Genomic DNA, 56,501 nt, shown 5'->3' with positions numbered 1-56,501 from the left:
ACCAGTACGCGGCGTCCACGCCGGTCAGCCGTACGGTCGGGATCGCCGCCTGGTTGGCGCGCTCCAGCGACGCGGCCACCTCGCCGGTCGCCGCGTCGGCGTCCTCCAGCCAGAACTCGAAGCCGCTGTGCACCTCAGGCGTGAAGGGCGCGTCGAGGTCGAGCACGTCCTGGAGGCGCGGCCCGTCCTGCGGCGGGCGGCGGCCGTCCACCGGATTGCCGGGCGCCGCGGTGAGCGCGCGCAGCAGCGTGTCGGCGAGGTCGCGGCTGACGTCACCGGACGCCGCCTCGTTCTGGAGGCCGAGCAGGACGGCCCCGGTGTCGCGGCGCAGTCCTGGCCAGGCCATCGGCAGCACGGTGCCGAGCGTCACCGAAGGAACGCCGTCGGGCAGCGCGTCCTTGAGGGTGAGCGGGGCGGTCGCCGCCGGGACCAGCTCGCGCAGCGCGACCCAGTCGCACTCGCCGGGCAGCCCCTCGAACGGGCGACGCACCAGCTCGGTCACCGCGTGCGACGCCTCGCGGCCGTGACACGCCTTGTACCGGCGGCCCGAGCCGCAGGGGCAGGGCTCGCGCGCGCCGACCACCGGGACCTCTCCGCTCGTCGGGACCTTCGTCTTCGTCGCGGTCGCGCGCTTCTTGGCCATGGCTCGGTCTCTCCCGTAACGGCGGTGTTCCGGCCGCGAGCCTAGCGCCCGGCGAGGCCGCCGCCGGACCACGGCGAGGCGTGTGGAGGGGCGGGGGAGGTCACCGGGGCGCCGCCCTGCGCGCCGCGCCGCGTGCCGTGCCCCGTGCCGTGCCCCGCGCGGGTGGGTGCGGCCCTCCGCGTGGGCCCGCGACCTCAGCCGCGTTCGTCGACCGCCTCGACCGAGTCGAACGCGGTGTTCAGCGACCCGAGCGACCCGAGCGCGTCGAACGCTTCGATCGATTCGGCCAGGTCCATCGACATGCCCATCGACATGCCCACCGGCAGGCCGCCGCCCGCACCGACGATCGGACTGATTCCCGTACCGCCGATTCCGCCGAGTCCGGCCCTCTGGCCGCGCGTGCCGTCCGTAGGGCCTGTGCCGACTGTGCCGCCCGCGATCACCGGGTCGTCGCGGCGCGCGTGCCGGGCGCGTACCGCAAGGACCGCCCAGACCGTCACCTCGCCGGGCGCGTCGTCGCGCACGCCCCAGCGCAGCGACAGGCTCCCGACGATGCCGAGGCCCCGGCCGCCGTGCGCGCTCAGGGAGGGGGTGGAGGGGCGTGGCCTGGTGGGGCCGCCGCCGTCGGTCACCTCGACCGCGAGGAGTCCGTCCGTGCCTATCGCCCACGCGGCGCGTATCCCGCACTCGCCGCAGTCGGTGCGGCCACTGTCGCTGCGGCCACCGTCCGTACGGTCGTTGGCCGTACGGCCGCGGTCCGTCTGTGGGTCGTCCGTCCGTGGGCTGTCGTGACGGCCGCCGGCCGTCCAGTCGTCGTTCCCCGTACGGGGAGTGTCCCGGGCGGACCTTGTGCCATTGGCGTCACCGGCGTCCCCGCCGCCACCGGCCTCGCGCGTCTCCAGCGGACGCGCGTGCCGGAAGGAATTGCTCAGCAACTCCGACAGGATGAGGACGGCGTCGTCGATCACCGGCTCCGGCACGTCCTGCGCGCACAATTCGTTCCGCAGTTTCCGGCGCGCCACCGCGACGCCGGTCGGACCATGGGGCAGGGCCATGGTCGAGGACGTAGGCACCTCCTGCGCCACCATCAACGACACCCCCGAGACCTCCTTCACGCCCTTGCGCCACGGGATGGATGCCCTCTGCGACTCGGCCGGAAACAAGCCAACCGCGATCTATTGACGTACTCCGTACACATTCACGACGCACAATTGCAGCCCGAACACGATACGAACGCGCCGGGGTACGCCCTGTGACGGCAGTTGCCTGTTGATGTCGGCTGCTCTGTGTTGACTCCTGCTGTGGCCTGCGGACATCTGTGAACTTCAGCGACCCAGCTGGGACAGAACCGCACTCGGGCGGTTGGTGATGATGGAGTCCACTCCGAGCTGTACGCACAACTCGACATCGGCGGGTTCGTCCACCGTCCAGACGTGCACGCGGTGCCCCGCCTGGCGCGAACGCGCCACGTATCCCGGGTCGGCGCGCACGATCCGCATGCTCGGCCCCGCGATTCCGACGCCCGCCGGCAGCCACCCGCTCCAGCGCCGGGGGAGCGCGTGGCGCACCAGGAAGACGGTCGGAACCGCGGGCGCGGCCAGCCGTACCCGGCGCAGTGCCCGCGGCGAGAAGCTCATCACCCGCACCTGGGCGGGCTCCCCGCGCGCCGGGCGGTCCATACCGAAGTGCCGCAACAGGTCGAGCAGCCGCCGCTCGACCTGGCCCGACCAGCGCGTCGGGTGCTTCGTCTCGATCGCCACCTCCACGCGGCGGTCGGTGTCCGCGACCAGTTCCAGCAGGCGGCGGAGCGTGAGGACGCCGCTGCGTTCGCGTACGGCGTTTTCGTCCTCTTCTTTTACGCGTCCCGCGCGGGCCCCTCTTATACGCGCGCTTATATGCGCGTCTTTCGTACGGGCGTCTCCTGGGTGACGGTCCCGGCTTCCTGGGCCGCCAGGTTCTCCGTGGCCGTCCTTCCAGGAGCCGAAGTCCAGCGTGGCGAGGTCGGCCAGTGCGAGGGAGGAGACGGCGCCCCGGCCGTTCGACGTACGGTCCACCCGCCGGTCGTGGACACACACCAGTTCGCCGTCCGAGGTCAGCCGGACGTCGCAGTCCAGGGCGTCGGCCCCGTCCGCGATGGCTTTCCGGTACGCGGCGAGCGTATGTTCTGGTACGTCCGCGGAGGCGCCTCTGTGGGCGACGACCTGGACAGGTCGCCCGTCCGCAAACCCCTCCGGGACCGCGCGCGCGTAAGTCACCGTGCCATGGTGCCACCGTCTTCCCGGCGGCCCGGTAACACGGCCGTACGACGGGTACGCGAAGATGCACAGCTACCGCTTACGGCGGTCCGACACGCCGTGGGAAATGCTGTGTTCGGCCCACCACCTTGTTCCGCACCCGGTTCGGAATCCTGTTCAGAACCTGTCACGACCCTGAGGAGAATCGCTGTGAGCACCGAGAACGAAGCCGGCTCCGGCTCGGCTGCGGAGTCGGCAGCGCCCGCGCCCGACGGTGCCTCGGCGGCCCAGGCCCCCGTACCTCCTGCCGCTCCGCCGCTCGCCCCGCCGACCGCTCCTCCGACGGCCCCTCCGGCCACTCCGGCCACTCCGCCCGCGCCCGCCGCTCCCCCGGCGTCCGCGGACGGCGAGTCGCGTACGGAGATCCTGCCGGAGGTACGGGACGCGGCTCCGATGCCGCCCGCGGATCCGTACCGGGCCCCGGCCGACCCGTACTCGTCGTCCTCCTCCTTCTCTTCCTCCTCTTCGCCCGCACCTTCTCCTTCGCCTTCGCCCTCGCCTTACGGGCCGCCGAGCGGGCCGCCTTCGCCTTACGGGACGCCGCCTGCCTCGGTGTTCGCGGCGGAGCAGCCGCCCGCGGCGTCGGGCGCGTTCGGTGCGTCGGGTGCGTCGGGTACGGAGCAGGGTGCGGGGTCGGGGCATGGCGGGTCCGGCCACGGTGGCGGGCCGCACGATCCGTTCGCCGCGCCGTCGTCCCCCTACGGCGCGGCGAACGCGCCCGGTACCGGCCAGCCCGGCGGTCCCGGCGGTCTGCCGCCGGCCTGGGGCACGCACGTTCCCCCGCCGCCGAACGACGGCCACAAGCGCCGCGGCGGCATCGGCGGCATGGTCGCCGCCGTCCTGGTCGCCGCGCTGGTGGCGGGCGGCGTCGGCGGAGGCGTCGGCTACGCGATCGCCGACCACAACGACAAGGGGAGTTCCACCTCCTCCACCACCGTCTCCGACTCCGGCAGCCAGAAGGCGTTCAACCGGGCCCCGACCTCGGTGGCGGGCATCGCCAACAAGGCGCTGCCGAGCGTCGTCACCATCAAGGCCAGCGGCAGCCAGGAGAGCGGCACCGGCACCGGTTTCGTCTACGACACCGAGGGCCACATCCTCACCAACAACCACGTGGTCGCCCCGGCGGCCAACGGCGGCAAGCTCACCGTCACCTTCTCCAACGGCAAGACGTACGACGCGGCCGTCATCGGCCGCGCCCAGGGGTACGACGTGGCCGTCGTCAAGCTGAAGAACGCCAGCGGCGTCAAGCTCACCCCGCTGCCGCTCGGCAACTCCGACCAGGCGCAGGTCGGCGACGCCACCATCGCCATCGGCGCCCCCTTCGGCCTCTCCGGCACGGTCACCACCGGCATCGTCAGCGCCGTCCACCGCCCCGTCGCCTCCAGCGACGGCCAGGGCAGCAGCGCCTCCTACATGAGCGCGATCCAGACCGACGCCTCGATCAACCCCGGCAACTCCGGCGGCCCCCTCCTCAACGCCAACGGCGCCGTCATCGGCATCAACTCCGCCATCCAGCCCGCGGGCAACAGCGACCCCGGCACCCAGGGCGGCAGCGTCGGCCTCGGCTTCGCCATCCCCATCAACCAGGCCAAGCGCGTCGCCGACCAGCTCATCAAGACCGGCCAGCCCGTCTACCCGGTGATCGGCGTCAGCCTCGACACCCAGTACCAGGGCGACGGTGCCAAGATCTCCACCGACTCCAGCACCGCCATCACCTCCGGCGGCCCCGGCGCCAACGCCGGCCTCAAGCCCGGTGACGTCATCACCCGCTTCGACGACACCCTCATCGACAGCGGCCAGACCCTCATCGGCGAGATCTGGCAGCACTCCCCCGGCGACAAGGCCACCATCACCTACACCCGCAACGGCACCTCCCACACCACCACCGTCACCCTCGGCCAGCGCACCGGCGACAGCAACTAGCCCCCACCCACTAAGCTGTCCCCGCGCCCCGCGCCAGGAGGCTTGCCCGAGCGGCCTAAGGGAACGGTCTTGAAAACCGTCGTGGCAGCGATGTCACCGTGGGTTCAAATCCCACAGCCTCCGCCGAGGTGGATGTAAAAGCAGGTCAGAGCGGGTGCCCCAGGATCTGGGGCACCCGCTCTGCTGTTGGTTGTCTCACTCTGCGTCGCCGGTATCCCGGCGTTGGTCGGTGCGTGCGGGCCACGCACGGGCCAGATTCGTCGGTTACGCTCCGTCGTTGACGTCGGCGTCACCGCTGGCCAGAGCCCTGGTGATGCGGGCGTTGTCCGCGTCCTGCCGCCCCTTGATGACTTTCGCGTAGAAGCGGTAGAGCACGGTGACGCTGTGGCCGGCGCGACTCGCGACCTCCACCGGATCGACCCCCGCCTTGAGCCACAGGGACACACAAGCGTGGCGCAGGGAGTAGGGGACTTCCGCCAGCGGAGTTCCCTGGTCAGCCGGAGCGAGGGTTTCGTGTCGCGCGAGCTGCCACACGTCGGCGTACTCCGTAGAGCGCAGACGCCCTCCTCCGGCAGCCCGGAACATGCGGCCGTCCGGTGCCGTGCCGTACCGCGCGAGGTGCGTGCGGAGCATGGATACGAGGTCCGGCGGGATGGGCACCGACCGCGTCGCCTTCCTCGCCCGCTTCTTCAGCCCGCGTTTCTCGTACGACAATCCGTCGTCCGTCCATCCGGCGGCCACCTCGGGACGGCTCTCGGAGAGCACGAGTTCTCCCCAGGCGCCCGCGTCGCCTTCGTCGGGAAGCCGACAGGCGGATTCACCTAGCGCGGCGACTTCTGACGGACGCATGGCGGCGTAGTACATGCAGCCGAAGAACGCCTCCAAGTGCTCGCCACGCACGCCTCGTTCGCCCACAGACTGGATAAGGGAACGTGCGAGCTTGGGGTTGGGGACGTAGCGGAAATCGATCTCATCGTCCGTCTGCGGGGGACTCCAGTCGATCCGGGTGAGGGGATTGACGGCGAGGAGGTCGCGTTCCACCGCGTAGCGCAACGCGTTGTTGAAGACGCTGTATTTGCGGCGAGTGGTGTTCTCCGCGGCCACCTTGCCGTCGAGCCGGTGGGACAGAGCGAACAGGGCGTCCCGGAGGACTTCCGAACCCTTGAGTTCGCTTACCTTCATGGAGTGTTTGGCCATCCACGCCAGCGCCGTCGCCATGTCCTCCGGAGGCGTTTCCACGTCCTTTCGGGCCTGGGGACGGCCGTCGTCGTTCAGGACCACCCTCCCTTTGTCGTCCCGCGCGGCCTGGAACACGTACGCCTGAAGGGCTCGCCGAAGCGTCGCCGCAGGCGGGCGCTTCTCCTTGCTGGCGACAACCAGTGTCGGAGTCACCGCCGTGAGCGCGTCGGCGATGCCTGCCCGATGCTTGGCAGAAATGTCAGGCCACTTCATCAGGGCGTACGTGCACGCGTGCTCGTACCAGGTCGGCGACTTCAGTTCGTGCAACTCGGAGGCTGGCAACCCGGTGCCGACGTCGAACTGTTCACGTTGCCGCAGGGCTTCGAGGAGCTGAGACTGTCGGCCCTCAGCTTGCGTCTTGAGCCGGAAACTCTGCGAGTGCGGGCGATCCCCTACGCGCCAGCGCAGTTCAAACGGCTTCCGCCGATTCTTGCGCTGGCGGATCGCCCAGAACTCCACCTCATACGTGAGGCTCATTGGGTTCTCCAAACCGGAACCGCCCCGGCTATGAACGCCGGAGCGGCTCCAAACGGGGGTGGTCAGTCGACGCCCTGCTCGCAGGAACTCAGCCACGTGTCGAGATCGCTGCGGCGTACGCGGATCTGGCCGTTCGGGAGCTTGATGCACCTGGGTGCCTTGCCGCGCGCCCGCATCCGGTAGAAGGCAGACCGGGACATGCCGATCTCGTCCAGGACTTCGGGGAGTTTGAGGCTTCGACGGCCGGACGTCTGGCGAGTCGGGCCGCGGGAGGCGAGCCTCATACGGCGGCCTCCGATACGGCGTCGCCGTAAGGGAAGATGACGTAGAAACGGAAGGTCACTCGGTCGATGTCCGCCGTGAACTGGAGCTGCACGTCGCCGTGGAGGTCGTTGAACTCGACGGATTCCGCGGGTGCGTGGAGCGCTTCGCGCCAGGTCTCCAGGGTGCTCGGGCTGTCGAGCTGGGCGCGGATGCGGTCGAACTCGTGCCTGCCGCAAGCGATGTACGGGGCCGGAAGGTCCGGATACTGCTCGGCGAGTCGGAGCATGGCGCGTAAGGCGTCCGCCTGGTCCGAGATGGTCGGCGGGGAGTTGGTGTTGTGGGGCATGCTGAGGGCTCCTCCTGTGTCGTGTTCGGGATGGGAGGGCCGGGGCAGCGGGCGTTCTTGGCGGATTGGTCGCTGCCCCGGGCGAGGTCAAGTCGCGGTGACCGGGGCGACTTTGACGCTGGCGATCAGCGAGACGGTGCCTTCGGGGTCGCCCTCGAAGAAGGTCTCCATCCACTCCCAGGCGGTGTCGGCGCTGAGCGGCGCGTAGCCGAGGGCACGCAGGGCGGCGGTACGGGCGCTGACGGTGGGGACGCCGTCGCCGACGGGGAACGGGATGTGCGCCCAACGGGCTTCGTCGGGCTCGGCGACGAAGACCTCCCAGGCGGTGCCGTCCCAGGAGTGGATCATGTGGGCGTGCAGGGGGCGGGTGTGGGCCACGGTCAGCCCGCCTGAAGGAAGCCGTGGGCGTCCGCGAAGCGGATGAGGTGCTGGAGCGTGCGCTCGGCGCGCTCGCCGTACGCGTACGCGGCGTCGGCGAGTTGGTCGGTGAACTCCTCCTCCCCGTCCGCGGGTTCGCACGCGATGACCCGGGCGCGGAGGTCGGCAAGCTCGGCGCTGCCGGCGTCGCGGGTGAGGGACGGGCTGACGTCGGGGATGCCGTCCGCGGTCACGGTGTAGTTGCCGTTCCGGTCGCGGGGGAGTTCGACGTGCCGGGGGCGCTCGCTGCGCAGGACGGCGGCCACCGCCGAGGCGGCGCCGTGCGCGTAGCCGAGAGCGGTGTTCTCGTACAGCTCGTGCGTGTGGTGCTCCAGGACCATGTAGAGGTCGCTGAGCTGCCAGAGCGCTTCGTCGTGCGGGCGTACGGGTTCGGCGTCGGGCACGGTGAGCAGGCCGACGACGGGCACGATACGGGCGGGGTCCGCAGTCCACGCGGCGTGGCGGGCATGGCTGTGGGCGGTGCGCAGTTCACGGGCGGCTGCGCCGAGGGTGTACACGCTGTCGGTCAGGCTGGGGTGCCAGTCCGGGGCGATGTCGGGCATGGGGTCCCTCCGTTGGGCGGGCCGGGCGGTCTGTCCGGTCCTCCGCACGAGCCCAACCTCCTTCTGTGGATGGGAGGTTGGGCCCGCACGGGGGTGCGTCAGGCCAGGTACGGGAGGACCGGGGCGCCAAGGGAGGCAGCCTGGAGGACCGTGCGCAGGTCGCCGCCGACCGCCGCGAGCCGCTGCTCGATGGCCTGCCAGGACTCCGGGTCGATGGCCATGAGTCCGGCGACGGCAGTGGGACCCTGGCCGAGTTCGAGAGCGGTGAGGACGTCGCGGAGTTCGCTGATGGCCATCAGGGAGATGCGCGGCTGGGATGCCGCGAGTGCGGGCGTACACATGAAGTTGCCTCCTTACGAGGTCACTTGACGGCTACTTGCCGGAGTTGGGGATCGCGTCCCTGAGCGCGGACATGAACTGGTCGATCGAGGGCGCGGCGTTGCTGCGTGCGAGGTAGAAGCCGAAGAGCAGCGCGACGACGGCGGCCCCGGCGCCGACCGCGCGGTAGCGCATGAGCAGGGCCAGCAGGACGCCGAACAGCGCGAGGGCGGAAATACTGAAGGCCATCAGCGGACCCCCTCACGGTGCAGACGAGTGGCCACGTTGTAGAGGTGACGTCCCACGCGGATCCGTTGGCCGTATCCGCGGCAGCGACGGCACTCCCGGCCGCGCACGATCCGGCCGCGCCGGTTCTGCTTGACCTTGAAGCCGAATCCGCGGCACCTGCGGCAACTGCCGAGCGCACTCGCGGCGCACAATGCGGCGTAACAGAGTCCCGCGATGACGATGAGGGCTATAGCGGTGACGAGCGAAGGCATGAGAACCCCTTCCAGGGCGGAATCAGGGCATGCGGAAAGTGGGCCGCTAGCAGCTAGACGCCAGGTCAGAGGGCCATTGGGGCGCTAGCGGGGGTGCTAGACCTAGCGGGATGCGACGCTAGAGAAACGGCTGTTCCGATGTCGCGAGCAGCGTCCGCAAACGCCGTTGCTTGGGAGTCACCTGTCGACGTAGCCTTCTGCTCCGAGCGGACAGAAAGCGAGGTTCCGGTGCGGAGGTCCCCGCAGGAGAAGAAGCAGTTGAGTTACCGTAAGGACCGCCGAAACGCCTTCGGCGAGAACGACAAGAGTTCTCGTCGCAACATTCGCCGGAACAAGCGGGCGGTCAGCAGCGCCAACCGACGGCGCGAGCAACTCGCGCTTGCAAACTTCCCGGACCTCTCTTCCCCGACCGAGGCTGCGGACACGGTGGACGAAGCCCTCCACAGGCGACGTCGGAAAACGTGGAGGAAGGTCCCCGACCAGCCGCTCGGGCTGGTGGTCGCCCAACGACTGGAGCGGCGAGCAGGCGTCGGGATGGTCGAAGGGCGGCAGACGTCTGCTCAAGATGCGGACAGGCCAGGGCTGGCCTGACAGGGCTTACGCGGCGCTCGGCCGGTCCGACTCTTCCCATCGATGGCGGCGAGCACATCAGCACGCCGCACCCCACGCCGATTCGCGCCCTTGCCGTCCTCCGTCGTGCCCCACACCTGTACGGTGCGGATGCCGTACGGCTTTACGGCGGAGGCCAGTTGCTCAGGGCTCCACTCGCTGTAGACGTCGGGCCGGAGTTCGGCGAGGCGGGCGATGATGTCCTCGCTCCACGTCTTCGACGTCCCGGCCGGGATGGCGGTGAGCAGATCGGCGAGCAGGTCGTACGAGGGGGAAGCTCCGCCCTCGGGTTCCTCGCCGAGGGCGTGCCCGGTGAGGCGACCCGCCGCCTTGCGCAGCTCGTACAGGCGCAGCGCGAGCGCGTCAGCCGTGGGCGCGTCGAGATAGACGGAGCGCACGATCCGTGCGTCCGAGCCCTCGCCGACGAACCACGCGATGCCCTTGTCGGCCCAGGCGAGCAGATTCGCGCGGATGCCGCGCTTGTACGAGCCGGTGCCGAGCACCATGTCGTTCTCGATCTGGCCCATGACCTTCAGGCACCAGCGCAGCGTGGCGTTCGCGGAGATGCCCGTCGGCAACGACTTGGAATCCGGCCGCTGCGTCGCGAGGAGCAGCGTCATCCCCAGCGCGGGGCCGCGCTTGACGAGGTCGGTGCAGTGCTCCTCGAACTCCCCTCCGTAGGTGGGGTGTTCGAACCACTTCTGGCACTCATCCACCCCCACGACGATCGGGTGCAGCCCGAGCTTCCTCATGTCCGCCAGCGTTGACGTGACCTTGGACTCGGGACAGAGATCTTTGGGCAATTCGCGAATGACCCTCGCCCGCCGCCTCAACTCCCCCCGGAGCTGCCGGAGATCAGCGAGCGCGTACGCGATGTCGTCCTCTTCCTCACCCGCCCGATAGCGGTGGGCGACGCGGCCGACGGTCGACAGATCGCCCGTCCCCTTGAGGTCGTACGCGTGCACCTCCGCTCGCGGGTCCATGCACGCGATGAGCAGCAACAGACGCAGAAGGAAGGTCTTGCCCATCCGCGGCACGGCGCCGACGATCCCGGACACGTACATCAGGGACGTCACCACCCACCGCCCACGTTGGTCGGTCGCGAACGGCTGTGCCTTGAACAGATCCAGCGGCTTGACGTCCAGAAGCGGCCACTTCGGCTGCCGCGTCTGCGACATGTCCTGATCGCCGACCCACAGCCGCAGCCTGCCGGTGTGTTCGTCCGGCACCGCCTCCGGCCATACGCAGCCGAGCGGACGCCGCAGCCCGGACGCGAGCCGCTCGCGGCGGTCGATCACGTCGGTGACGGTGACGCCGTACGGGAGGTCGCCCTCGGCGAGCCAGCCGGGACCGTCGCGGGTGATGGGTGCAGTGAAGGCGAAACCGGGTCCGCCCTTGGCCTGAGCCTGGTTGATCGCGGGGATGCCGAGCGCGCCCAGGGCCCGCAGCACGATGTCGCTCGTGAGCTTCGAAGCCTTGGGAATCTCCACAGCCCTGTGAATAACCGGATCATCAGCCGGTTGCCCGAGCCGTCCCATCACCATCACGGCTGCCACACCCGACAACGCGAGCAGCCACGCCGGCGCCAGCACGTACAGACCGATACCGACCACGGGCACGACGACCGACGCGACGACTCCAACGGCCGACCGCCACCGCACCCGCCGATCCCGCTGCCGCGACAACTTGAGGTACTCCTCGATGTCCTCGCGCGTCGCCGCGGCCTGCCGCAACGGCTCGCCCTCGGCGTCGACCAGCCACCGCAGCGAGCCGCCCACGAAACGGGCGACTCCGCGCGGCGCCCGAAGCGTAAGCCGCAACGCGTACCAGGGCGTTCGCACCGCGTGATACGCGCTGACGTGCCCGGCGTACGCGACCACGCCCTTGCCCGCGGCCCCGAACTCCCGACGCGACCGCGCCCACGCCGGCACAACGGGTCGCCGCTTGACACCCCGTACGCGATCGACCAACCCCGGTCCGCTCGGACCGCGCGATGCGTCGACCTTGACCACCGGAGAAGTCGCTAACGGCACATGCCCCGGGTCCTGCTTGTCGTGATTCACTGGCGATTCCTTTCCTGTTGGGAAGGGATTCCGGGGCCCGGCCCTACCCGCCAAAGCAGCGGCCGGGCCCCGGTGTTGGGATTGAACGGCGAGCCGTCAAGGCTGCTTCGCCGTACGCGTTGATCCGGCCGGGCCGTTCACCGGGCGGGGACCGCGTTCTGTGTCGAGCCGTACGAACACGCCGTGTACGTAGCTCGGCGCCCGTGTCGCCCGCCGCGCCGTTTCGCGGACGCTGAGACCGTCGGCCCACCCTCGCTCGATCGCCGCCGTGGCCTCGGCGGTGCCGAGCTTGGCGGGGGCGCGTTCAGGTGATCGGCCACCGTCGTCCGCGCCGTCCACCGGCGGAAGGTCGGTGAACAGCGTGCGCGGGTAACGGCGGATGCTCGCGGTGGCTCGGGCCATCTGATCCCGGGTGTGCGCGGCGAGAGCGGACGCGGCGGGGTCCGGTGAACGTTCACCCCACGGCGACACCAATTCAACGGTCGCCAACGCCGCCGCGTTCCGCCGTGCGGCGAGTTGGTCGAGCATGACGCGCCGCTGCTCGCGGTCGCTGCCGACCGAGGCACGGGCAACCGCGACGGAGAGACGGCGCGCGATCCGCCGCCCTCGCCGCTTGCCCCGCCGGGCGGGGCTCATTTCGGCGAGGCGTGACGCGAGAGCGACCGCTCGTACGGTGGCCCGGTCGCGGGTGATCTGCGCCGCGTCCCGGTGCCGCTCGGCGACGCCGAGCCGGGAGAGGAGCCGCTCACGCAACTCCCTTGCCACCAAAGCCCCGAAGCCGTTGGACGACGCCTCGGGCTTCCGGTGCCGCAGCTCGATCCCCATGGCGAGGTGCCAGAGCATCGCGGCCATAACTGGGCCGATGAAGGCGCGCACGGTCCCGCCGACCGGCCCGGACTCGGCGTACGCCGGGATGATCTGCACCCCGGTGATGACCCACGCCAGGACTCCGGGGACGCCCGGCGCCGCGTTCGGCCCGTTGAGGTTCTGTCGGGCCATCAACGCGGTCGCGAACAGGGCGAGTTCAGCGGCGCCGAACATCGCCGCGCGCTCGACCGTACCCGCGATGTCGAGGTAGTCGGCGGCGAACCGCCTCGACGTATCGGCGCTGTACGCGGTGCAGCCGACTGCCGCGAGGGCGGCGACCCCGATGGCAGGCGTGCCGCGCCGCAGGTGCCGGACAGTTCGCCATACGACGAGGCCGGCGACGCCGAGCCCACCGCCAATCAGGATGGTCTGCGACGCGATCATGCCGCTTCCCCGAACCACATCGGGCGCCCGGACAGCCGACTGTTCCTCAGCAGCGCAACGCCACCGAGCCACAGGGCACAGACCGCGTCCTCCCGGGCGAGCGCGTCGGAGGCGCCCTCTTCCAGCAGTTCGGCGAGTACGTCGCGGGCCACCGCCTGACGAGCGGCGCGTTCGTCATCCGATTCACCCGGGATACCGAGGAACAGCTCCCGAAGGAACTCCCGGGCATCCAGTAACTCGCCCTCGTCGCAGAGGACTTCACACCGACCTCCGTACGTACACATGGCTCTCCTGAAGTTGGGGGTGGGAGAGCCGACGGCGGTGTCCGCGCTGGTACGACGGCTGCTGCCGTCGGCTCACGGGACGAGTGGTCATGACCTCCGGCACCGCAGCTCACAGCAGCCGTGCCGGGATCAAAAGCACTCGTTCGTTCAGGCGCTCTGTGGAGTTTTCAAGGAGCCGGCGCTGCCTTCGGACCCGTGTCGCGGGGCCCTCCGGGCGTCCTTCTCACGTTTCTCCTTAAGAGAACCTGTCCTCAAGTCCTCTTTAGGAGTAAGGATGAATATGAGGCATGGGTCACTCACTCGTCAAGACCTCTTGATGACTTGTATCCTGGGGCTGCTAACGGATCAGGACGGTGAGGCCCCATGGCCAAGGCATACGAGCGGATCGCTGACGATCTCCGCCAGCTCATCCGTGCAGGTGAACTGCATCCTGGTGACCAACTGCCCTCCGAGACCAAGCTCGTTGAGCAGTACGGGAAGAGCCTTCCGACCCTCCGGCAAGCGCTCAGCCTGCTTCAGGCCGAGGGCCTGATCGAGAAGGTGCACGGTCGCGGCAACTTCGTCCGCCTCCCCCGCACGCTCGTCCAGCGCACCAACGGCCGCCACCAATGGGAGAAGGACCGGGCCCGTGAGCCCGAGCCCCTGCGGGCACAGACCGGTTCGACTGAGCGCGACACCGGTCTCGAACTGAACGACCTCGTCTTCTACGCCGCGTACCGCGAGATCAAGGCGGAGGGGGCGATCGCCGAGGCGTTCGGTATCCCGGTCGGGACCGCGCTCCTGGAGCGGACCTACCGCACCCGGTATCGGGCGGAGAGCGCGCCGTTCAATCTCGTACGGTCCTATCTCGTACGGGACATGGTCGCGGAGAACCCTGACCTCCTGGACGAATCCAAGGAGCCCTGGCCAGGGGGGACTCAGAGCCAGCTCTTCACCGTCGGGATCGAGCTGGGCCGGATCGAGGAGCGCATCACCGCCCGCCCGCCGACCGCCGAGGAAGCGGAGGAGCTGGGGCTGCCACCCGGGACTTCCGTCCTCGTCCTCCGCAAGACGTCGTACGACGTCGCCGGCCGTCCGGTCGACATCTCCGACGTCACACTCCCCGGTGACCGCACGGAACTCCTCTTCACCACCGACCTGGAAAGGTGGTGAACGCCGTGACCAGGCGCACCATCGACGTCATCACCGCCGTCCACGCCCCCGCTGCCCCGTACCTCGCGGACGCGTACAAGTCCCTGGTCGCCCAGGAACTTCCCGACGGCTGGCACTGGCACTGGATCATCCAGGAGGACGGCAAGGGGGACGCGGTCGCCCCGTACGTACCCGACGACCCTCGCGTGACCTTCGGCCAGGGACGCCCCGGCGGCCCCGGCGTCGCGCGCATGATGGCGATGGCCCACTCGGGCGGGGACTACGTCAAAGTCCTCGACGCCGACGACCAGTTGACGCCCGGCGCCCTCGCCCGCGACCTGGCCCTCCTCGAAGCCGACCCCGCCCTCGGCTGGACCACCTCCCGCGTCCTGGACCTCCTCCCCGACGGCTCCACCGCCGGCTTCGACCAGGACCCCGCCGACGGCCCCATCGAGCGCGGCGCCGTCTTCGACCACTGGAAAGCCCACAACTTCCGCGCCCAGGTCCACCCCGCAACCCTCTTCGTCCGCCGCGACCTGCTCCTCGCCCTGGGCGGCTGGATGGCCCTCCCCGCCTCCGAAGACACCGGCCTCCTCCTCGCCCTGAACGTCGTGAGCCCCGGCTACTTCACCCGCGAATACGGCCTCCTCTACCGCAAGTGGGAAGGCCAAGCCACGGCCCAGTCCACCCACACCGACGACGCCGAACGCGCCGCCCGCATGGCCGTCATCGAGGCCCGCGCGGAAGCACTCGCGATCGGTGGGTGGAACTTCTCTGCGAGATGAATAGGTGAAGCCAAAGCAAAAAATGTGGTGGGAGGGTACAGGCGTACCCTCCCACCACAGTTGCTTGCGCTACCCGAGCGAAAGCTTTGAGCTGTGCTCCTGTGCTACCTCAAGCAGGGCAGTGAGATTACTGGAGTCCCAGTTTTTCCCGTACCCCTGAAGGGCGGTCACGCGACCATCCTCGAAGCCGATGGAGATCTTGGGCGTGCCCGGGAGAGCGAACTCGGTCGCCTCGCCGTTCTGGGAGCTCACCACTTGAGCGCCACACGATTTCAGGTGTTCGCGGTAACCCTTGATGAACGTGTCCTTGTACTTCTCATCAGGGATGAAGACATGCTCCTTGAGCACTGTCCCGTCTGACGCGGTCAGAGTGGACTGACTCCACTCCCGTACCCCGGATGCGAACATTTCGACGTTCTGAGAGGACGGCGATGATGCCCAAGGGAATTCAGACGTATCGCATGACTTGGCTACGGTCGAAAATCCGCGTCCTGAGCCGCAGTCGTCCGCAGCAAGCTTGATCGTGCGGACCGATTGCGACTTTGGCCCCGACTTGTTCCGGTAGGCATCCTGTAGCGAGAGCAGGCCATCCCGTTGTACCGGCACGTCCTTCCCGCACTGGGACGGTGCGTATTGCGCTGGCTTCGCCGATGAGTTGCTGTTCTGTCCGCCTTGTTGATGGGCTTGAGTCGACGTGCATCCAGCAGTCGCCATACCCATGAGGCAAAGGACCGCCCCCACCGAGCGGTACAGCGCGCTTCGTTTCATCACCGCTCGACCTCCGTAGTTCCGCCGCGACTAGCTGGCTTCCGAGTAGTTGTCCGCCAGGTACGCGAAGTTCGTCACGGTCTTCACAGTACAGTTGCTGTACGTGTGGTCCCACTTGACCCTGATGGTCCGCTTCAGGATGCCGTCCTTGTACTTCACCGTGGTGTGCGCGGGGGCAGTCACAGTGAATGCCTCGGACTTCGTGTACGACGCCTGGATGGCCGTCGACAACCCGAGCTTCGCGTTCACCTGGGCGACGACGTAGTTCGCCGAAATCTGGAGCTCGGAACTCACCGTAGTCGTAAGTGACTTGGTCGACGAGTGAGTGTAGGTCTTGCTGATTGTACCGGCGGAGTTGTTCGCCAGAGTGCCGGAATCGTACCCGTACCACGCGGAGGCTGTCTGCGTGTACGTTCGGTCGTCCTCCGGAGGGCAGTACATGCTCTTAGGAGTGACCGGGGTTGCGGCAACTGCGGTTCCACCGGATATGGCTGTGAGAACCAGCGCGGCGCCGACCGCAGACAACTTTCCTCGTGCCTTCATTAAACCCTCCCCAATCCAGAACGCCATCGTGCGGCGCCCTCTGTGGTTCAGACCTTAGGGGGAGGTGATCATCGAAACAACCACGGATTTGATCGCTTGAGCCTCACTTGAGGTGCGCTGGGACGGTTGGCATCCGGCCTGTTGGGGCTCTCGGTCTCGCCGGAAACTCCAGGTTCGGTCATGGTAGGAGCGGGAGTTGTTCGTCAATGTGGTTCCTGAGATAAGATTCTGACTGCCCATCAGTAAATGTACCTATGCCACACGTCCGATGCCTTCTGTTGCCCCCCGAGTCCGCGCGAGGGGCGGGCGGAGCATTCCCAGAGGTATTGCGTGATCGCGCACGTGCGCAATCGCGCCGCAATGGCGAGTGTTCCAGGGGGCGACGGTAATCCTTGATGATTGATCTGGCAGAATGCGTGGGTCTCACGACTGCGCTCGTCCCGTACTGAAGGCAGCTCGATTGCGCCGTCGGTAGGCGCCTCGTCAGCGGAGCGCATGGACCTTCAGCAGCGTGCCGTTCTGCATCGAGGGCGATGCAGATGGGCCTACCCGTGGACAGGGACCTCGTAGACGATTTCGCAGAGTGCCGCGGGCACCACGATGTCCGCCGTCTCCACCGGCTGGCCCTCGTCGCTGTAGTACGTGCGGCGGATGTGCGTGACCAGCGAGCCGCGCTGGATGCCCAGGAGGGTGGCCTCCTCCGTCGTGGCGACGCGGGGTTCGGGCCGCTCCACCGCGTGGCTGACCGTGATGCCGATCTCGGCCATGCGCCTCACGACTCCCGCGCCGGCGTGCGGGCCACCTTCCGGGAGGACGACCAGGGTGCCCGCCGTGAGGGCGTACGGCTCCCAACTGGTCGAGATCTGGACCGGCTTGCTGTCGGCCAGGAATTCGTAGGCGGTGCGGACGCCCAAGTCCCCTTCGTTGACGCCGAGTCGGGCGGCGATGTCCGCGGGCACCGGCACCTTGGCCTCGGTCCGGCTCTCCCAGGTCCCCCGCTTGCCGAGCGCGGACATGTCCGCGCGGAACGGTGAGCCGCCTGCCTGCTCGCGGTACGTGGCGCGCACGATCCGCACCCGTTCGCGCGGCTCGGCGACGTACGTCCCTGATCCGGCGCGGCCTTCGAGGATGCCGCGCGAGATCAGCAGCTCCTGGGCACGCCGTATGACGTTGTCGCCGACGCCGTATTCGGCGGACAGCTCGCCGCGAGACGGCAGGCGGTCCCCCGGTGTCCACTCCTGGCTTTCGATGCGCTCGCGGAGCACGTCGGCGATGCGGAGATACGGCGGCTGCTCAGGCATGTGGACAATCTAGTCCACTAGCTCTAATCTAGTTAACTAGCTTTACTGAGAGTGCTTCCAAGGTGACGGAGATGAGTCGTGCCCGAACCCGAAGCCCGCACCGAAGGCATCCGCGCGGGCCTCGCCGCCGTAGGACTCACCCCGGTCATCAAGCAGTACCGGGACCACACGCGCATCGAAGCGGCGATGCCGACCACCTTTCCCGCCGACGCGTGGGGCGAACTGCTCGCCCTCCTCGCAGAAGCGGACTGGTTCGGCTTCGCCGACAGCGGTGTACGCGGCCGGTCCTTATGGGCCGCCGTGCGGAAGCACCCGCCCGCATCGCCCGGCGACGGCGAGGGTGACGACACCTGACGCCGCACGGGCACCACCATCAGCCATAGGAGCTGACCAGCGTGTTCAACCACCTTTGCCGCGCCGCCACTTGGATAGCGCGGCGCCCCGCTCGCGCGACGAGCCGCCAGGGTCCGCCCGTACGGCTCCCGCAGCCGAGGCGTACGACGCCGACGTTACGAAGCCACCGGCCCGCACAGCCCGCGCACTTCTGGCCGGCCGACGACCTCCCGCTCGTCCGCCCGTACGTCCTGAGCGCAGCCGAACTGGCCCGGCTCCGGGGGAGCGAGTCGGCCGAGGAGGTGCTCGCCGCCACATGACCGCCCGTCACCAGCAAGTGGCCGACGACCTCCGGCGCCTCATCGCATCGGGCGCCCTCACGATCGGCGAGCGCCTCCCGCCGGAGACCCAACTCGCCGCCCGCTACCGCGTCAGCACGCCAACGCTCCGCGAAGCCCTCGAACTGCTCCGCACCGAGGGCCTGGTCGAGAAGTTCCAGGGTCGAGGCAACTTCGTACGTCGCCCGGTCGAGCGCCTCGTCTATCCCCGCGGCGCCGTCAACGGCCTGCACATCTACGTCAGTTCAGGCGTGATTACCGCCACCGTCGACCTCGCCGCCCGTCTCGGCACGCCGCTCGACACCCTGATCACGGAATACGTGTGCGTGAGCCACCGCGACGACACCCCGCAGAGCATCGCGCACGCCTACGTACCGAACGGCACCCCGTACGTCACCGACGCGGCCACCGAGTCCCCTTGGGGCGACGACCTGGTCCTCGCGGCCGGCGACACGGCGCCCGCGGCGTACAGCACCGACCTGGTCACCGCCCGGTTCCCCACCGCGGCGGAAGCACAGTCGTTGCGCATCTCCACCCGTATGCCCGTCCTCGCCGTCGAGCGGACCTTCACCACGGACGACGGCCAAGTCGTCGCATACGCCCACCTCGTACTCCCTGGCGATCGCACGGAGGCCGCCTTCGTCACCCCGATCGGTACGACGACCGAGACGACCGAGAAGAAAGCTGAAGCGCGATGAACGCACTGCCGTACCCCGAAAGCGCGACGCCGATCTCAGTACGCCGATGGCCCAACAACCGCAGATGCGTAGGCCGCGCGCGCCGCGATCTGCGCGACGTACTGACCGCGTGGGGGCTGGCCGAGCTGACGGACCCGGCGGAACTCGTCCTCTCCGAACTCGTCACCAACGCCGTACGCCATGCCCGCCACCCCCTCGGGCGCGAGATCGAGACCCGGTACGAGCGCGCGGACGGCGGTGTGCGGATTGAGGTGCACGACGCCAACGACCAGTGGCCGGAGTTGCAGAAGGCTGATGAAGAGGCGGAGGCCGGGCGCGGTCTGGTGCTGGTCGACGCGATCACGGGGCAGCGCTGGGGAGCGAGTAAGCGTGAAGGTGTCGGCAAGCTCGTCTGGGCGCTTGTCACCGCCGACGGCGCAGGCCAGTGGGCGGACCTCGGTGAGTGACGGGAGCCGCGCCATGAACAGCGATACGACGGAGCCGCGTACGTCCGACGCCGGCGAGCCCGTACGGCGAGGCCGTACGTGGACCATCACGACCACCTGCGGATGCACCGTCTCGGGTTACCTGCCCGCGTGGGCCGACGCCGACCCGAGCGAGACGGGTGTCCTCCTGGACGAACTGACCTCGCTCATCGCCGACATGAACCACTGGACGCGCTTCCCCGGCCAGCGCATGGCTGTCGCTCACCGTGGCGTGGAGGGCGAGGACTCCGAGGTCTTCCGGACGAGCATCGATTGCAACCCGTACGTCGGCGGCCCGCTTCCCCGGCTGCCCGTGGCCAACGTCAGGATCGTCGGTGACTACTGGCTGCACGGCCTTACCCCGACCGCCCTCGCCGAGGTCGCCGCCCAATTACGAGCCCAGGCGGCCTTGTTGGACGACGAGATACAGCCGCAGCTCGTTGCGGCCCGGGAGGACTGGCTCACTCAGCAACGGACATGACCGGTGAACGCGGGCAAGGCCCGGCACTCCAATTGCCGGAGTGCCGGGCCTCGTTGCGTCTAGGGCAGCGTCTCGGCGTCCACTCGCGAAAAGATGAGGTCGCTCTCGTCGGCCACCGGGCCGCGCCACCGTACGGGTACGGCCGCCGGGCCGTGCAGCGCGGAGGGATACGTCGCCGCCGCATACTCGTTGGCCAGCCGGTAGACGTGGAAGCCGGCGCCGCGCATCGTGTCGAGCAACTCCTCGACCGAGTCGCCGAGTTGCTCCATCCGATCCGGGGTGACCTCGACCGTCACCTCGGCGTCCGGCCGCAGCCGTTCGAGCAGCGGTGCCATGCCCCGTACGACACTGCCCTCCGCACCCTCGACGTCGATCTTGATGACGCGCGCCCTCGCGATCTCGTCCTCTTGCAGGACGTCGGGCAGCGGGAACGCCTCGATGTCGAAGGTCGACTCCGCCGGGCCGTCCCACGGCACGATGCTGTTGGCGCCCATGTTGGCGGAGCTGGCCAGTATGAAGGTGAGGGTCTGCTGCTTGTCGGAGACGGCGGTGTGCACGGCGCGGATGTTGGTGAGGTCGTTGAGCCGGGCGTTCTGCTCAAGCCGTTCGTTGAACGCCTGCGACGCCTCGATCGCCACGACGCGCCCCTCCGGGCCGACGAGCTGCGCGGCGAGCACGCTGAAGTAACCGACGTTCGCGCCGACGTCCACGTACGTGTCCCCGGGCCGTAGCCGCCGCTGGAGCCACTGCGTCATCCGCGGCTCCCACACCCCGAACAGGTACAGGTACCGCTGAATGAGGTCCTGCGTGTCCACGGCGAACCGGGCCCCGGTCGCGGTCTCGGTGACGCGCCGCCGCGGCTCGTCCCGCAGCCGCGGATTGAGGTAGCGACCGGCCAGCGGCGCCTTCCCGACGGTGCCCGGCGCGTTGCGGACGTACCAGCGGCCGAGCGTGACCAGGGCCTCTGAAGTGGGGTTGCTCATCCGTTCGCCTCTCCGCAGGTCGCCACGCGCACGGTAGCACCGCGGCCCGTCGCCGCCTTCGAGCCAGAAACCCGAAGCGCGCCCCCAAGCCTCCGGCACGCCCCTAAAATCCTCAAGACGTCTTTATGACTCACGGGGGAGGGCGAGGACGGCGTGAGCACTTCCGAGCAGCTTTTGACCATCGCGGCCGTCCTGCTCGGCGCCCTCACCACCTACGTCACCAACTACTGGACCGAGCGCCAACGCATCCGCCGCGAACTCCTCACCCGCTGGGACGACAAGAAGCTCGACGCCTACGAGGGCTACGTCGACCGCGTCCGCGCCGGCGTCTTCCTCGCCGTCGAGCTGTACGAGCACACCGAGGACATCCGCCGCAGCGACGAGCCCGAGTCCGCGCTCCGCGCCCAGCTCACCGAGGCCGCCCACCTCCGTGGCCGCGCCTTCGAGCGCATCATGCTCCTCGCCGGCGACGCCGTCGTAGAGGCCGCCCACGAACTCAACGCAGCCGCCCTAGCCGTCGACTGGCAAGCCACCGGCAAGACCCCCGACACCCTCACCACCTGGCGCGACCGCAACCGCGCCGTTTTCCGCGCCATCAACGCTTTCCACGAGGTGGCCCGCGAAGACCTCGGCGTCAGCGGCACCCTCACAGGCGACACCCACCCGGACCGCGATCTTCTCCTTCCGCATGTTCGCCGAGCTGACCGCGGTTGATACCACGACGGACGCGGTGCGTGAACGTCGGGCACGGGACACATAGACGCCAGCCCATCGGCCACTTTCAGTTCACTCTTTTAGGACGGTTCATCAGCTCGTCAGCGAACCAATCAGTCGGTCCGGTCTCTTGCGATGCCAGGCGCGTGACGAATTCTCTTTCCCTCTTTTCAATATCATCACGACTCATGGGATCCCAAGCGAATGGATCGCTACCGAGCGTCCATACAGGATAGTCGACAAGAAGATTATCGTAAGTCAAGGAAATTCGGGAGTATCCGCTCGGCGATTTTTTAATTAGCCCAGGAATTATATCCCCTGCTTCGCTTCCGTACTGACACGCTACAGCGACCGACCATGGTGATCCCAAAAAGGAAGCAAGGTGGTCAATTTTCCCGACTTCCTTGTCGATGAACCCTGAGGAGGTTCTCTTCACCTCCACAGGGATAAATTCTGACTTTCTAGTGAACAGGAGAACGTCTGCTTCTCCCTCAAGAGATGATCGCCCCTTTCGTCGGATCTCCATGCCCGGATGAAGACCGATTAGTCTGCTTGTTTTTCCGTGACTGAAAAGATGGTGAAAATATCGAGCCACCAACAGATGACCCATTGCATCTTGCTCGTACACGCGCCGTAGCCGTTCGGAAATTCGATAGCGGAACTCAACGTTACTCCGGTCGCCGAACGGGGTGCTCATCTCGTGTGCGCATCCTCGGCAAACGATGGGGGGTATGAATCCTGCAATCGGAATCCATTGCTTCGCCTCGCATGCAGCGCAAGTTAGCTGGAATCCTTTGAGGATCAAGTTTGATTTTTCTGCCCAGAGCAACCAATATTTAGTGGCCTTATCGCTGTTCCCTAGTGCTTTCTTGAACTCGTTGAATGTCTTCTCTGGAAGTTCGTCCGTCGTTGGCCCCACAGATTCTAGTGGGTCTGATGATTGGCTAATTTTCCGCATCCGGTCTTTATACCAGCCGAAACCCTGGCGTGCTGCCATCTCTTCAAGCATCGACAGAAGGGGAGCGTGCGCAAGATTCCCAAGCATTCCAATGTCGCTGATTCCCGCAAGCAGTACCCGAGCGGCACGACCAGGCTCGGACTCTTCAATTTCGAATCCCCTCCCAGCGGCAATAGCCTTCGCCATGACCAACCTGCTAGGCCACTCCAGGTCACGCACCTCGGAGCGCCGATTAGGCGAGCAGGAAATGCTACAGTTTCCGGCGCGATATACGTTACTGAAGGAGTTGACTCGTACGTCAGCTCCTTGGGGGAAAGGCGAGTCCAGCACTGTGACATCAGTCTGCATACTCATTAGTGGCATAATGGGCCTCTTAGTGAAGAGACCACTGTGAGCGTCTGTTTGTAGAGCAACGAATTGGGTTCTCCCGCTGTCCCAAACTAGGACTTCATTCCTAGTGAGGCTTCCAGGTTGCCCGAGATGAAGAATTTCGGCGTAACCGGCGATACCTATGTTCTTGCCGCTGTTTCCTACGAGTGCGGAGAGCTCATCTGTGGAGAGACTCGCACTAGTGACATAAATGGATTTAACCGAAATACCGTTCCGTGAAATTTTGGGTTCGCGCACTAGAGCTTGGAGACGCTCAGGTGTTGCATCGTCAGCTAGGATTCCAATTGGTAGCGGACCTGAGTCCCCGTTTGCGCCGCGGAGGTTCCAGAGCAGTGCGGCATCTCGGATATTTTGAGGTGAGCAAATTACGACGATGTTCGGTCCGGCGTCAAATCGGGAAAATTCCGGCTCAGGAAGGGTAATCGTCCCGCTTCTAATGCCAGTGCTTCCAGAGTTTCCGTATGCGAGTCCTTGCATCGAAAGTTGGCGGGGTGTGACAAAATCTCTGGAATTGAGACGCCCCAGCAGGTCGTCAAAAGACCCTCTCGCTTTCACTCTGTCCACTCGGATTGCGTCCTCAAATTTCAAATCCGGAGTTAGGCGACTCTCATGCAAAAGCTCGGCGTCAGGTTTTTCTGGAAGAAGCCCCAGGCATGAGGCATAGATAATCCTCCAAGGATCTCCCGGCGAAAGTTCTACGACCTGAACGGGTCGGTATTGGTCGGCTTTATCGAATCCCAAAAGCGTAAAAGCTAGCTGAGGTCCATATTTCGACCGTTTGCTCGATTTTTCTACTGTGGCTTCGGGCAAGTGAAAAAGATTAAAAGGATGCATTCCCTGCAGGGCGTCAATTGCTGAACCAGGCAGAATTCTGGCATAGCTTTCCTCGACGGTACCGTCAGAAATAACCGGTATCAGCGGAACGACGGCGCCACCCCAGATCTGACTCTGGTCGCGTACTACACTAATGAAGTAATCTTCGGTCTGGGGTGTCAATGGCACTGCGATGCGTTCCGGGCGGTAGGAGATTTGAACCTCATGCGCACCTGTGAGTTTCTCGTCGTCGAGTAGACCCCTCATGGCATCCCCTGATCTCAAGAAGGTTAACCAGCGAAGCTGGCGCCGATGTTGTACCCTTCGTGCCCGCATGGCGAGCCAGAGGCGCCAATCGCTCCATTATCCAACTCCACTACGTTGTCGGCCAGCCGGTGGGTGAAAATGTGACCGGCGAGATGCTATGGCATCCTCCTTTCGGAGATTCGCAAAAGATCTTGCAGAGGTACGCCGCGTGTCCGAGCCCTCCAGGTAGGCACTCGGTTGACAACGGCTCGTACGACGAGTTGACCTGGCGCAGCGTGATAAGAGGAAGTCGATCTTGAAGATGGCTTCCTGGACGCTGGCTCGGCGTTCTCGGCGGATGTCGAGCCGTTTGAAGCCGGGCTTCTACCAAGGCGCGTTCGGCTCCCGCCCGCGGCAGCCGCCGAGTACGGGCGCCGGCGACATACGCTGGTGAGGAGGCATCAGGGCCGTGTCAGGTATGGGCCATGCGCGGGCCAGAACGGCGCAGTGAGCCGACCAGGCAATGGATCAATCCTGGTCAGAGCTATCTGTCGTTCTACGGCGCGCTCCTCTTGAAAACCGTCGTGGCAGCGATGTCACCGTGGGTTCAAATCCCACAGCCTCCGCGCTAGCGGAGAACGCACAGGTGGGGCGGGTCCTCGATCCATTCGAGGACCCACCCCACCTGTTGTGCGTCCCGCTCGTGTGGCACCGAATCCCACCGATGACCAGTGCGGGTGGTCAACCTGTGGTCAGGGCTGCTGCTACCCCACGCAGACAACGTTCTGTGATTCCTGCTGCCCAGAGCTGCGTGTACTACGAGGCCACGCGGCTCTGACGGATGCTGTCCAAGCTACCGGACGACGTTACAGAACGAGTTCTGGTGCTGATTCTTGCCAGGTCTATCAGCCGCGGATGGCTGCGATCAACGCAGCGAGTGCACCGATCAACGCTGCGGCGGACGAGATGCCCGCCAGCCACAGATTGACCTTAGGCCGGTCGTTTTCACTAGGCTCCCCTTCGGGAGGGCTTTCGAGATCCGTCACGCTGGTCCTCCGCTTGATGTAGGCCCCAGAGCAGTAGCCACTGCTCCCGGGCCGTCGTCAGGCAAGCCCCGTCCTGGTCAGCGAGACAGAGGACGGGGCTTCTCTATGCGAAGGGAGCGTAGATCCGGACTGACCTGCGGGTTTCTCAACGAGGCAAAATTCGGCTCTCGTTTAGACGCGCAGTAGGGCATACTTCAGTCATCCTCCAACTCCTCTGGGAGACGTGTGTGCTGCGGCATATGACAGAGGCAGTTGACGGAAATTCTAGACCGTCTTCCAGCTTTTCGGACATAAGGCTATAAACCATGCTCCTGTGGATTGGCTTGATCTCGCTCGTTGGCTGGTGACGTCCAGTGGCAGTGAGATAAAGCCCAGTGGCTCACACCGAATGGCACCTCGTTCCGACTCCACGATCTTGCACTCGGCGGACGTGCCACCTTCTCGGTGCAGAGACCTATGGGCAATGCGGGTACGACTGGCCCTGGAGTCGATGAACCGTGCAGCCAAGCTCACTAGTTGGAGCGGTAGATCACCGGAGGGGATCGGGGGTGACTGCCTTCTGGAGTTGCTGCACCGAAGGGGCAGCGTTCACACGCTGACCGAGAGAGCCCAACCCGCTCTCCTCACGTGTTCGAAGCTTGTTTGATCAGCTCGTTGGCGTGATCCTGGACGCCGCGAAGGATCTTCGCGTAGAAGCGGAAGAGCACGGCGACGCTGTGCCCGGCCCGCCGTGCGGCCTCCACCGGGTCGACGCCCGCCTTGATCCACAGGGAGATGCCCGCCTGGCGCAGGCAGTACGGCGCCTCGGCGAGTTGCGTCTCCAACTCCTCGGCGGAAAGCACCTTCTCCCGCGCCGCCTGCCACACCACGGTGTACTCGGTGGAACGGACGCGCCCGCCACCGACAGCGCGGAAGAGCCGACCGTCGGGCGCGGTGCCGTACGCGAGCACGGCGTTTGAGCCCCCGCTTCACCGCGAGGGCATCCGCCGCAGCGATGACCCCGAGTCCCAGATGCTCGCCGACGTGGCCGCCGCCTCCCGCTCCCGGGGCCGCGCCTTCGAGCGCATCATGCTGCTCGGCGGTGATGACGTGGTCGAGGCCACCCACGACCTCAACGCTGCTGCCCTCGCCGTCGACTGGCAGGCCACCGGCAAGACCCCCGACACCCTCGCCGCCTGGCGCGGCCGCAACCGCGCCGGTTTCCGCGCCATCAACGCCTTTCACGGAACAGGCCGCGTTGACCTCGGTGTCAGCGGCACCGTCACGGGCGACACCCACCCGGACCGTGACCTCCTGCTTCCACCAGCCCGCCGTGACAACAACGCCGGCACCTGAGGGTGGTGCGGGGCCCTCCGTCCTTGCATCCCCTTGGCCGTTCGTGGCCCCAGGGCGGCAATGGATGCTAAGGATGTTGTGGAGCCGTACCTCCAGCCTGCACATCGGCAGGCTATTCCGATAAGGGAGGTATGTCCGAATCTCGTCAAGTGAGTAAAATCCGCCGCCGAACCGAGTAAAGCCCCAGGTCATTTGCTCTGCTCCCCGCGCCCGCGGGGCTGTTCCCTGCGTGACGCGGACCGTGTCGCCCCGGTACCCTCGCTCCCCGCGCCCGCGGGGCTGTTCCCCGGCCCGGCGACATCGTCCTGACGATCCCGCCCTGCTCCCCGCGCCCGCGGGGCTGTTCCCGGCACGGGCGAGGTATGGCTCGACGCCAGAGACTGCTCCCCGCGCCCCGCGGGGCTGTTCCCAGCAGCGCCTTGCCCTTGGGCAGGGCGCGGATCTGCTCCCCGCCCGCGCGGGGCCGCCCGCCTCCTGGACGGGTGAGCGATGAGCGTATTTGACCGATTGGCGATCGCGGTCGATCGGTTGTTGTCACGTGCGGACTTTCGGTCTGTCGTCGGCAGGTCTTGTGGTCGAGTGCTGCCATGAGCGGCGAGTCACCCGCGGGGCGGGGGGGTGTTCGAAGGGGTTTCGGGGGCCGCGCGGAGTGCGTGGGGGAAGCATGATCGGGACACCGATGGGTGGCTGCCGTTGTGGCGGCACATGGCGGACAGTGGGGCTGTGGTCGGCCGGTTGTGGGATGGGTGGCTGCCGGGGAATGTGAAGGCGCTGGTGGGGGAGGCGCCGCCTGGAGGGGTGGAGGACGGGCGGCGGTTGGTGGGGTGGCTGGCCGGAGTGCATGACATCGGCAAGGCCACGCCGGCCTTCGCGTGTCAGGTCGATCCGCTCGCGCAGGCCGTGCGGGACCGCGGTCTCGACATGCCGTCGTTCGAACGGCTCAGGGAGGACCGCATGTTGGGGCCCCATGGGCTGGCCGGTCAGCTCTTGTTGGGTGAGTGGCTCGACGAGAGGCACGGGTGGTCCAACCGAGTCAGCGGACAGTTCGCCGTGGTGATCGGCGGCCACCATGGTGTGCCGCCAGGACATCAGCGCATTCACGACCTCGCGCTGCATCCCGAGCTGATACGTACGCGGGGGAAGAGCGCATCGCGTTGGAAGGCCGTGCAGTTCGAGCTCTTGGCCGCCTGCGCGGAGGTGGCGGGCCTGCGTGAGGACGACTTCAGTGCGTGGAAGTCGGTGAAGCTCTCCCAGCCGGTCCAGGTCACGCTGACCGCCATCGTGATTCTCGCGGACTGGATCGCCAGCTCGGCAGACCTGTTTCCTTACATCACGGCAGAGGGGACGCGGCGGTCGCAGTCGGAACGGTTGGAGGCGGCCTGGCTCGGCCTCGACCTCCCCGGTCCCTGGGAGCGGGACGAACCGGCAGGTACGGCAGCCGATGTGTTCGCCGTGCGCTTCGACCTACCGCAGGGCGCGGCCGTCCGTCCCGTGCAGGAGCAGGCGGTCGGCATCGCGCGGGAAATGGACCCGCACGGCCTGCTGATCATCGAAGCCCCCATGGGGGAGGGCAAGACGGAGGCGGCTCTCGCGGCGGCGGAAATCCTGGCCGCGCGCACCGGGGCGGGCGGTTGCATGATCGCACTGCCCACGCGGGCGACCGGCGACGCGATGTTCGGCCGGCTGATCGACTGGCTCGGCCGACTGCCGTCCGACGGGCCGCAGTCCGTCTTTCTCGCCCATGCCAAGTCCGCTCTCAACGACACCTGGGCGGGCGTCGCCAGCCGCAGCGCCCGCACGGTCGCTGCGGTCGATCTCGACGGCGGGGACGAGTTCGACGGTCCCAACACCCAGGAACGACGCCGTGCTTCCGGACTCCAGGCCCACCAGTGGCTACGCGGACGGAAGAAGGGGTCTGCTCGCGTCCTTCGCGGTGGGGACGATCGACCAGGTGTTGTTCGGCTCGTTGAAGAGTCGCCACCTGGCCCTGCGGCACCTCGCGCTGGCGGGCAAGGTCGTCGTGATCGACGAAGTCCACGCCTATGACGCCTACATGAGCACGTACCTGGAACGCGTGCTGGAATGGCTGGCCGCATACCGGGTTCCGGTCGTGCTGCTCTCGGCGACCTTGCCCGCCGGGCGCCGCCGGCCGCCGCCGGGCGCTCGCCGAAGCATATGCCGGTCACCCTGTGCCCGAGACCGACCGGTTCGGCGACACCGCCGCCGAAGCGTCCGCTTCCGCAGGGACGTATCCGCTGCTGACCGCGGTCTCGCCCGGCGGCCCCACCGTGGTCCGGCAGCCTCCCGCCGCCTCCGGGCGCCGCACCGACGTCCATGTTCAGCCGCTCGACGACGACTTGACCATTCTGGCCGACCGCTTGGAGGACGAACTCAGCCAAGGCGGTTGCGCGCTGGTCGTACGTAACACCGTCGACCGCGCGCAGGAAGCGGCGGGGCGGCTGCGGGAGCGCTTCGGAGAGGAGCGGGTCACGGTCGCCCACTCGCGCTTCGTCGCTGCCGACCGGGCCCGCAAAGACGTTGAGCTGCTCGACCGCTTCGGCCCCAAGAGCAGACGCCTCGAAGGCGCGCACATCGTCGTGGCGACCCAGGTCGTCGAGCAGTCACTCGACCTCGACTTCGATCTCCTGGTCACCGACCTTGCCCCGGTCGACCTGATATTGTAGCGGATGGGTCGGCTCCACCGGCACGACCGACCGCGCCCGCCTCGTCTCCGGGACGCGCGCTGCCTGATCACCGGCGTAGCCGACTGGGCACACGATCCGCCGGAGATCGCCCCGGCTCCGTCAAGGTCTACGACGGAGAACACCTGCTGCTGCGCTCGCTCGCCGTCCTCCGGCCGCACCTGGAAGGGCGCCCCTTGCGCCTACCCGAGGACATCAGCCCGCTCGTACAGGCGGCGTATGGCGATGATCCGCTCGGCCCGGACAGTTGGGCCGCGAAGATGGCGAAGGCCAGGGTCGCCTACCGCGCGCTTCTGGCCGAAAAGCGCGACCGGGCCGAGGCATTCCGGCTCGGTCCGGTACGCCGCGAGGGCCGGCCGATCATCGGCTGGATCGACGCCGGAGTCGGCGACGCCGACGACACCGCGGCAGGACGGGCCCAGGTGCGCGACACCGACGACACGCTCGAAGTTCTCGTGATCCAGAGGCGAAGCGACGGAACACTGACCACTTTGCCGTGGCTGGACAAGGCAAGGGGCGGACTCGACCTGCCCGAGCACGCCGTACCGCAGGGGAGAGCGGCCCGCGCCGCCGCCGCGAGCGCGCTGAACCTCCCTTGGCACTTCTCCAAGCCCTGGGTGATCGACCGGACGATCCGCGAGCTGGAGGAATTCTGTCCTGCGGCCTGGCAGGTGAAGGAAAGCCCCTGGCTGGCGGGGGAGTTGTTCCTGGTTCTCGACGAGGACCGCCGAGCCCGGCTGGCCGGTGCCGAGGTCCGCTACAGCCCGTCCGACGGGCTTCTCGTGGTGCCGGAAGGTGCCCACGGCGTAAGGGTGGTGGAGGGAGTGCCCTCATTCGACCTGGTGTCCCGGCCGTGGATTCCCGTGCAGCGGCTGGACGGGAGGACGGACGAGATGTCCCTGCGCGACGTCTTCGCCGAGGCTGCCGGGCTGCGGCGGATCGTCGGCGACGTACCGACGCAGGAGTTCGCGCTTCTCCGACTGCTGCTCGCCGTTCTGCACGACGCCGTGGACGGTCCGCGAGAGATCGAGGACTGGGGCGAACTGTGGGAGTCCGAGGAGCCCTTCGCCGTCGTACCGGACTATCTCGACCGACATCGTGACCGATTCGATCTGCTCCATCCCACGCAGCCGTTCCTTCAAGTCGCCGGTCTGCGGACGGAGAAGAACGACATCGGCCCACTGAGCAGAATCGTCGCCGACGTACCCAACGGCGATCCCTTCTTCAGCATGCGTCAACCCGGTCCCGAGCGGCTCGGATTCGCCGAGGCGGCGCGCTGGCTCGTGCACACGCACGCCTTCGACACGTCTGGGATCAAATCGGGAGCCGTTGACGATCCGAGGACGAAAGGCGGCAAGGGCTACCCGTCAGGTGCTCTGGGCGTCGGTTGGGCCGGCAACCTCGGCGGCGTCTTCGCCGAAGGCGACACCCTCAAGGAAACCCTGCTGCTCAATCTGATCTCTGCGGACAACGACTTCCTCCAGGTCCACACGGACGACAGGCCCGTATGGCGCCGACCTCCCCTCGGCCCGCAGCCGATCGCGGCGGACCCCGACGACCCCCGCCCGTCCGGCCCTCGCGACCTCTACACCTGGCAGAGCCGACGCATCCGTCTGCACCACGGCGACGGCGAGGTGACGGGTGTCGTCCTCTGCTACGGCGACCCCTTCGCCGTACGCAACCGGCATCGGCGCGAACCCATGACCGCCTGGCGCGACAGTCCGACTCAGGCGAAGAAGTGGGGTGAGCATCAAGTCTTCATGCCGAGCCAGCACGACCCGAGCCGTGCCGCGTGGCGCGGCCTCGCCGCTCTTCTCAGTGACAAGGGCCAGGGGAGGGAAGGCGCCGAGCAACGCCAGCGAGCAGAGCGCACTCTGCCGCCCGGAGTCGTCCAGTGGCTCGCCCGGCTCACGTACGAGGAGTATCTGCCGCAACTCGGCCTGCTGCGCACCGCCGCGCGTTGCTCGGTTCGCCGCACCGGATGCACGCCGCTGTCGCAATGGCGTTCCCCGAACTGCCCACGCGAGACGGCTCCGGACCGCGTGTGCTGTGGCGCGTCGACCGCAACTCGGCCGCCGAAGTAGTGCTGTTCGTCGTCAGCCCCACCCGTCCTGACCTGACGCATCTGGTGGAACAGGCCGGCTGGCCCGCCGCCTCGGACACACCGGGCTGGCAGACGTACGACTACGGGGCCTTCCTCGACCGGCTGTCCGTCGGGAGTACGTGGACCTTCCGCCTCACCGCCAACCCCGTGAACTCCATCCGCCGTACCGTCTCCCTCACCTCGGTCACGTACGACGGCCGGCTCACGGTGACCGACCCGGAAGCGCTGCGCCGCACCCTCACCCAGGGTCTGGGCAAGGCGAAGGCGTACGGGTGCGGGTTGATGACCCTCGCTCCGGTGGGCTGACCGATGAGCACGGTCGGCAGGCGCGCCGCCGCCACGCCTCGCGAACTCGCCCGTATCGGGGACCGGTTGTCCTTCATCTACCTGGAACGGTGCGTCGTCCACCGTGACGACAACGCCATCACGGCCGAGGATGCCGACGGCGTGACACACATCCCGTCCGCCACGATCGGCACGCTGTCTCGGTCCCGGCACGCGTATCACTCACCAGGCGATGAGCGTCCTCGGCGACTGCGGGGCGGGCGTCGTCTGGGTCGGGGAACACGGAGTCCGCTTCTACGCGGGCGGGCGCGCTCTGACCCGCTCCTCCGGGCTGGTCGAGGCCCAGGCACTTGCGTGGGCGAACCCGCGGCGACGGCTGGACGTCGCCCGTGCGATGTACCGGCTGCGATTCCCCGACGAGGACCCGGCGGGCAAGACCCGCCAGGAACTCCTCGGCATGGAGGGACGCCGCCTGCGCCAGTGCTACCGAGCCGAATCAGAGCGCACCGGCGTCCCGTGGCGCCGCCGTGAGTACCACCGGGACGACTTCGCGGCCGGCGACCCGCCCAACCAGGGTGTCACCGCCACCGCTCAGTGCATGTACGGCATCGCGCACGCCGTCGTCGCCGCCCTCGGCTGCTCGCCGGGCCTCGGATTCGTGCACTCGGCCGATCGACCACGAGGGCCTCACCCTCATCCACCGCCCCCACCCCGGCCGCCGTTCCCCCTCCTCCCCACCCGCCACCGGTTGGAGCAAGGCAGCGAAGCGCCGCCGCTTCGGCGGTGGACGCTGAGGGTGCGCGATGCGGCGTCGCAAGGCCCGCGCCTTGCCGTGCGCGGCGCGGGAATGAAGGGGGGACATCGAGGCGATATGTCCGAATCTCTCAACCTAAGTAAAATCCAGTGCCGGCCGTTCCAAAGCACCAGGCCAAGCACGTGCTCCCCGCGCCTGCGGGGCTGTTCCCTCCGGCACCGTCAAACCCTTCGCTGCGCTGCTGTGCTCCCCGCGCCCGCGGGGGTTGTTGCTCGGGTGGGAGGGTGTTGGTTCTGCGCCCGCGGCGCAGTTGTGCGTGGGGTCAGCCTGTGGTCGGGACGTTGGCTTCTTGAGAGGAGGGGCCAGCCTTTTTGGCAGGTCAAAGACGGGGCGAGTCTGTGTGGCTGAGCGGTCTTGAAAGCGTCGTGGCGGCGATGTCACCGTGGGTTCACATCCCACAGCCTCCGCGCTAGCGGAGAACGTACAGGTGGGGCCGGTGTCGATTCAATCGGGACCCGGCCCCACCTTTTCTGCGTCCCGCGCCTGTGCGACCGGTGCGTGTGGGTCGGGTACGTCAGGGAGAGGGTGGGGGAAAATGGCTGAAAAGGGGCAGGAACGTTTTGGCGTATGGGGGGACTGGGGGGTGGAGGGGGGCGCGGGGTGGGGTGGGGAAAAAGGGGGGGATGGGGGTTTGTCGACAGATCGTCACGCTTGCGGGGGAAAAGAGGGGGAGGGGTGGGTTCGGGAGGGGTGGGGTGGGCAACTCTGGTCTCGGCGACGCCGCTCGAAGAAGCAAGACGGCACCGCGGTCGGCCAACCGTGGTGCTCCGGATCGGACCGGACTTCCACAAGTCCGGACAGTTCAACTAGTCCCGCAACATGTCCCCTTGGAGGGAACACCATGGCAAGCATCCGTACCGTCCGTGCCCTGGCCGCCGTTGCCGCACTGCCGCTGGCGGCCGTGCTGTTCGCCGGCACGGCCTCGGCAGACGACGGCGCGTTCGCGGGTGGCCACTCGAACGCGACGGTGGTGAGCAACTCCGGCGGCAACGTGGGGGGTGGCAACTTCGGCAATGTGACGACGACGCAGCAGGCGGCCACCGGGGCCGGGGCGTCGAACCAGAACAACACGGCGAGCGTGGCCGGTTCCGGCTTCACCGCCATCCACCAGGACAACGTCAGCATCCACTTCTCGCAGCTCTGGTGACCCGCGGCGGGGGTTCGGCGGCGGCGTGAGGGGGCGCCCCGCCACTCCTGACCGGTGACGCGTACGCGCGGCGGCACGCCATGTGCCGCCGCGCGCACGCGTTCCACGGCAGGATGATCGAAGCGGGGAACGGCGAGGACGGTGAACGGTGGGCAGGAGTACGGCGGACGGTGTGACGCTGCTGGTGGTGGGGTCGGCCAACGCCGACCTGGTGGTCAGGGTCGACCGCCACCCGGCGCCCGGCGAGACGGTGCTCGGTACGTCGGGCGTGGCCGTGCACGCGGGCGGCAAGGGCGCCAACCAGGCGGTCGCCGCAGGCCGGTTGGGCGCGCGGGTGGGTTTCTGCGGGCGGGTCGGGGCGGACGCGTACGGGGAACGGCTCGCCGCCGAACTGCGGTCCGCCGCCGTGGACACGACCGCGCTCGGCACCGAGAAGACGGTGCCCACCGGCATCGCGCTCATCACGGTCGCGGCCGACGGCGAGAACGCGATCGTGGTCGTACCGGGCGCCAACACCGCGCTGACGGCGGCCGAAGTGACCGCCGCGGTCGGGCCCGCGGTGCGCGTGGTGTCCGCGCAGTGCGAGGTTCCGATGGACGCGGTACGCGCCGCCGCCCGCGCGGCCGGGCGGCACGGCGCCCGCCTGGTGCTCAACCCCTCACCGCCCGAGGCCGTCAGGGACGACCCCGAGGCGGGTCAACTTCTCGCGTGCGCCGACCCGTTGGTGGTCAACGAGCACGAGATGCGCGTCCTGCTCGGCGCGGCGTCCGCGGCGGAGGCCGACCCGCGGGACCTGCTCCGGCTCGGTGTCCGGTCCGCCGTCGTGACCTTGGGCGGCGCGGGCGTGACCATCGTCGAGCGCGAGGCCGTACGCGGGGACATACGCCAGGACGTGCGCGAGGACGGAACTGCCGACCGACCTGCGGGCGTACGCGAGAACGTACGCGCGGACGCGGAGCCACCTCGCGGGCGTACGACGCGGCTGCCCGCCGTCCCGGTCGAGGTGGTCGACACGACCGGTGCTGGCGACGCCTTCACCGGGGCGCTGGCCTGGCGGCTGGCGGAGGGGGACGGGCTGGTCGAGGCGGCGGGCTGGGCGGTGCGCGTCGGGGCGGCGGCGGTCGGCGAATCCGGTGCCCAACTTTCGTCCACAGCCTGTGGAAAACTTCTGGCCGAGAGTGAGGGAGGTCGCGGGCCGGGCGGGAATCCCGTGCAGGAATCCGCCCCCGACTCCGGGTCCGCCCCCGCGCCCGGCGCGGAAAGGCCCCCGGCCTGAACTCGCCACCCCCGCACGCCCATTGACAACAGCGGCCCTCCCGACCGAATCTGACGAACAGTCAGATTGTCGAGGGAGGGCGGCACCGCCATGGACGGATCGGACGGAACGGCGGAAAACGACCCGCTCCACGCCGAGTTGCGCTGCTACGAAGGCACCCCGGCCGCCACGGGCGGCATCGGCAAGGACCCCGTCAACGCCCCGATGATCCGCCACTGGTGCGAAGCCCTCGGCCACCCCGTACCCCCCGACGGCGCCGCGCCCGCCACCATGCTCCAGGTGTGGACGATGGGCGGGCTGTCCGGTCACGAAGGACGCACCCCCGGCTACGACGACCTGCTCGGACGGCTGGACGAGGCCGGTTACGCGGCCGTCGTCGCGACCGACTGCGAGCAGGAGTACGCGGCGCCGCTGCGGCCGGGCCAGCGGATCACCTTCGACGCGGTCGTCGAATCCGTCTCGCCGCGCAAGTCCACGAAGCTCGGGGCCGGTTACTTCGTCACCACCCGCACCGAGGTCCGCGCCGACGGCGTACTCGCGGGCACCCACCGCTTCCGCATCCTCAAGTACGCACCCACGCAGGCCACTTCGGTGCGCGACCAGGCCCCCGCCCCCGCCCCCGCACGTACGAAATCCGCGACCCGCCCGCGCCCGGTCGTCAACAGCGACAACGCTCCCTACTGGCGGGCCATCCGCGAGGACCGCCGACTCCTCATCCAGCGCTGCACCGGCTGCGGCGCCCTGCGCCTGCCGTGGCTCCCCGGCTGCAACGCCTGCGGCTCCCCCGACTGGGACACCGTCCCCGCCTCCGGCACCGGCACCGTCTTCTCGTACGTGGTGATGCACCACCCGCCGTTCCCGGCCTTCGACCCGCCGTACTCGGTCGCGCTCGTCGAACTGGCCGAAGGCGTAAGGCTGTTGGGGAACGTCATCGGTGTGCCGTACGACAAGGTCCGGATCGGCGCGCCCGTCGTGCTCGACTTCCTGGACGCGGACGACGACCTCACTGTGCCGGCCTTCCGCGCCGTCGACACGGAACCCGTCCCCCCGGAACCTGCCGGTACGGGACCTGCCGACACGGAACCCGCCAGCACGGTCACCACCCCTGAAGCGGAGGCTCCCGCATGACCGCCGTCGGCGACACTCTCCCGCCCCGCCGTATCGACGTCACCCGCACGCTCGTCGTCGCCGGGGCGCTGGCCACCCGCGACTTCCAGGACGTGCACCACGACCCCGAACTCGCCCGCGCCAAAGGCTCACCCGACATCTTCATGAACATCCTCACCACGAACGGCCTGGTCGGCGGCTATGTGGCCGCGCACTTCGGCCCCGACGCGGTGACGAAGGCGGTACGCATCCGACTTGGTGCGCCCAACTACCCCGGAGACACGATGGAGTTGACAGGTACGGTCACGGCGCTCGCGGGCCGGACGGCGACCGTCGAGGTGGTGGGCGTGAACGCGCTGGGCCGGCACGTCACCGGCACGGTCACCGTGGAGATCCCCCAACACCCGGAGGGATCATGAGCGTTCGGCGGCGGGACGCGCTCGGCGGGCGGGCGGCCGTCGTCGGGATCGGGGCGACGGAGTTCTCGAAGGACTCCGGGCGCAGTGAGTTGAAGCTGGCCGTCGAGGCGGTGCGGGCGGCGCTGGACGACGCGGGGCTGACGCCCGGGGACGTCGACGGCATGGTGACGTTCACGATGGACACCAGTCCCGAGATCACGGTGGCGCAGGCGGCCGGAGTCGGCGAGCTGTCCTTCTTCTCGCGCGTCCACTACGGCGGCGGCGCGGCGTGCGCGACGGTGCAGCAGGCCGCGATGGCGGTGGCGACCGGGATCGCGGACGTGGTGGTCTGCTACCGGGCGTTCAACGAACGCTCCGGCCGCCGCTTCGGCTCGGGCGTCCTCGGGCGCGAGCCGTCCGCGGAAGGGGCGGCGCTCGGCGTCAACCTGCCGCCCGGTCTGCTCACCCCCGCCTCGTGGGTCGCAATGTCGGCAAACCGATATTTGTCCGTCTACGGACTGGAACCATCGGTTTTCGGCCATGTCGCGGTCGCCGACCGCAGGCACGCGGCGAACAATCCGGCCGCGTACTTCCACGGCCGCCCGATCACCCTCGCCGACCACGCCGCCTCGCGCTGGATCGTCGAGCCGCTGCGGCTGCTCGACTGCTGCCAGGAGACCGACGGCGGCCAGGCGATCGTCGTCACCTCCGCGGAACGCGCCCGCGACCTGCGGCACGCCCCCGCCGTCGTCACGGCCGCCGCGCAGGGTGCGGGCCGCGCGCAGGAGCAGATGACCAGCTACTACCGGGACGCCGACGACCTCGCCCGGCTGCCCGAAATGGGCGTGGTGGCACGGCAGTTGTGGCGCACGAGCGGCCTCGGCCCGGCCGCCGTCGACGTGGCGGTGCTTTACGACCACTTCACGCCGTTCGTGCTCATGCAGTTGGAGGAGTTCGGCTTCTGCGGCCCCGGCGAGGCGGCGGACTTCGCCGCGGACGGCGGCCTGGAGATCGGCGGCCGCCTCCCGGTCAACACCCACGGCGGCCAGCTCGGCGAAGCGTATCTGCACGGCATGAACGGCATCGCGGAAGCCGTTCGCCAGGTGCGCGGCAGCAGCGTCAACCAGGTCGCCTCCGTCAGCCACGCCCTCGTCACGGCCGGCACCGGCGTTCCCACCTCGGGCCTGATCCTGTCGGCGGACGGGGCCTGAGGCGGGCGCGGGGTTCGAGACGGGCGCGGGGCCTGGGGCACCGGGCCCCCGGAGGGAAGGGCGGCGGCCGGCCGGTTCAGGCCGTCGGAATCGTGTCAGGCCGTCGGAATCGCGCGGGTCGGGCAGTAGTCGGGATTCGGCGCGTTGAACCAGGCGTCGCCGCTGAACGCGTTGTACCGACAGGACAGCTCGGCGTGCGGGCTGTAGCTGCACACCAGCCAGCCCTGCCCGTACGTCCACACGTACAGACCGTGCGCGCCGTCGTTGAGGAAGGAGGGGCACATGTACGGGGTGGGCGGGGTCGACGCCTGGGCGGACGGGGCGGTGCCTGCGGCAAGCCCTGCGGCGGCCAGCGCCACGGCGACGCCCGCGGCGGCGATACGAGCACGGAGCACGAGAAGGTCCTCCCTACGGGGCCACGCGGTCGACGCCGAAGCGGCCCCTCCCGCGCGGGTGCAAATAGCGACGGGATGACCGTAGCAATCCGACGCCATCATGCAAATAACCCATGCACTACGGTAATTCGCGTATCAGGGCCGCGTGCGGTCGGCGTATCCGAGTGCCGGGGAGCGCGCACACGCCACCGCGCGCGGTGGCCTGGTCAGCAGGTCCGGGACGGGCCAGGGGCAGGCCCGGGGCGGGTTCGGCCTCAGGTCCGGCGCCGGGCTCGGCGGGACCGCCGCGGCGGCAGTGCCCGCCGCCCGAGCGGTTCGGGGCCCGTACGGCCCGACCCGGCGGCGTGTCTCCGCCAGCGCGGGCCGCCCGCCGCGTTGACTCGGCGAATGACCGAAACAAGTAGGTTTATCCGTTACGCGCACCGCGTGCGCCGTACGCGCCGCACTCGTTACGTCCTCGCCGCCGCGCTGACGCTGACCGGTCTGCTGTTTCCCGCGGTGTCGGCCGTCGCCGACAGCGACATCCCGGTGGCCAGCGCGGGCCCCGCGAGCGCGGGGGCAGCGGCGGCCGACGGGAACATCGACCCCGTCGACACCAGGACGGACCCGGCCGGCTGGATCGCGGACGCCGAAGCCCAAGCCGCGGACGCCGAAGCTCAGGCCCAGGCATCGGACGACGGCCAGGCCACCGACGACGGCCAGGTTCCGTATGACGCCCAAGCCCCCGACGAGACCGGGTTCCCCGGCGCCGACGACGCGTCCGACGACGCGTCCGACGACGCCGCCGCCTTCCCCGAGGACGCCGCCGTCGCCCCGCGCGTCTTCAAGGGCCGCGGCTTCGACACCTGCCAGGCCCCCGACCTCGCCACCATGCGCGCCTGGCGCGCCTCCTCCCCGTACCGCGCCGTCGGCGTCTACTTCGGCGGCCGGGCCCGCGCCTGCAAGACGCAGCGCAATCTGACGAGTAACTGGGTACGGCAGACCAACGCGGCGGGCTGGAGCCTGCTGCCGATCTACGTCGGTTCGCAGAGCCCCTGCGTGACAGGGTCTAACAAGAACCCCTTCCGCATCGACCCCCAGCGGGCGACGGCCCAGGGCACGAGCGAGGGCGCGGACGCGGCGAAGGCCGCGGGCGCGCTCGGAATGAAGCGCGGCAGCGCGCTGTACCTCGACATGGAGGCGTACGACGCCAGGAAGGCGAGCTGCGCGAACGCGACGCTGTCCTTCGTGCGCGCCTGGGACCGCCAGGTGCGGGCGCGCGGCTATCTGCCCGGCTTCTACAGCAGCGCCGACTCCGGCATCGCGCACATGGAGAAGGCGCGCAGGGCGGGCACGGCCGACCTCCCGGGCGCCATTTGGTACGCCCGTTGGGGCGTCGCCCCCACCCTCACCGCCGAACCGGTCCTGCGCCCCTCCGCCTGGGCCTCGCACAGCCGCATCCACCAGTACACGGGCGCCGTCACCGAGACGTACGGCGGTCACAAGCTGTCGATCGACCGCGACCTGATCGACGCGCCCGTCGCCAAGCTCTGAGCGCCCAGTCCTGAGCGTCCGGTCCTGAGCGCTCAGTTCTGACGCCGGTCCGAGGCCGGTCCGAGCTTCCAGGGCGCTCGGACCGCGCTCATGTGCGACCTGGGGCTGACGTAGAGGTCGTACGGGGCTGACCTGGGGATGACACCGGGGCCGCCACAGGGTGGACGTCAGGGCCGATCCCCGGCGCGGCCTGTGGGCGGCCCCGGCCCGCGCGCGTACGGCGGCGGTCCGCCCGTACGGCCGCCAGGGCAACGCCCGTACGGCGGCCACGGGCCCGCTCAGGGACCGGGTTCGCCCGCCGAACCCCGCCTTTCTCCGGAGGAACCCCTGCGGGACCCCGACCCCCGGCTCCCCCCTCGGGGGGTGGGGACAACCCCCGTCCTACGACCTGAGAGTGATCCCGCTTCGGCACCTGCGGCCGATCCGCCACGGGTATGCCGGCTCCTAACGTGAAGCCATGACCACGCCTGTGTGCACCAGCGCCAATACGACGCAGTTCACGGCCTACGTCCGGACCAAGGGCCCGACGCTGCTGCGCACCGCGCGCTCCCTGACCCCCAACCCTTCCGACGCCGAGGACCTGCTCCAGACCGCCCTGACCAAGACCTATCTCGCCTGGGACCGGATCGACGACCACCGGGCCGTCGACGGATACGTACGCCGTACGCTCGTCAACACGCGCACCTCGCAGTGGCGCAAGCGCAAGGTCGACGAGTTCAGCACCGACGAGGTGCCGGAGCCCGCCGCGACCGGCGCCCCCGACCTCACCGAGCAGCAGGCCCAGCGGGACGCGCTGCTGCGCGCGGTCGGTCGGCTGCCGCCGCGGCAGCGGGCCATGGTCGTCCTGCGGTACTACGAGGACATGAGCGAAGTGCAGACGGCGGAGGCGCTGGGCGTCTCGGTCGGCACGGTGAAGAGCGCGGTCTCCCGCGCCCTCGGCAAGCTGCGCGACGATCCGGAGCTGGAGCTGTGCGTCGCCTAGGGCGGGCGCCGCATACGCCTCACCGCGTACAGGCTCCTCCGACACGTGCCACGCCGTCCGGCGGACCGCGCCCAGGGCCCCTCGACCGCCGGGCCGCACGGAACGAACCGGTGGCAATACCGCGCGGGGTAGTGACGTACCGATCGGTATGCACGCAGAATCGCGAGGACATTACCCTCGCGTAGCCGCCGGAGGCCCCCTGTGCTGAGCACGATGCAGGACGTACCGCTGACCGTCACCCGCATCCTGCTCCATGGGACGCTGGTCCACGGGAAGTCGCAGGTCACGACCTGGACCGGGGAGGGCGAGCCGCAGCGCCGCTCCTTCCGCGAGGTCGGTCTGCGCGCCGTCCGGCTCGCCAACGCGCTGCGTGACGGGCTCGGGGTCGCCGAGGGCGACCGGGTCGGGACCCTCATGTGGAACAACGCCGAGCACCTGGAGGCGTACCTCGCGATCCCCGCCATGGGCTCGATCCTGCACACCCTCAACCTCCGGCTGCCCGTCGAGCAGCTCACCTGGATCATCGACCACGCCGCCGACCGCGTGATCCTCGTCAACGGCTCGCTGCTCCCGCTGCTCGCGCCCCTGCTGCCGCGACTCGACTCGGTCGAGCACGTCGTCGTGGTCGGCCCCGGCGACCGCTCGGTGCTGGACGGCGTACGTCCCTCCGTACACGACTACGAGGAGCTGCTGGACGGGCGGCCGACCACGTACGCCTGGCCGGAGCTGGACGAACGCACCGCCGCGGCCATGTGCTACACCTCCGGCACCACCGGCGACCCCAAGGGCGTCGTCTTCTCGCACCGGTCGATCTACCTGCACTCCATGCAGGTCAACTCCACCGAGTCGATGGGGCTCAGCTCGCACGACACCTCGCTGCCCGTGGTGCCGATGTTCCACGTCAACGCGTGGGGGCTGCCGCACGCCGCCTTCATGTCCGGCATCAACCTGCTGATGCCGGACCGTTTCCTCCAGCCCGGCCCGCTGGCCGAGATGATCGAGAGCCAGCGCCCCACGCACGCCGCCGCCGTCCCCACCATCTGGCAGGGGCTGCTCGCCGAACTCACCGCCAAGCCGCGTGACATCACCTCGCTCAAGCAGGTCACCATCGGCGGCTCGGCCTGCCCGCCCGCCCTGATGAAGGCGTTCGACGAGCAGCTCGGCGTACGCCTGTGCCACGCCTGGGGCATGACGGAGACGTCGCCGCTGGGCACGGTCGCGCAGCCGCCCGCCGGGGTCACCCCCGAGGAGGAGTGGGCCTACCGGATCACCCAGGGCCGCTTCCCCGCCTCCGTCGAAGCCCGGCTGATCGGCCCCGACGGCTCCGTCCAGCCGTGGGACGGCGAGTCCGCCGGTGAGCTGGAGGTCCGCGGGCCCTGGATCGCCGCCGCCTACTACGGCGGCGTCGGCGAGGAACCGCTGCGGCCCGAGGACAAGTTCAGCCCCGACGGGTGGCTGCGCACCGGCGACGTCGGCGTCATCTCGGACGACGGTTTCCTCACCCTCACCGACCGGTCCAAGGACGTCATCAAGTCCGGCGGTGAGTGGATCTCCTCCGTCGACCTGGAGAACCACCTCATGGCCCACCCGGACGTCGCCGAGGCCGCCGTCGTCGCCGTCCCCGACGAGCGCTGGGGCGAGCGCCCGCTCGCCACCGTCGTCCTGCGCGAAGGCGCCACCGCCGACTACGCCGCCCTGCACGACTTCCTCGCCGGGCGCGTCGCGCGCTGGCAGATCCCCGAGCGCTGGGCGATTGTTCCGGCGGTGCCGAAGACGAGCGTGGGCAAATTCGACAAGAAGGTCATTCGCAAGGCGTTCGCCGAGGGCGAGTTGGACGTCACGCAGCTCTGAGGGTGCCCCCTCGGGGGCGCCGATCTTTCGGGGGCGCTGGGGGCACCTCCCAGCGGTAGCTGGGGGAGGAACTGCGCGGCTGGCCACGACGGTGGCGCGGGTGAAGAACCGGCCCCGGTGGGGCAGTTGCTGTGGGTTTTCGGGCCGTAGGCCCGGTGGGGGCGGGCCGCGCAGTTCCCCGGAGGGGCTTCCTCAAAACGCACGTGACGTGCGGGAGGGGTAGGCGGACCATGGAGAGCATGTACGCGACGACTATTGCTGGCGATGACGGCGGCGGGGGCCGTGCGGGCGGGCGTGGTCGGGGTCGGGGTCGGAGGGCGCGGATTCCGGCGGGGCCGGTGACGGCTTATGACGGATGTGGGAAGTGTCTGGTGGCTGTGCGCAGGCTCAGCCGGAAGAAGGACGCGACGTCATCGCCGGAGAAGCAGGAGGCTCAGGATCTCAAGGCGGCGGCGAGTGTCGGTGGTCACATCATCGCTTGGGCGGACGACTGGGAGGTGTCGGGGGCCACGGACCCGATGACCCGTCCGGGTTTGGGGCCGTGGCTGCGAGGTGAGATGGGGCAGTATTCGGGCATTGTCGGCCCGAGTGTGGACCGGATCGGCCGCAATCAGCGGTGTGTGCTGAACACCGCGCACTTGATCCACAGGCAGAAAAAGCTGTTGGTGACGGACGGGCACGACGGCCCGTGGAACTTGGACGACTCAGCCGACGAGGTACGTCTTTCCATCGACTCTCTCGGTGCCCAGATGGAGCATCGGGCCATGCAGAAGCGCAATCGGGATGGGGCTGTGACGGCCCGGAGCATGGGGAAGCCCAACAACGCGCCGTCGTACGGCTTTCAGTACGTGCGCCTGGTTCCCATGGGCAGGGTCGATCATGTGGAGTTGCACGAGGGGGCGGCGGAGACGGCCCGTGATGTGGCGAACCGGCTGTTGGCCGATGAGACGGGAAAGATCACGCCGTATACGGAGGCGGCGCGGCTGACGAGGGCAGGGGTGCTGTCGCCGTCCGATCACATGGCGGTGATGTACGGCAGGGAGCCGGAGGGCATTCCGTGGTCGGCGAAGTCGCTGATCTACGTTCTGACCAATGAGGCATCTCTGGGGTACCTCACGCACCAGGGGCGCCCGGTGCTGGACGAGCGGACCGGTCAGCCGGTGCGGTTGTGCGAGGGACTGTGGGACCGGCCCACCAGGGACCGGCTGGTGGAGAAGTGCAAGCCCGTGAACCCGCAGGCGCCTACGGAGCCGCGTGCGCCGAAGGGGACGCGGCTCGGGTCGAAGCTGGGCACGTGCGGGAACTGCGGGCATGGCGTGACTGTGGGCAGCCGTGGCAAGGACGGGGCGTCCTATCGGTGCACTGGTAGGGCGAAGGGCGTCAAAGGGTCGGAGGGCTGCGCGCCAGCACCGTCGATCAAGCTCAGCATGGCGGACGAGCTGATCACCGAGTGGTTCCTGTCGCAGTACGGTTCCGGTGAGATCGTGGAGAAGGTGTGGGACCCCGGCAGCGGGCACGGGTCGCGGATCGCAGAGCTGAAGGCGGACCGGGCGCGGTTGCGCGCGGACCGGATGGCGGGTCTGTACGACGACGAGGACGACGCCGAGTGGTACCAAGCTCAGTACACCCGCATCGGAAAGGAACTCAAGGACTTGCGGGCGCTCCCGGACCGTCCCGCAGGCATGCGGATGGTGCCCACCGGCAAGACCGTCGCCCAGGCATGGGCCGAAGCCCCGGACGACGCCGCACGGCGTGAACTACTGGCCACCTACGACGTGCGTTTCACGCTGTTCCCCCAGGGCGCGAAGGAACGGCTCACGATCACGGGCATGGACATGTATGCCGTGGCTCTGGCCGCCTAACGGCCCCGCACTACACGGAGGGTCCTGGCAGGCAGCAACCCCTACGGGACCCTCCACAACACGTCACCGCCCCCTCAGACGGCGGGCAGCACCAGCACCGGAAGCCGATGGACCACGTACATCCCCGTCAGCGTCCGGATCTCAACCCGCTTGATGATCAACCGCGCCCCGGCGTCCCGCCCACCCGCCCCGGTCGCGCCGTCGTGGCCGCAGGTGCGTGTCATCTGGTCGAGGGTCCACGGCGCGGGAGAGAATTCGAACCGGCCAATGCCGGTACTGCCTTCCAAGCAGAACCCCAAGTGGGTGCCGCTCCTGCTGGCCATGACCACCCGCACTGAATCAGCCTCTGTCACGACTTCCAGCCCGCCCCCAGCCGCCAGGGGCACCGGACGCGGCATGCCACCCAGCAGCCGGGCAACCTTCGCGGCGACGTTCGGATCAACAGTCGTCACCCTCCATGTCCGCAGCGCCTCCACCCGTCCGCCGACCGCGTACGCGAAGTGGAACTCCCCGACGACCAGCGCCTCAGCCATCGGGCCCACCACCCCACGCCGACGCGTGCAGTCGGGTGATCTCCCGCAGGACCGCCAGGTCTTCAGCGATCCCGGCCGCGATCTCCGCCGCACCGGGGGTGTGACCGGAGCCGACGTAACGCCACGAGGAGTCCGTCACCAGCCCGACCCCGGAATCTTCTTGCCCACCCGTCCGGAAACGCGAACGAGCGGCCCGCAGAGCCCCGTAAGTCGTCGAGTACAAACGGGACTTCGTCAGGCAATGGCCCCGGTAGCCCAGCGCGTGAGCCCAGGCCCGCAACCGCAGATACGCCAACTCCGGCAGACCGCCCAGCCGCCAACACGTACCCATCAGCGCCCGCAGATGAGGCGAGACCGCCGCCAGGTCGATGGCAGCAGCCGAGGTCACCCGACGGTCCAGACCCCCACTGTCGCCCAGGCTCTTGGACACGTACTTGGCGACGTACGCGGCGACCGCCTCATCGGTGATGGCCGAGCCGTCGCCGAACGCCCGGATCGGGTGCACATCGATCTGTTCGCCCCACCGGAACACGTACTCGCCGAGGGCCGCCGTGTACGGCATAGGGACACGCACGGCAGCGGCAGCAGCGCGAACGGTGTCGGTCAACAGACCTGCGTCCGCCCATGACGGTGGAGGCGTGTCCGGGCCGTCCGGGCCGTCGAGGCGGATCACCGCGTGAACGTGGACAGCGCCACGCCGCTGGTACTCCACCACCTTCGCGAACGACACCCGCAGATGCTCGTTCAGCGCCGCCTGACCAATCCCCGCAGCGGTCGCCAGGTGCCGCCGGATGGCACGGCAGGTGCGGTTCCACAGCTCCCCGGCGTGCGCGTGCCACAACGCGTGGGCGGGGTAGTCGTAACACTCACGGCACAGTGGCTGACCGATCAAGCGGTCGCCGTCAGCATGGACTTTCCCGCAGTCGCCCGGCCGCCCGTGCTCGCACTCGCCGCCATCACGTCGGGGTCGGCAACGCTCCGGGCCCGCACGGTGCACCGCGCCGAACGACGGGGCGGTGAGGGTAACGAACAGCCGGGGGTGCTCCACCACCCGAGTCGGAGTTCCCTTGCCGCCCAGCAGTCCGGCGCGCACCAGATGGAAGGTGTCCCCGGAGTGCTCACGGGAACACGGCGCGCAGACCGATGTGCGGCGGTTGCGGCATCGGACCGCCAGCCGCCCGCCAGGCTCACCGGCCGTGTCGTAGTGCCCCACCACCAGGCCCGTAGAAGGGTCTGCCGTAGTGGCGTGCCCGGACAGATACACCGGGTGGGCACAGCCTCCTGTCGCCCGGATCTGCTCACGCCAGCGCGTGTAACCGGGTTCATTGGCGAGCCGGATCAGGTCCTTTTCGGTATCGCTCAAGTGCCGCAGGCGCTCCGCCAGGTCGAGCGCGGAACGCCGTGCGGCACGGTCGTACAGGTTCACAGCCATGACGGCGGAGCCCTTTCGTGCCGTGCGGACAGGACCGAGAACGGCATGACAAGCCCTCCTTTCCGTAGCGGTTGAGCTGCGATGATGACGGAATCCGCCCGCCGGCCAGCACGGCCAGCACGGCCAGCACGGCCAGCACGGCCAGCACGCTCAGCGGCGAGGCGGCTTACGGGAACGCGGATGACGACGGCGCCAGGTGCGGCGGCAGTACCGGCAGCGCACCAGACGCCCACGCCGCCGGTACTCCCGCTGGCGCCCGCAGATCGGGCAGCGCGGAGGCTCACTCTCAGGCACAGGACACCGCCCCTCAGCCCTGAAAGCGGTCAAGGACCCACTGCACCAGCTCCGAGACCATGAAGACCGCCGGAGTCAGCGCCACGTAGAACCCGAACAGCGCGATCAACGCCGCCTGCCACCACGGCACCTCACGGGACCGGACGAACAACACCGTGATGATCCCGAGGACCACGACCAACGACAGCGACGCCGATTCCGAGGTCACGACAAGTCACCCCCGCCGACCGCGTGAACCAGCCCCGGCATGGCCGGGGTGCTCTTCGCGTGCATCATGGCCGTCAACCGGGCTTGTTCGGTGGTGGTGTGGGTGGACCGGACCCGCAGCCAGCTCCCGCCGACCGTGGCCACCGCCACCCCGCGTTCGTCCTCACCGATCGACTGCGCGACCGCCACCGCGTCCGGCCACAGGTCTCCCAGCGCCATCAACGCCGTCTGCTCGTCATGGACGCGATGACAGACCCGCCCGCCGAGCTGCGCACGCAGAGCCGTCACGCCAGGGCCCAGATCCGAGCCGACACGCTGACCCGCGACGATCAGATGCAGGCCCAGAGCGGCCCCGAGCTGAGCCAGCCGCAACAACGCCGTCGAGCACTCGACAGCGAGCCGCTTACTCTCCCTTGAACCATCACTCAGATACAGCTCGGCCAGCTCATCGACCAGGACCACCAACGGCACCGGCCGCGACCCGTCAGCCAGCTCCCACACCGAACGTGCTCCCGCCGCACGGCACTCCGCCATCCGGCCCTCGATCTCGACCACCAACGCGGCCAGCAGGGCCGCAGCTTCCCCACGGTTGCTGGCCAAGGCCGACAACCGCGCCTCGAAGAGCGACAGTTCAAGGCCGCCCTTGCAGTCGATCCCCACCAGCGCTACCGGCTGGGGAGCAAGCTCCGACACCAGCGAGGCCAGCAGCGTGGACTTGCCCGACTGTGTAGCGCCGACCACCAGCCAGTGAGGAACCGCGCGGAAGTCGATCCCCCACGGGCCGCCGTCTTCCGTCAGGCCGACGACGGCCGACAGCAACCGCACCGACCGCGCCACCACACCGGCCGCACCATCCGCCAGCGGATCACGCGCCGTCGCCGTGATCGTGACCCAGCCCCGCCGAGGCGAGACCACCCGCACCCCGTAGACCCGCCAGTCGTGCGTCATCGCTTCGGCCGCCGCCAGATACAGCGCCGGAGTCTGACCCGGCAGCATCCGGATACGCAGCCGCAGACCCGACCGTGTCAGCCGAGGCAGCCCCAGACGCGGCACGGACGGACGCAGCGGACTCCCGCTGACCATCAGGTCACCCGCGATCACCGCATGGCGCGGCCGGTTGGTCACCGCCAGATCCGTGGCGATGCACAGCCGCCGCCAAGTCGTCACCATGCGCCCGACCGTCAGAGGAAACCCGCCCAGCGCCCAGCCCCACGCGATCCCGTCCAGCCAGCGCGGCAACGGGTACTCCCACACCGGCTGCATGAGCAGCACCACGCACAACGCCGCCGAGATCAACCAGATGATCAACTCCCACGGCATCACGAACCACCCCCGTCCACCGCGTCACCCGCACCCGGCGCGGCATCAGGGGCGTACTCCGACGCCAGCAAGAACCGCGCACGGCCAGCCGCGAACGTCGCATGCCGCACGATCAGCCGCAGCATCACCGGAACGAAATCCCGGTCATGCCCCGCCACTTCCAACAGCAGGCCCGCGCCGGTCAACGCGTCCAGATCACGGCCCAGCCGTGCCAGCTCCGCATGCACCTCACTCACGACCGCTCACCCCCGCCGCCGCGTCCGCCGCTTCCGTCTCCGCCAGCACGCGCGCCGCCGAGGCCGCAGCCTCGCAGTCCCGCGCCACCCGCAGCAGCGACAGCCGACGCGTCCCCGGATCAAGCGGAGCAGCCGCGACCTCACCGAGCGCCGCCAGACGGTCCATCAGATCCAGCCACGTTCCGGCCATCACCCCTCACCCCCAGGACCAGCCTTGGACCTGCCCGCAGCAGGCGCGGCCGGAGCCGAGACCGAAGGACCCGACCCCGGCGCAGGAGTGATCGCCGCCGCCCGGAACGAGGTGCCGGACCGGTCGCCCATCTGCCACTGGACCGCCATGAGATCCCTGACTTCCACGCGCATCCCCGCGTCCAGCCCGCGTGGCTGACCAGGCACGGCCACTTCAACGGTGTCCGCTTTCCGTCCTTCCGCCTGCCGGATGACCAGCCCCACGACATAGACCGTGTTGCCGTCCCGGTCCACCCTGATCTGGCCCGTCTCCGGATTCACACGCGGTTCCGGAGGGACCACACACAAGATCGCCCCCAGCCGCGCCGTATCCACCGGGATGGATTGCATAGGCGTACACACCCTCTCCATGACCACGACAAGCACCGAACACCTGTCCGGTTAGATACTTGTCCTAATAGGTTGCGAGTGTGCGCCGCTTGACCGCAAGAGGCAAGCACTTATCCTGACAACCGATGGGTAGACATGTACCTAGCACGCCCACTGACAGCCCGACGACACGGGGACACGGGAGCCAGTCCAGATGCCAGAAGAGACCGCGAAAGCCGTGCACCTCTACGAGGCCGTAGCCATCAGGCTCGCCGAGCAGATCAGCCAGGGCCAGTACCCGCCCGGCAGCATGCTCCCCAGCGAGACCGACCTGATGAACACCTTCGCCATCTCGCGGCCCACCGCCCGCGCCGCTGTCGCCGAACTCCGGTCGATGGGACTGGTCGAGAGCCAGCGCGGCAAGGGGTCATTCGTCCGCCAGGCCGCCCGCCAGGCCACCGTCGACCAGACGATCACCCGTCGCGGGAAGCGTTTCTCCTCCTACGGAGCCCAGTTCACCGAGGCCGGACCCGTACGGGTCGCCCGCACCCACGTCACCACCGACGAGGCCGCGATGATCGGCCACGAGGACCAAGCGGCCTTCTCCGTCTACCGGTTGCTGCACGACCCTGCCACTGGAACCCGCGCCACACACCGGGGGCTCGTCCCCTTCGACCTGGCAGCCCGCCACACCCAACTGCACGAAGACCCCAACACCGGTCCTGACGACATCTACGGACTCCTCACCGCCGCAGGCCACAACCTCACCTGGACCGAGTACGTCACCGCCCGCCCCGCCACCCCCGACGACCGCGCCGCCCTCCAACTCCCCGACGCCCCATGGCTGCTCATCGCCCACCGCGTCACCCACTCCGCCGACGAAGGCCCGCTCCTGCTCGAAACCCTCACCACCAGCGCGGAGAACGCCCGGCTCGCCTACCACCTGACAGCCGCCCGAGCGCCCGCCGCAGCCCGACCGGTCTAGATCTTCTCTACTTCCTCAAGGGCGCGCCTGCGGCGCGCCGGGCGGCTCTGCCGCCCTCCGGCCGGGCATGCGGCCTGACGGCCGGTCCCGTCCGGAGCGGCACCCGCCCGCACGAGCCCGCAGCCCCCTGAACAGCACAAAGCCCCCTGCGCCTCGCCGGCCAGGGGGCCCATTTCACGTGCACACGTCACCGCGTACACGTCTTCGCGTGATCTCGCGCGGCGAACTTCGCGGGAGTGATCCCAGGAGCGAACGCGTCCAGCTTGCAGCCGGAACATGCCACCCAATGGCCGCCGCGCTCATCCTCTTCGACCCGGACCTTGCCGCGTCCGCCCTGGGTACGCCACGCCGCGCCGACCGTCTTCCGCCTCATCGCTCAAGTCTCCCCGCTCAGGAGTGCCCAGGAAAGGACGCCGTCAACTGCGCCTCCACGCGGACCGCAGGCTCGCGGACATCTAACGACCGCTTCCCCCGCAACGGGCAGTACGGCGAATCCGGGATCGTCCCCATATCCACGTGCGTCAGTACCCACGTGATCCAACGGACCAGTTCCGGCGACCCCTTGAACCGCACGCTGCCCGAACCCTCGACAGCCGTCCCCGCCGCCACCCGGAACACCTCCTCAGGAACGCCCAGGCCCGTCAGCAGCTCCCGGAACTCCCGGGCCGCCGCGTCCGCTTCCACCCACCCCGCGATGGCCTCGACCCCTCTGATCCACACCGTCTCGACAAGGTCGTCGTCCCACCGGCCCGACCCCGACCCATCCCCGTCGCGCATGGCGCATGCACCCATCCCGCCACTCGGCATATGCCTGGCACGTGCCGGTGTACGTCGTAAACAATGGTCTTTGCGAAAGCGAACGGTAGCACAGAATGACGATACGACAACCGTACGATGCGACGAGGGGCAAACTTGGCACACTCACGCCACAAACACGCAGGACCGGCCCTCCCGCACCAGCAAGAGGGCCGATCTCATCTAACGGTGCGTCACCACCGCGTCATCGCCACGCGCTGCACGGCCACGACTTGTACGACGAGCACGACGGCCCGTACAGGTAGCTTTTGGCCACCCAGCCCGTAGCCCCCGCCCGCGACCCGCCACCGCTGCGACGCGTCAACCGCACATGCATCCACGGCCCACTGGACCCGAGCACCCGCACCCGGTCACCCCGGTACAACAGCCCTCGAACCGTGCCGTAGTAACTGGCACGCGTCCGGAACCGCAGACCGTTCACGCGCACGCTCGAATTCTGCGTCCGCGCATACGACGGCTGCGCCGGAGCCCGCGCCACATGCGTCACGACGGCGGGCGTTCGGCCCCCGGCCAGTTCCACCGATCCGGCAGCCGACGCCGAACCCGCGCCGATGCCCAGCAATGCCGACGCCGACACTGGCACCGCAACCAGCCCGGCCCGCAGCCGAGTGCGCGTGATCTTCTCCATGAGAACTCCTCTCGCCGATCCGAGACGAGCAGCGACAGGAGGCCGCTACTTGTCCTGACAAGTAGCGAGCATGAGCTGACCAAAGAGGTTGGGTCAACCGCTTATCCTAATAAGTAGTTCGGGCAACGGGAGGCTCCGCCCGGACTGTTCCGGGCGGAGCCGATCGACTGCCGTGTCGCGTTGTTCGCCGCTAGGGGCGCATGTACCGGTAGGGGTCACTGACGACAGCCAGCGGAACGATGAGCGCGATCCAGAACACCACGATCACCACACTGAACAGCATCTGCCTCACGACGAACCGCCGTTCACCGTGCTGCCCGCATGCCGGGCGGTCCACTCGCTGCGGGCGGCCGCAAGCAGGGGGCGGACCTCGCCGTCGAGATAGTCAGCCTGAACGCGCAGGCGGGCGGCGAACTCGGCCAGGCCGGTGGGATCAAGCCCGTTGACCCAGTAGTCGTCAACGATCCAGACGTTCGCCACCGGAAGACGCCCCGCAGGGTCTTCGGCGTACGGCGTGCAGTCGATGGTCCCGCTGAACACCGCCGACTCCTCGCCCGCCTCGCGGGCACGCACGACGCGCATCCACTGACCACTGAAGTGAGCCTGGTGGCACATGTCACCCAGCAGGACGACGAGCCGCGCCAGCGATACGCCGGACGCGCTCGGATCATCATCCGCCCAGGCGGGAAGGTAGCCAGTGGCGGTGTATCCGTCCGTGCTGGCGATCGTCCACGTCCGGCCGGGGAGCACGCGTACGTCGGTGTCAGAGTCGGAGTCGGCCGCAAGTCCAACGTGGACCGTCCTCATGCCGCTCACCGGCCCGGCACCTCGCCCTCGGCGTCCGCGTCGTCCTGCGCGACCACCGCCCATACCCGCTTTCCGACCCCTTCTCGCGCGCTCACACCCCAACGTGCCCCGGTAATCGCGTCCACCAGCGCGAGCCCTCGGCCGCACTCCGCGTCCGCCGACGGCTCCTGGAGTACGGGCCAGGACTCGTTGGCGTCATGCACCTCGATCTGCACTCCGCCGTCGAGGCGTTCGTACCGCGTCTCGATCAGCCGTCCCTGTGGGGAACGCGCGTGGCGCAGGGAGTTGGTCAGTAACTCCGAGAGCACGACCTCGGCCGCGTCGGCCAGCGTGGGCATTCCCCAAGCTCCCAAATGGCCCCGCAGCTCATGCCGAGCCTCAGGAACACACCGGGGATGGTGGGTCCACCGCTTCACGACCAGGGACCGCCCCTCCGCAGCGGGGGGCACAGTCAACGTCACCGAACTGCCCCCACCCACACGAACGAACGCCGGTTAAGCTCCTGCATGTCAGCCTGCTTTCTTCAGGTTGGCCACGCCCCCGGGCCGTTCACCCGGTCGCGGGGGTCGTATGGCGAATCCGCCAGGAGAACGGCTTGCACGTCCTGACCCGAGTAGCGTTGCTTGTCGGCAAAGTCCGGTGCAGTAGTTACGTGTCCGCGCTCGTCCGCACCTCTGCGGACACAGCGGACAGCGGAGGACTCATGAGCGAGTCATTCGGTCAGGCGTTGAAGCGGCTTCGCGGAAGCCGGTCGCTTCGAGACGTCGCCCGATTAGCGAGTGTCAGTAAGAGCCAGGTGTCTGATCTCGAAAACGGTCGGCGCAAGCCAACCGTGCAGTCAGCGACGGCACTTGACCGGGCGTTGGAGGCACACGGAGAGCTGGTGGTCCTGGCCGAATCGGAGTCCGGCCCGTCATCACTGGAGCAAGCGGACTCCTTGCAGCGCGGGTTGCACGAAGCCCTCGCCGCAGGTCCCCTCTCGGGGGTGAGTTTGGACGAGGTGGAATGGACGGTCGCACGCCACGGCAGAGCCACCCGATACCGTCCTGAGTCCGAGCTGTTGCCGGATCTGATCACCGATTTCGCAGATCTCCGCCTCTTGATGACGGGGCGTCAGTCGGAGCGCGTACGTAAGCGGCTCACCATCGCCGCCGCACGTATGTCCGGTCTCGTCGCCCTGACGTTGCTCAAGTTGGGAGACGAGCGATCGAAGAGTTGGTGGCGCACGGGGCGCGCCGCAGCGGCGTCCGCCGAAGACCGGGCCACCCTCTCGTGGATCTACGCGCAGGAGGCGTACCAGCTCTACTACAGCGGTGACCTCTACGGGGCGGTCGAACTGGCTGTACGGGCCCAGCATTGGGCCGGTGGCCTCCCTTGCGTCGGGCCTGCTCTCGCCGCGCCGCTTGAAGCGCGTGCCCACGCCTTGCTCTCCCGGCCCGACGCCACGGCGGTGGCGCTGGCTCACGCTCAAGATGCGCTGAGCCGACTCCCGGACGAAGACCGGGAGGAGTCCGCGTTCAGCTACTCCGAATCGCAGATGGCCTTCCACGCCGGGAACGCCTGGACGCACCTTGAAGACACCGACCGTGCCAGCGCGGAGCTGACCCGCGCTCTCGATCTCTACCCATGCTCCGATCACACGGACCGGGCTCTCGTCCGACTGGACTTGGCCATGTGCACGGCGATCGCGGGCGATCCCGCCTCGGCTGCCGAACAGGCCATGAACACCGTGGTCGAGTTGCCCGAGGAGCACAGGACCGCACTGATCATGTACCGCGCCCGAGATGTCGCCGATAGGGTGCCGGAGGCTCGAAGAGTGCTGGAGGTGAAGGCGCTGCGTGAGATCCTCGCGCGACCTTCGGAGTGAGAAAGGGCGAGCGCGGTGCAGATCAGCGAGGCGACAGAGGTGGACACGGACGAAATCTCCGTGATCCTCGGGGAGATAGAGCACTACTACGGCGGCGAGCCGACCGCCGCCGATCCCGAGCAGATCCGCCGGGCCCTGTTCTCCTCCAGGCCCGCCGCGACCGTTCTCCTCGCCCGGGATGACGGCAACGTCGTCGGGCTCGCGTCCTACACGTTCCTCTGGCCCGCAGCGGGCGCGGACACGTCGCTGTACCTCAAGGAGCTTTACGTACGCGAGAGCGCTCAGCGTCGCGGCGTAGGCCGTGCCCTGTTGGCCGAACTGAAGAGGATCGCCGCCGAATCCGCGTGCTCCCGGATCGAATGGACGGCGGACACCGACAACCCCCCGGCCCTCGCGTTCTATGAGGCACTGGGCATCGAGCAGAAGGCGGGGAAGGTCTTCTACCGTCTCGGCCTGTAGCACTAGATGTTGCCGTCGACAGACCGCACACCGGTTCAAGCAGCTATGGCTGATGGGCGGCTGATCGGGGCTTTAGGCAGCCACCATGGGGCGAGCCTCTAAGATCGGGGCCCACTTCGGGCCATTGCGGGCAGGTCCACAGCCTGCCCGAGTCGCGCGAGCTTACGGGCCCCGATCTCTCGCCCCATGGCAGCTCCCGCCCAAAGCCCCGCCCAACCGCCAGCCCACACGCACACGCCGCCTCTGGCACACCCCAACCCACCAGGGCGAATGTCTCATTTTCCCTGGTCAGGGCACCTTTGACCCACTAGAATGGGCAGTGTCTTTAGACGAAGTCCCCCCGCGCCCCTTTGGGGCACGACCCGCCGTGCGGACAGCGGGCCGCCGTCGTGACTGGACGCGCCGTCGTGCGCAGAGAGCCGGTGGGGGTGGGCCGCGCAGTTCCCCGCGCCCCTTTGGGGCACGACCCGCCGTGCGGACAGCGGGCCGCCGTCGTGACTGGACGCGCCGTCGTGCGCAGAGAACCGCTTGGGGGGCCGGGGCCCCGCGAACACCCCGCGCCCGGGGGCGGAGCCCCGAAGCTGACCGCCCTGGCCAGGGGGCCGCCAGGGGGCCGCGCCCCGAGAACAGGCGACCTCCCCGGAGGGGTCAGGCTCCGATTTTGGCGAGCAAGTCGACAATTCGGGACTGGACGTCCGGGCTGGTGGAGCGCTCGGCGAGGAAGAGGACGGTCTCGCCGGAGGCGAGGCGGGGGAGTTCGGCGGGGTCGATGTCGGCGGAGGTGTAGACGACGAGGGGGGTGTTGTTGAGGCGGGCGTTGCCGCGCAGCCAGTCGACGATGCCCTGGCGGCGACGCCGGATGAGCATGAGGTCCATGACGACCAGGTTGGGATGCGTCTGGGCGGCCTTGGACAGGGCGTCGGTCTCGGAGTCGGCGTGCGAGACCTGCATGCCGCGCCGTTCGAGAGTGGCGGCGAACGCCTGGGCGATCGGCTCGTGGCTCTCGACGAGCAGAACCCGCGGGGGGTGCTGCTCGCTGTCGCGCGGGGCGAGCGCCTTGAGGAGTACGGCCGGGTCGGCGCCGTAAGCGGCCTCGCGGGTGGCCTGCCCGAGACCGGCGGTGACCAGTACGGGCACGTCGGCCGCCGCGGCGGCCTGCCGTAGCGACTGGAGGGCCGTACGCGTGATGGGTCCGGTGAGCGGGTCCACGAAGAGCGCGGCGGGCGGCTCGGCGATCTGCGCGTCGACCTCCTCGCGGGAGCGCACGATCACCGGCCGGTAGCCGCGGTCGGTCAGGGCCTGGCGGGTGGAGGTGTCCGGCTCGGGCCACACCAGCAGGCGGCGCGGCTCGTCGAAGGACTCCTCCATGCGGTCGTCGGCGATGTCGGTGACGTCGACCGCGCCGTTGGGGCCGTCCAGCGGTTCCGGCCCCTCGGCGGCGCCTTCCGCGGGCGCGCCTATGGCGTACGCCCGGCCGCCCGCCTCACGCGGCACCAACGGCTGGGACCGCGGCTGGGACTGCGCCAGGGACTGCGCCTGGGACTGCGGTACGGGATCGGCCGACGGGACCGGCCGCAGCAGCGCCGTCTCGCGGTCGTCGTTGTCCGGGGCCGGTGCCTGGGCCTGGCCGGGGATCGCGGACCGGCCCGCGCCGCGCCGCGGCTGGGGTTCGGGGCGGCGGATGGGGAGTTGACCGCTGTCGGGGTCGGCCTGCGGGTGCTGACGGGCCTGCGTCTCGCCGCCGGGACCGTGCTGTTGCTGTTGCTGTTGCTGCGGCTCAGGCTGACCGTTCTGCTCAGGCTGACCGTTCTGGACGGACTGACCCGGCTGCGCGGGCTGCGGCTGTTGCGGCGGGTTCAGCCTGCGGCGGCGGCCGGAACCGCTCGCCGTCACCTGCGCGGGCAGCCCCGACTGGGCCTGCACCGCCTGCGTCTGGGTCTGCGGATCGCCCGCCTGCTGCCCGAACGGCATGCCCTGCCCGAGCGTACGCACGCTTATGGCACGGCCGTGGCTGCTCTGCGACGGGTCCTGCTGCGGTGCCGGGCCGCCGCGCTGCTGGGACGGTCCCGCCGTGCCCGGTCCTGCCGCCGACGCGGCCGGAGCCTGCGGCGGCTGACCCTGGCCGGGCGCCGGCGGCTGCGACGACGGTGCCTGCTGCTGCGACGGCAACGAGG

Annotated in this window: 56 protein-coding genes, 1 tRNA gene and 2 pseudogenes (1 of these 59 running past the window's edge); 25 read left to right on the top strand and 34 right to left on the bottom strand. The window is 68.8% G+C overall.

Annotated features, from left to right (window positions below; translation table 11 throughout):
• The 3 genes from BGM09_RS12165 to BGM09_RS12150 form a co-directional block, all read right to left on the bottom strand.
• Window positions 1-643 carry the 5' portion of a DUF5926 family protein gene (locus BGM09_RS12165; protein WP_188281531.1) on the bottom strand. Its footprint begins 320 nt before the window's first position, so only the first 643 of its 963 coding nucleotides appear in the window; it begins with the start codon at window positions 641-643; its stop codon lies beyond the left edge, outside the window.
• A 194-nt stretch (window positions 644-837) separates the two neighbouring features.
• Entirely contained in the window at window positions 838-1,623 is a 786-nt protein-coding gene (locus tag BGM09_RS37620; protein ID WP_317452668.1) for an ATP-binding protein, read from the bottom strand.
• A 345-nt stretch (window positions 1,624-1,968) separates the two neighbouring features.
• A complete protein-coding gene (locus BGM09_RS12150; RefSeq protein ID WP_188281530.1) occupies window positions 1,969-2,898 on the bottom strand; it encodes a glycerophosphodiester phosphodiesterase in 930 nt (309 codons plus the stop codon).
• Between the two features lie 189 nt (window positions 2,899-3,087).
• Here BGM09_RS12150 and BGM09_RS12145 point away from each other — a divergent pair, with 189 nt between their 5' ends.
• Complete coding sequence (locus BGM09_RS12145) at window positions 3,088-4,860, top strand: S1C family serine protease (RefSeq protein WP_317452666.1); 1,773 nt, start codon at window positions 3,088-3,090, stop codon at window positions 4,858-4,860.
• A gap of 36 nt (window positions 4,861-4,896) precedes the next feature.
• Window positions 4,897-4,983, top strand: a tRNA-Ser gene (locus BGM09_RS12140).
• A 141-nt stretch (window positions 4,984-5,124) separates the two neighbouring features.
• On the opposite strand, the gene BGM09_RS12135 is transcribed toward BGM09_RS12140, so the two are convergent.
• The 11 genes from BGM09_RS12135 to BGM09_RS12085 form a co-directional block, all read right to left on the bottom strand.
• Window positions 5,125-6,576 (bottom strand): tyrosine-type recombinase/integrase, encoded by a 1,452-nt coding sequence (locus BGM09_RS12135; RefSeq protein ID WP_188281528.1) that lies wholly within the window; start codon window positions 6,574-6,576, stop codon window positions 5,125-5,127.
• 62 nt (window positions 6,577-6,638) lie between these two features.
• Entirely contained in the window at window positions 6,639-6,860 is a 222-nt protein-coding gene (locus BGM09_RS12130; protein ID WP_188281527.1) for a helix-turn-helix transcriptional regulator, read from the bottom strand.
• Window positions 6,857-7,186: a hypothetical protein gene (locus BGM09_RS12125; RefSeq protein WP_188281526.1), complete on the bottom strand. Its 330-nt coding sequence runs from the start codon at window positions 7,184-7,186 to the stop codon at window positions 6,857-6,859. The genes BGM09_RS12130 and BGM09_RS12125 overlap by 4 nt, the downstream gene beginning before the upstream one ends.
• 87 nt (window positions 7,187-7,273) lie before the next feature.
• On the bottom strand, window positions 7,274-7,564 hold the full coding sequence (locus BGM09_RS12120) for a DUF6303 family protein (protein WP_188281525.1): 291 nt from the start codon (window positions 7,562-7,564) through the stop codon (window positions 7,274-7,276).
• A gap of 2 nt (window positions 7,565-7,566) precedes the next feature.
• The gene (locus BGM09_RS12115; protein ID WP_188281524.1) at window positions 7,567-8,166 is read right to left on the bottom strand and encodes a hypothetical protein; all 600 of its coding nucleotides are present in this window, start codon (window positions 8,164-8,166) and stop codon (window positions 7,567-7,569) included.
• Window positions 8,167-8,264: 98 nt separating this feature from the next.
• Window positions 8,265-8,507 (bottom strand): hypothetical protein, encoded by a 243-nt coding sequence (locus tag BGM09_RS12110; RefSeq protein WP_188281523.1) that lies wholly within the window; start codon window positions 8,505-8,507, stop codon window positions 8,265-8,267.
• A gap of 31 nt (window positions 8,508-8,538) precedes the next feature.
• Entirely contained in the window at window positions 8,539-8,733 is a 195-nt protein-coding gene (locus BGM09_RS12105) for a hypothetical protein (RefSeq protein WP_188281522.1), read from the bottom strand.
• Window positions 8,733-8,984 carry a hypothetical protein gene (locus tag BGM09_RS12100; protein WP_188281521.1) on the bottom strand — a complete coding sequence of 84 codons (252 nt, stop codon included), beginning with the start codon at window positions 8,982-8,984 and terminating at the stop codon, window positions 8,733-8,735. Before BGM09_RS12100 ends, BGM09_RS12105 begins: the two co-directional genes overlap by 1 nt.
• Before the next feature lie 560 nt (window positions 8,985-9,544).
• A complete protein-coding gene (locus tag BGM09_RS12095; RefSeq protein ID WP_188281520.1) occupies window positions 9,545-11,605 on the bottom strand; it encodes a cell division protein FtsK in 2,061 nt (686 codons plus the stop codon).
• 147 nt (window positions 11,606-11,752) lie between these two features.
• Window positions 11,753-12,907 (bottom strand): hypothetical protein, encoded by a 1,155-nt coding sequence (locus tag BGM09_RS37615; protein WP_223186705.1) that lies wholly within the window; start codon window positions 12,905-12,907, stop codon window positions 11,753-11,755.
• Complete coding sequence (locus tag BGM09_RS12085; protein WP_188281519.1) at window positions 12,904-13,191, bottom strand: hypothetical protein; 288 nt, start codon at window positions 13,189-13,191, stop codon at window positions 12,904-12,906. Before BGM09_RS12085 ends, BGM09_RS37615 begins: the two co-directional genes overlap by 4 nt.
• Window positions 13,192-13,554: 363 nt before the next feature.
• Here BGM09_RS12085 and BGM09_RS12080 point away from each other — a divergent pair, with 363 nt between their 5' ends.
• Complete coding sequence (locus BGM09_RS12080) at window positions 13,555-14,343, top strand: GntR family transcriptional regulator (protein WP_188281518.1); 789 nt, start codon at window positions 13,555-13,557, stop codon at window positions 14,341-14,343.
• Complete coding sequence (locus BGM09_RS12075) at window positions 14,340-15,107, top strand: glycosyltransferase family 2 protein (RefSeq protein ID WP_188281517.1); 768 nt, start codon at window positions 14,340-14,342, stop codon at window positions 15,105-15,107. Before BGM09_RS12080 ends, BGM09_RS12075 begins: the two co-directional genes overlap by 4 nt.
• Window positions 15,108-15,176: 69 nt before the next feature.
• Here BGM09_RS12075 and BGM09_RS12070 read toward each other — a convergent pair whose 3' ends face one another.
• From BGM09_RS12070 to BGM09_RS12060, 3 genes are all read right to left on the bottom strand, one after another.
• Entirely contained in the window at window positions 15,177-15,875 is a 699-nt protein-coding gene (locus tag BGM09_RS12070; RefSeq protein WP_188281516.1) for a hypothetical protein, read from the bottom strand.
• A gap of 30 nt (window positions 15,876-15,905) precedes the next feature.
• The gene (locus tag BGM09_RS12065; RefSeq protein WP_188281515.1) at window positions 15,906-16,445 is read right to left on the bottom strand and encodes a hypothetical protein; all 540 of its coding nucleotides are present in this window, start codon (window positions 16,443-16,445) and stop codon (window positions 15,906-15,908) included.
• Between the two features lie 518 nt (window positions 16,446-16,963).
• Window positions 16,964-17,719, bottom strand: coding sequence for a GntR family transcriptional regulator (locus BGM09_RS12060; RefSeq protein WP_188281514.1), 756 nt, complete (start codon window positions 17,717-17,719; stop codon window positions 16,964-16,966).
• A gap of 78 nt (window positions 17,720-17,797) precedes the next feature.
• Between BGM09_RS12060 and BGM09_RS12055 the strand changes: the two genes are divergently transcribed.
• From BGM09_RS12055 to BGM09_RS12040, 4 genes are all read left to right on the top strand, one after another.
• Entirely contained in the window at window positions 17,798-18,073 is a 276-nt protein-coding gene (locus BGM09_RS12055) for a hypothetical protein (protein ID WP_188281513.1), read from the top strand.
• 295 nt (window positions 18,074-18,368) lie between these two features.
• Window positions 18,369-19,088 (top strand): GntR family transcriptional regulator, encoded by a 720-nt coding sequence (locus tag BGM09_RS12050; RefSeq protein ID WP_188281512.1) that lies wholly within the window; start codon window positions 18,369-18,371, stop codon window positions 19,086-19,088.
• Window positions 19,085-19,534 (top strand): ATP-binding protein, encoded by a 450-nt coding sequence (locus tag BGM09_RS12045; RefSeq protein ID WP_188281511.1) that lies wholly within the window; start codon window positions 19,085-19,087, stop codon window positions 19,532-19,534. The genes BGM09_RS12050 and BGM09_RS12045 overlap by 4 nt, the downstream gene beginning before the upstream one ends.
• Before the next feature lie 13 nt (window positions 19,535-19,547).
• Complete coding sequence (locus BGM09_RS12040; protein ID WP_188281510.1) at window positions 19,548-20,033, top strand: DUF6907 domain-containing protein; 486 nt, start codon at window positions 19,548-19,550, stop codon at window positions 20,031-20,033.
• Window positions 20,034-20,092: 59 nt separating this feature from the next.
• Here BGM09_RS12040 and BGM09_RS12035 read toward each other — a convergent pair whose 3' ends face one another.
• A complete protein-coding gene (locus tag BGM09_RS12035) occupies window positions 20,093-21,016 on the bottom strand; it encodes an FkbM family methyltransferase (RefSeq protein WP_188281509.1) in 924 nt (307 codons plus the stop codon).
• 153 nt (window positions 21,017-21,169) lie between these two features.
• Here BGM09_RS12035 and BGM09_RS12030 point away from each other — a divergent pair, with 153 nt between their 5' ends.
• Window positions 21,170-21,730, top strand: a complete 561-nt coding sequence (locus tag BGM09_RS12030; protein WP_188281508.1) for a hypothetical protein — start codon at window positions 21,170-21,172, stop codon at window positions 21,728-21,730.
• A 67-nt stretch (window positions 21,731-21,797) separates the two neighbouring features.
• On the opposite strand, the gene BGM09_RS12025 is transcribed toward BGM09_RS12030, so the two are convergent.
• The 3 genes from BGM09_RS12025 to BGM09_RS12015 form a co-directional block, all read right to left on the bottom strand.
• Complete coding sequence (locus BGM09_RS12025; RefSeq protein WP_188281507.1) at window positions 21,798-24,158, bottom strand: hypothetical protein; 2,361 nt, start codon at window positions 24,156-24,158, stop codon at window positions 21,798-21,800.
• Between the two features lie 884 nt (window positions 24,159-25,042).
• A complete protein-coding gene (locus BGM09_RS12020; RefSeq protein WP_188281506.1) occupies window positions 25,043-25,183 on the bottom strand; it encodes a hypothetical protein in 141 nt (46 codons plus the stop codon).
• 623 nt (window positions 25,184-25,806) lie between these two features.
• On the bottom strand, window positions 25,807-26,133 hold the full coding sequence (locus tag BGM09_RS12015; RefSeq protein WP_317452665.1) for a hypothetical protein: 327 nt from the start codon (window positions 26,131-26,133) through the stop codon (window positions 25,807-25,809).
• Between BGM09_RS12015 and BGM09_RS12010 the strand changes: the two genes are divergently transcribed.
• From BGM09_RS12010 to BGM09_RS11975, 9 genes and pseudogenes are all read left to right on the top strand, one after another.
• Window positions 26,117-26,518 carry a hypothetical protein gene (locus BGM09_RS12010; RefSeq protein WP_188281505.1) on the top strand — a complete coding sequence of 134 codons (402 nt, stop codon included), beginning with the start codon at window positions 26,117-26,119 and terminating at the stop codon, window positions 26,516-26,518. The genes BGM09_RS12015 and BGM09_RS12010 overlap by 17 nt on opposite strands.
• A 705-nt stretch (window positions 26,519-27,223) precedes the next feature.
• Window positions 27,224-31,169 (top strand): annotated as a pseudogene (casA, locus tag BGM09_RS12005) (type I-E CRISPR-associated protein Cse1/CasA); the annotation flags it as partial.
• Window positions 31,115-31,630, top strand: coding sequence for a type I-E CRISPR-associated protein Cas6/Cse3/CasE (locus tag BGM09_RS12000; protein ID WP_411158293.1), 516 nt, complete (start codon window positions 31,115-31,117; stop codon window positions 31,628-31,630). The pseudogene casA and the gene BGM09_RS12000, both read left to right, overlap by 55 nt.
• Before the next feature lie 3 nt (window positions 31,631-31,633).
• Window positions 31,634-32,276: pseudogene (gene cas1e / locus BGM09_RS37610) on the top strand (type I-E CRISPR-associated endonuclease Cas1e); the annotation flags it as partial.
• Window positions 32,277-33,264: 988 nt separating this feature from the next.
• Window positions 33,265-33,570 carry a hypothetical protein gene (locus BGM09_RS11995; RefSeq protein ID WP_188281503.1) on the top strand — a complete coding sequence of 102 codons (306 nt, stop codon included), beginning with the start codon at window positions 33,265-33,267 and terminating at the stop codon, window positions 33,568-33,570.
• Window positions 33,571-33,718: 148 nt separating this feature from the next.
• Window positions 33,719-34,846, top strand: coding sequence for a ribokinase (locus BGM09_RS11990; RefSeq protein WP_317452664.1), 1,128 nt, complete (start codon window positions 33,719-33,721; stop codon window positions 34,844-34,846).
• Window positions 34,847-34,936: 90 nt separating this feature from the next.
• Window positions 34,937-35,974, top strand: coding sequence for a bifunctional MaoC family dehydratase N-terminal/OB-fold nucleic acid binding domain-containing protein (locus BGM09_RS11985; RefSeq protein ID WP_188281502.1), 1,038 nt, complete (start codon window positions 34,937-34,939; stop codon window positions 35,972-35,974).
• A complete protein-coding gene (locus tag BGM09_RS11980) occupies window positions 35,971-36,372 on the top strand; it encodes a MaoC/PaaZ C-terminal domain-containing protein (protein WP_188281501.1) in 402 nt (133 codons plus the stop codon). The genes BGM09_RS11985 and BGM09_RS11980 overlap by 4 nt, the downstream gene beginning before the upstream one ends.
• A complete protein-coding gene (locus BGM09_RS11975; RefSeq protein ID WP_188281500.1) occupies window positions 36,369-37,562 on the top strand; it encodes a lipid-transfer protein in 1,194 nt (397 codons plus the stop codon). The genes BGM09_RS11980 and BGM09_RS11975 overlap by 4 nt, the downstream gene beginning before the upstream one ends.
• A gap of 95 nt (window positions 37,563-37,657) precedes the next feature.
• On the opposite strand, the gene BGM09_RS11970 is transcribed toward BGM09_RS11975, so the two are convergent.
• On the bottom strand, window positions 37,658-37,957 hold the full coding sequence (locus BGM09_RS11970; protein ID WP_188281499.1) for a hypothetical protein: 300 nt from the start codon (window positions 37,955-37,957) through the stop codon (window positions 37,658-37,660).
• Window positions 37,958-38,344: 387 nt separating this feature from the next.
• On the opposite strand from BGM09_RS11970, the gene BGM09_RS11965 reads away from it, so the two are divergent.
• From BGM09_RS11965 to BGM09_RS11950, 4 genes are all read left to right on the top strand, one after another.
• Window positions 38,345-39,490: a DUF1906 domain-containing protein gene (locus tag BGM09_RS11965; RefSeq protein WP_188281498.1), complete on the top strand. Its 1,146-nt coding sequence runs from the start codon at window positions 38,345-38,347 to the stop codon at window positions 39,488-39,490.
• Between the two features lie 457 nt (window positions 39,491-39,947).
• Complete coding sequence (locus BGM09_RS11960; RefSeq protein ID WP_188281497.1) at window positions 39,948-40,472, top strand: SigE family RNA polymerase sigma factor; 525 nt, start codon at window positions 39,948-39,950, stop codon at window positions 40,470-40,472.
• A 201-nt stretch (window positions 40,473-40,673) separates the two neighbouring features.
• On the top strand, window positions 40,674-42,323 hold the full coding sequence (locus BGM09_RS11955) for a long-chain fatty acid--CoA ligase (RefSeq protein ID WP_188281496.1): 1,650 nt from the start codon (window positions 40,674-40,676) through the stop codon (window positions 42,321-42,323).
• Between the two features lie 371 nt (window positions 42,324-42,694).
• Window positions 42,695-44,185: a recombinase family protein gene (locus BGM09_RS11950; protein ID WP_188281495.1), complete on the top strand. Its 1,491-nt coding sequence runs from the start codon at window positions 42,695-42,697 to the stop codon at window positions 44,183-44,185.
• Window positions 44,186-44,259: 74 nt separating this feature from the next.
• Here BGM09_RS11950 and BGM09_RS11945 read toward each other — a convergent pair whose 3' ends face one another.
• The 7 genes from BGM09_RS11945 to BGM09_RS37600 all read right to left on the bottom strand — a co-directional run bounded on the left by BGM09_RS11945 (window position 44,260) and on the right by BGM09_RS37600 (window position 48,717).
• Entirely contained in the window at window positions 44,260-44,718 is a 459-nt protein-coding gene (locus BGM09_RS11945) for a hypothetical protein (protein ID WP_188281494.1), read from the bottom strand.
• Window positions 44,711-46,150 (bottom strand): replication initiator, encoded by a 1,440-nt coding sequence (locus tag BGM09_RS11940; RefSeq protein WP_223186702.1) that lies wholly within the window; start codon window positions 46,148-46,150, stop codon window positions 44,711-44,713. Before BGM09_RS11940 ends, BGM09_RS11945 begins: the two co-directional genes overlap by 8 nt.
• Before the next feature lie 307 nt (window positions 46,151-46,457).
• Window positions 46,458-46,652, bottom strand: a complete 195-nt coding sequence (locus BGM09_RS11935; RefSeq protein ID WP_188281493.1) for a hypothetical protein — start codon at window positions 46,650-46,652, stop codon at window positions 46,458-46,460.
• Entirely contained in the window at window positions 46,649-47,971 is a 1,323-nt protein-coding gene (locus BGM09_RS11930) for an FtsK/SpoIIIE domain-containing protein (protein ID WP_223186701.1), read from the bottom strand. Before BGM09_RS11930 ends, BGM09_RS11935 begins: the two co-directional genes overlap by 4 nt.
• Complete coding sequence (locus BGM09_RS11925) at window positions 47,971-48,207, bottom strand: hypothetical protein (RefSeq protein WP_188281492.1); 237 nt, start codon at window positions 48,205-48,207, stop codon at window positions 47,971-47,973. Before BGM09_RS11925 ends, BGM09_RS11930 begins: the two co-directional genes overlap by 1 nt.
• Window positions 48,200-48,397 (bottom strand): hypothetical protein, encoded by a 198-nt coding sequence (locus tag BGM09_RS11920; RefSeq protein ID WP_188281491.1) that lies wholly within the window; start codon window positions 48,395-48,397, stop codon window positions 48,200-48,202. Before BGM09_RS11920 ends, BGM09_RS11925 begins: the two co-directional genes overlap by 8 nt.
• A complete protein-coding gene (locus BGM09_RS37600; protein WP_317452663.1) occupies window positions 48,397-48,717 on the bottom strand; it encodes a hypothetical protein in 321 nt (106 codons plus the stop codon). Before BGM09_RS37600 ends, BGM09_RS11920 begins: the two co-directional genes overlap by 1 nt.
• A gap of 262 nt (window positions 48,718-48,979) precedes the next feature.
• Between BGM09_RS37600 and BGM09_RS11915 the strand changes: the two genes are divergently transcribed.
• The gene (locus BGM09_RS11915) at window positions 48,980-49,750 is read left to right on the top strand and encodes a GntR family transcriptional regulator (protein ID WP_188281490.1); all 771 of its coding nucleotides are present in this window, start codon (window positions 48,980-48,982) and stop codon (window positions 49,748-49,750) included.
• 390 nt (window positions 49,751-50,140) lie between these two features.
• Here BGM09_RS11915 and BGM09_RS11910 read toward each other — a convergent pair whose 3' ends face one another.
• The 4 genes from BGM09_RS11910 to BGM09_RS11895 form a co-directional block, all read right to left on the bottom strand.
• Window positions 50,141-50,527 carry a hypothetical protein gene (locus tag BGM09_RS11910; RefSeq protein ID WP_188281489.1) on the bottom strand — a complete coding sequence of 129 codons (387 nt, stop codon included), beginning with the start codon at window positions 50,525-50,527 and terminating at the stop codon, window positions 50,141-50,143.
• Window positions 50,528-50,750: 223 nt separating this feature from the next.
• On the bottom strand, window positions 50,751-51,194 hold the full coding sequence (locus BGM09_RS11905) for an SH3 domain-containing protein (RefSeq protein ID WP_188281488.1): 444 nt from the start codon (window positions 51,192-51,194) through the stop codon (window positions 50,751-50,753).
• Between the two features lie 288 nt (window positions 51,195-51,482).
• Window positions 51,483-52,001 carry a DUF6907 domain-containing protein gene (locus tag BGM09_RS11900; protein ID WP_411158295.1) on the bottom strand — a complete coding sequence of 173 codons (519 nt, stop codon included), beginning with the start codon at window positions 51,999-52,001 and terminating at the stop codon, window positions 51,483-51,485.
• Window positions 52,002-52,006: 5 nt separating this feature from the next.
• On the bottom strand, window positions 52,007-52,417 hold the full coding sequence (locus BGM09_RS11895) for an ATP-binding protein (protein ID WP_317452662.1): 411 nt from the start codon (window positions 52,415-52,417) through the stop codon (window positions 52,007-52,009).
• A 287-nt stretch (window positions 52,418-52,704) separates the two neighbouring features.
• Between BGM09_RS11895 and BGM09_RS11890 the strand changes: the two genes are divergently transcribed.
• The gene (locus tag BGM09_RS11890; RefSeq protein WP_223186699.1) at window positions 52,705-53,868 is read left to right on the top strand and encodes a helix-turn-helix domain-containing protein; all 1,164 of its coding nucleotides are present in this window, start codon (window positions 52,705-52,707) and stop codon (window positions 53,866-53,868) included.
• Window positions 53,869-53,883: 15 nt separating this feature from the next.
• Window positions 53,884-54,327, top strand: coding sequence for a GNAT family N-acetyltransferase (locus tag BGM09_RS11885; RefSeq protein ID WP_188281485.1), 444 nt, complete (start codon window positions 53,884-53,886; stop codon window positions 54,325-54,327).
• Window positions 54,328-54,975: 648 nt separating this feature from the next.
• On the opposite strand, the gene BGM09_RS11880 is transcribed toward BGM09_RS11885, so the two are convergent.
• A partial coding sequence (locus BGM09_RS11880; RefSeq protein WP_411158292.1) for a response regulator occupies window positions 54,976-56,501 on the bottom strand: 1,526 nt, incomplete at its 5' end.

The organism is Streptomyces sp. CBMA29 (genome assembly GCF_014596445.1).
Taxonomy (GTDB): Bacteria; Actinomycetota; Actinomycetes; order Streptomycetales; family Streptomycetaceae; genus Actinacidiphila.
This window is presented reverse-complemented; position numbering and strand designations above follow the sequence as displayed.

Excerpts from the sequence above, each read along its gene's own strand:
- BGM09_RS11960 (WP_188281497.1), top strand. The coding sequence starts at position 39,948 with ATGACCACGCCTGTGTGCACCAGCGCCAATACGACGCAGTTCACGGCC.
- BGM09_RS11975 (WP_188281500.1), top strand. The coding sequence starts at position 36,369 with ATGAGCGTTCGGCGGCGGGACGCGCTCGGCGGGCGGGCGGCCGTCGTC.
- BGM09_RS12105 (WP_188281522.1), bottom strand. The coding sequence starts at position 8,733 with ATGGCCTTCAGTATTTCCGCCCTCGCGCTGTTCGGCGTCCTGCTGGCC.
- BGM09_RS12045 (WP_188281511.1), top strand. The coding sequence starts at position 19,085 with ATGAACGCACTGCCGTACCCCGAAAGCGCGACGCCGATCTCAGTACGC.
- BGM09_RS12130 (WP_188281527.1), bottom strand. The coding sequence starts at position 6,860 with ATGAGGCTCGCCTCCCGCGGCCCGACTCGCCAGACGTCCGGCCGTCGA.
- BGM09_RS11980 (WP_188281501.1), top strand. The coding sequence starts at position 35,971 with ATGACCGCCGTCGGCGACACTCTCCCGCCCCGCCGTATCGACGTCACC.
- BGM09_RS11930 (WP_223186701.1), bottom strand. The coding sequence starts at position 47,971 with ATGCCGTGGGAGTTGATCATCTGGTTGATCTCGGCGGCGTTGTGCGTG.
- BGM09_RS12085 (WP_188281519.1), bottom strand. The coding sequence starts at position 13,191 with ATGTGTACGTACGGAGGTCGGTGTGAAGTCCTCTGCGACGAGGGCGAG.
- BGM09_RS12065 (WP_188281515.1), bottom strand. The coding sequence starts at position 16,445 with ATGGCGTTCTGGATTGGGGAGGGTTTAATGAAGGCACGAGGAAAGTTG.
- BGM09_RS11995 (WP_188281503.1), top strand. The coding sequence starts at position 33,265 with ATGGCAAGCATCCGTACCGTCCGTGCCCTGGCCGCCGTTGCCGCACTG.
- BGM09_RS12060 (WP_188281514.1), bottom strand. The coding sequence starts at position 17,719 with ATGCCTGAGCAGCCGCCGTATCTCCGCATCGCCGACGTGCTCCGCGAG.
- BGM09_RS12050 (WP_188281512.1), top strand. The coding sequence starts at position 18,369 with ATGACCGCCCGTCACCAGCAAGTGGCCGACGACCTCCGGCGCCTCATC.
- BGM09_RS11910 (WP_188281489.1), bottom strand. The coding sequence starts at position 50,527 with ATGCGCGACGGGGATGGGTCGGGGTCGGGCCGGTGGGACGACGACCTT.
- BGM09_RS11965 (WP_188281498.1), top strand. The coding sequence starts at position 38,345 with ATGACCGAAACAAGTAGGTTTATCCGTTACGCGCACCGCGTGCGCCGT.
- BGM09_RS11900 (WP_411158295.1), bottom strand. The coding sequence starts at position 52,001 with ATGAGGACGGTCCACGTTGGACTTGCGGCCGACTCCGACTCTGACACC.
- BGM09_RS12125 (WP_188281526.1), bottom strand. The coding sequence starts at position 7,186 with ATGCCCCACAACACCAACTCCCCGCCGACCATCTCGGACCAGGCGGAC.
- BGM09_RS12040 (WP_188281510.1), top strand. The coding sequence starts at position 19,548 with ATGAACAGCGATACGACGGAGCCGCGTACGTCCGACGCCGGCGAGCCC.
- BGM09_RS12080 (WP_188281518.1), top strand. The coding sequence starts at position 13,555 with ATGGCCAAGGCATACGAGCGGATCGCTGACGATCTCCGCCAGCTCATC.
- BGM09_RS11915 (WP_188281490.1), top strand. The coding sequence starts at position 48,980 with ATGCCAGAAGAGACCGCGAAAGCCGTGCACCTCTACGAGGCCGTAGCC.
- BGM09_RS12110 (WP_188281523.1), bottom strand. The coding sequence starts at position 8,507 with ATGTGTACGCCCGCACTCGCGGCATCCCAGCCGCGCATCTCCCTGATG.
- BGM09_RS11945 (WP_188281494.1), bottom strand. The coding sequence starts at position 44,718 with ATGGCTGAGGCGCTGGTCGTCGGGGAGTTCCACTTCGCGTACGCGGTC.
- BGM09_RS12115 (WP_188281524.1), bottom strand. The coding sequence starts at position 8,166 with ATGCCCGACATCGCCCCGGACTGGCACCCCAGCCTGACCGACAGCGTG.
- BGM09_RS11985 (WP_188281502.1), top strand. The coding sequence starts at position 34,937 with ATGGACGGATCGGACGGAACGGCGGAAAACGACCCGCTCCACGCCGAG.
- BGM09_RS11890 (WP_223186699.1), top strand. The coding sequence starts at position 52,705 with ATGAGCGAGTCATTCGGTCAGGCGTTGAAGCGGCTTCGCGGAAGCCGG.
- BGM09_RS11920 (WP_188281491.1), bottom strand. The coding sequence starts at position 48,397 with ATGGCCGGAACGTGGCTGGATCTGATGGACCGTCTGGCGGCGCTCGGT.
- BGM09_RS12135 (WP_188281528.1), bottom strand. The coding sequence starts at position 6,576 with ATGAGCCTCACGTATGAGGTGGAGTTCTGGGCGATCCGCCAGCGCAAG.
- BGM09_RS37615 (WP_223186705.1), bottom strand. The coding sequence starts at position 12,907 with ATGATCGCGTCGCAGACCATCCTGATTGGCGGTGGGCTCGGCGTCGCC.
- BGM09_RS11905 (WP_188281488.1), bottom strand. The coding sequence starts at position 51,194 with ATGGAGAAGATCACGCGCACTCGGCTGCGGGCCGGGCTGGTTGCGGTG.
- BGM09_RS12025 (WP_188281507.1), bottom strand. The coding sequence starts at position 24,158 with ATGAGGGGTCTACTCGACGACGAGAAACTCACAGGTGCGCATGAGGTT.
- BGM09_RS12100 (WP_188281521.1), bottom strand. The coding sequence starts at position 8,984 with ATGCCTTCGCTCGTCACCGCTATAGCCCTCATCGTCATCGCGGGACTC.
- BGM09_RS12035 (WP_188281509.1), bottom strand. The coding sequence starts at position 21,016 with ATGAGCAACCCCACTTCAGAGGCCCTGGTCACGCTCGGCCGCTGGTAC.
- BGM09_RS11940 (WP_223186702.1), bottom strand. The coding sequence starts at position 46,150 with ATGGCTGTGAACCTGTACGACCGTGCCGCACGGCGTTCCGCGCTCGAC.
- BGM09_RS12070 (WP_188281516.1), bottom strand. The coding sequence starts at position 15,875 with ATGAAACGAAGCGCGCTGTACCGCTCGGTGGGGGCGGTCCTTTGCCTC.